At 69.0% G+C, this 57,671-nt stretch carries 47 protein-coding genes and 1 tRNA gene (2 of these 48 running past the window's edge); 20 read left to right on the top strand and 28 right to left on the bottom strand.

Translation table 11 applies throughout. The annotated features are described in order from the left end of the window. The 4 genes in view from mpaD to ACZ63I_RS22750 are tightly spaced (each overlapping or abutting the next) and all read right to left on the bottom strand, a layout consistent with a single transcriptional unit that may run on beyond the window. Positions 1–900, bottom strand: the 5' portion of a protein-coding gene (gene mpaD, locus ACZ63I_RS22765) for a daptide-type RiPP biosynthesis aminotransferase (protein ID WP_469340806.1). Its footprint begins 387 nt before the window's first position; 900 of the gene's 1,287 nt are visible here — the first part of the coding sequence; the start codon lies at positions 898–900; its stop codon lies off the left edge, out of view. Continuing rightward, positions 900–1,736 (bottom strand): daptide-type RiPP biosynthesis methyltransferase, encoded by an 837-nt coding sequence (gene mpaM, locus ACZ63I_RS22760; RefSeq protein ID WP_469340805.1) that lies wholly within the window; start codon positions 1,734–1,736, stop codon positions 900–902. Before mpaM ends, mpaD begins: the two co-directional genes overlap by 1 nt. Further along, positions 1,733–2,836, bottom strand: a complete 1,104-nt coding sequence (gene mpaB, locus ACZ63I_RS22755) for a daptide biosynthesis RiPP recognition protein (protein WP_469340804.1) — start codon at positions 2,834–2,836, stop codon at positions 1,733–1,735. Before mpaB ends, mpaM begins: the two co-directional genes overlap by 4 nt. Then, positions 2,829–3,812, bottom strand: coding sequence for an LLM class flavin-dependent oxidoreductase (locus ACZ63I_RS22750; protein ID WP_469340803.1), 984 nt, complete (start codon positions 3,810–3,812; stop codon positions 2,829–2,831). The genes mpaB and ACZ63I_RS22750 overlap by 8 nt, the downstream gene beginning before the upstream one ends. A gap of 494 nt (positions 3,813–4,306) precedes the next feature. On the opposite strand from ACZ63I_RS22750, the gene ACZ63I_RS22745 reads away from it, so the two are divergent. After that, the gene (locus tag ACZ63I_RS22745; protein WP_469340802.1) at positions 4,307–4,735 is read left to right on the top strand and encodes a pyridoxamine 5'-phosphate oxidase family protein; all 429 of its coding nucleotides are present in this window, start codon (positions 4,307–4,309) and stop codon (positions 4,733–4,735) included. Positions 4,736–4,782: 47 nt separating this feature from the next. On the opposite strand, the gene ACZ63I_RS22740 is transcribed toward ACZ63I_RS22745, so the two are convergent. Then, positions 4,783–6,033 carry a hypothetical protein gene (locus tag ACZ63I_RS22740; RefSeq protein ID WP_469340801.1) on the bottom strand — a complete coding sequence of 417 codons (1,251 nt, stop codon included), beginning with the start codon at positions 6,031–6,033 and terminating at the stop codon, positions 4,783–4,785. Beyond that, on the bottom strand, positions 6,030–7,235 hold the full coding sequence (locus ACZ63I_RS22735; RefSeq protein ID WP_469340800.1) for a HesA/MoeB/ThiF family protein: 1,206 nt from the start codon (positions 7,233–7,235) through the stop codon (positions 6,030–6,032). The genes ACZ63I_RS22740 and ACZ63I_RS22735 overlap by 4 nt, the downstream gene beginning before the upstream one ends. Positions 7,236–7,468: 233 nt before the next feature. Here ACZ63I_RS22735 and ACZ63I_RS22730 point away from each other — a divergent pair, with 233 nt between their 5' ends. Further along, positions 7,469–8,785 (top strand): M14 family zinc carboxypeptidase, encoded by a 1,317-nt coding sequence (locus tag ACZ63I_RS22730; RefSeq protein WP_469340799.1) that lies wholly within the window; start codon positions 7,469–7,471, stop codon positions 8,783–8,785. 119 nt (positions 8,786–8,904) lie between these two features. On the opposite strand, the gene ACZ63I_RS22725 is transcribed toward ACZ63I_RS22730, so the two are convergent. Both ACZ63I_RS22725 and ACZ63I_RS22720 read right to left on the bottom strand, forming a co-directional pair. Continuing rightward, positions 8,905–12,678, bottom strand: a complete 3,774-nt coding sequence (locus tag ACZ63I_RS22725; protein WP_469340798.1) for a DEAD/DEAH box helicase — start codon at positions 12,676–12,678, stop codon at positions 8,905–8,907. 240 nt (positions 12,679–12,918) lie between these two features. Further along, complete coding sequence (locus tag ACZ63I_RS22720) at positions 12,919–13,278, bottom strand: nuclear transport factor 2 family protein (protein WP_469340797.1); 360 nt, start codon at positions 13,276–13,278, stop codon at positions 12,919–12,921. Between the two features lie 139 nt (positions 13,279–13,417). Between ACZ63I_RS22720 and ACZ63I_RS22715 the strand changes: the two genes are divergently transcribed. Next, positions 13,418–14,239, top strand: a complete 822-nt coding sequence (locus tag ACZ63I_RS22715) for a MerR family transcriptional regulator (protein WP_469340796.1) — start codon at positions 13,418–13,420, stop codon at positions 14,237–14,239. 385 nt (positions 14,240–14,624) lie between these two features. Here ACZ63I_RS22715 and ACZ63I_RS22710 read toward each other — a convergent pair whose 3' ends face one another. The 3 genes from ACZ63I_RS22710 to ACZ63I_RS22700 form a co-directional block, all read right to left on the bottom strand. Beyond that, the gene (locus ACZ63I_RS22710) at positions 14,625–15,641 is read right to left on the bottom strand and encodes a hypothetical protein (RefSeq protein ID WP_469340795.1); all 1,017 of its coding nucleotides are present in this window, start codon (positions 15,639–15,641) and stop codon (positions 14,625–14,627) included. 160 nt (positions 15,642–15,801) lie between these two features. Next, positions 15,802–16,056: a Txe/YoeB family addiction module toxin gene (locus ACZ63I_RS22705; protein ID WP_365902680.1), complete on the bottom strand. Its 255-nt coding sequence runs from the start codon at positions 16,054–16,056 to the stop codon at positions 15,802–15,804. After that, entirely contained in the window at positions 16,053–16,334 is a 282-nt protein-coding gene (locus ACZ63I_RS22700; protein ID WP_319680406.1) for a type II toxin-antitoxin system Phd/YefM family antitoxin, read from the bottom strand. Before ACZ63I_RS22700 ends, ACZ63I_RS22705 begins: the two co-directional genes overlap by 4 nt. 589 nt (positions 16,335–16,923) lie before the next feature. On the opposite strand from ACZ63I_RS22700, the gene ACZ63I_RS22695 reads away from it, so the two are divergent. Next, positions 16,924–16,985: transfer RNA gene (locus ACZ63I_RS22695), tRNA-Arg, on the top strand. Between the two features lie 131 nt (positions 16,986–17,116). Here the strand turns inward: ACZ63I_RS22695 and ACZ63I_RS22690 are convergent. The 7 genes from ACZ63I_RS22690 to ACZ63I_RS22660 all read right to left on the bottom strand — a co-directional run bounded on the left by ACZ63I_RS22690 (position 17,117) and on the right by ACZ63I_RS22660 (position 28,450). Continuing rightward, a complete protein-coding gene (locus ACZ63I_RS22690) occupies positions 17,117–17,455 on the bottom strand; it encodes a hypothetical protein (protein ID WP_469340794.1) in 339 nt (112 codons plus the stop codon). Between the two features lie 835 nt (positions 17,456–18,290). Continuing rightward, on the bottom strand, positions 18,291–19,712 hold the full coding sequence (locus tag ACZ63I_RS22685) for an N-6 DNA methylase (protein ID WP_469340793.1): 1,422 nt from the start codon (positions 19,710–19,712) through the stop codon (positions 18,291–18,293). Beyond that, positions 19,694–19,879, bottom strand: a complete 186-nt coding sequence (locus ACZ63I_RS22680) for a hypothetical protein (protein ID WP_052577077.1) — start codon at positions 19,877–19,879, stop codon at positions 19,694–19,696. Before ACZ63I_RS22680 ends, ACZ63I_RS22685 begins: the two co-directional genes overlap by 19 nt. Positions 19,880–20,099: 220 nt before the next feature. Continuing rightward, positions 20,100–23,420: a type I restriction endonuclease subunit R gene (locus ACZ63I_RS22675; protein ID WP_469340792.1), complete on the bottom strand. Its 3,321-nt coding sequence runs from the start codon at positions 23,418–23,420 to the stop codon at positions 20,100–20,102. Further along, positions 23,417–24,631, bottom strand: a complete 1,215-nt coding sequence (locus tag ACZ63I_RS22670) for a restriction endonuclease subunit S (protein WP_469340791.1) — start codon at positions 24,629–24,631, stop codon at positions 23,417–23,419. The genes ACZ63I_RS22675 and ACZ63I_RS22670 overlap by 4 nt, the downstream gene beginning before the upstream one ends. Then, positions 24,624–26,258: a class I SAM-dependent DNA methyltransferase gene (locus tag ACZ63I_RS22665; protein WP_469340790.1), complete on the bottom strand. Its 1,635-nt coding sequence runs from the start codon at positions 26,256–26,258 to the stop codon at positions 24,624–24,626. Before ACZ63I_RS22665 ends, ACZ63I_RS22670 begins: the two co-directional genes overlap by 8 nt. A gap of 17 nt (positions 26,259–26,275) precedes the next feature. Then, positions 26,276–28,450: a hypothetical protein gene (locus ACZ63I_RS22660; RefSeq protein WP_469340789.1), complete on the bottom strand. Its 2,175-nt coding sequence runs from the start codon at positions 28,448–28,450 to the stop codon at positions 26,276–26,278. Positions 28,451–28,802: 352 nt separating this feature from the next. On the opposite strand from ACZ63I_RS22660, the gene ACZ63I_RS22655 reads away from it, so the two are divergent. The 5 genes from ACZ63I_RS22655 to ACZ63I_RS22635 all read left to right on the top strand — a co-directional run bounded on the left by ACZ63I_RS22655 (position 28,803) and on the right by ACZ63I_RS22635 (position 32,943). Next, complete coding sequence (locus tag ACZ63I_RS22655; RefSeq protein WP_469340788.1) at positions 28,803–30,551, top strand: DUF6119 family protein; 1,749 nt, start codon at positions 28,803–28,805, stop codon at positions 30,549–30,551. Positions 30,552–30,651: 100 nt separating this feature from the next. Further along, the gene (locus tag ACZ63I_RS22650; protein ID WP_469340787.1) at positions 30,652–30,798 is read left to right on the top strand and encodes a hypothetical protein; all 147 of its coding nucleotides are present in this window, start codon (positions 30,652–30,654) and stop codon (positions 30,796–30,798) included. A 78-nt stretch (positions 30,799–30,876) separates the two neighbouring features. Next, positions 30,877–31,242 (top strand): hypothetical protein, encoded by a 366-nt coding sequence (locus tag ACZ63I_RS22645; protein WP_469340786.1) that lies wholly within the window; start codon positions 30,877–30,879, stop codon positions 31,240–31,242. 314 nt (positions 31,243–31,556) lie between these two features. Continuing rightward, positions 31,557–32,033, top strand: a complete 477-nt coding sequence (locus tag ACZ63I_RS22640) for a hypothetical protein (protein WP_469340785.1) — start codon at positions 31,557–31,559, stop codon at positions 32,031–32,033. Between the two features lie 118 nt (positions 32,034–32,151). Further along, positions 32,152–32,943, top strand: coding sequence for a hypothetical protein (locus ACZ63I_RS22635; protein ID WP_469340784.1), 792 nt, complete (start codon positions 32,152–32,154; stop codon positions 32,941–32,943). Between the two features lie 16 nt (positions 32,944–32,959). Here ACZ63I_RS22635 and ACZ63I_RS22630 read toward each other — a convergent pair whose 3' ends face one another. From ACZ63I_RS22630 to ychF, 3 genes are all read right to left on the bottom strand, one after another. Next, entirely contained in the window at positions 32,960–33,373 is a 414-nt protein-coding gene (locus ACZ63I_RS22630; RefSeq protein ID WP_469340783.1) for a DNA-binding protein, read from the bottom strand. Then, positions 33,355–33,639 carry a hypothetical protein gene (locus ACZ63I_RS22625; protein ID WP_006138089.1) on the bottom strand — a complete coding sequence of 95 codons (285 nt, stop codon included), beginning with the start codon at positions 33,637–33,639 and terminating at the stop codon, positions 33,355–33,357. The genes ACZ63I_RS22630 and ACZ63I_RS22625 overlap by 19 nt, the downstream gene beginning before the upstream one ends. A gap of 281 nt (positions 33,640–33,920) precedes the next feature. Continuing rightward, a complete protein-coding gene (gene ychF / locus ACZ63I_RS22620) occupies positions 33,921–35,009 on the bottom strand; it encodes a redox-regulated ATPase YchF (protein ID WP_469340782.1) in 1,089 nt (362 codons plus the stop codon). 272 nt (positions 35,010–35,281) lie between these two features. Here ychF and ACZ63I_RS22615 point away from each other — a divergent pair, with 272 nt between their 5' ends. Then, positions 35,282–35,878: a DUF6542 domain-containing protein gene (locus ACZ63I_RS22615; protein WP_469340781.1), complete on the top strand. Its 597-nt coding sequence runs from the start codon at positions 35,282–35,284 to the stop codon at positions 35,876–35,878. 153 nt (positions 35,879–36,031) lie between these two features. On the opposite strand, the gene ppgK is transcribed toward ACZ63I_RS22615, so the two are convergent. Both ppgK and ACZ63I_RS22605 read right to left on the bottom strand, forming a co-directional pair. Beyond that, positions 36,032–36,769 (bottom strand): polyphosphate--glucose phosphotransferase, encoded by a 738-nt coding sequence (gene ppgK / locus ACZ63I_RS22610; RefSeq protein WP_041984983.1) that lies wholly within the window; start codon positions 36,767–36,769, stop codon positions 36,032–36,034. A 95-nt stretch (positions 36,770–36,864) separates the two neighbouring features. Then, positions 36,865–37,854 (bottom strand): 4-hydroxy-3-methylbut-2-enyl diphosphate reductase, encoded by a 990-nt coding sequence (locus ACZ63I_RS22605; protein WP_469340780.1) that lies wholly within the window; start codon positions 37,852–37,854, stop codon positions 36,865–36,867. Positions 37,855–38,013: 159 nt separating this feature from the next. Between ACZ63I_RS22605 and ACZ63I_RS22600 the strand changes: the two genes are divergently transcribed. The 4 genes from ACZ63I_RS22600 (at position 38,014) to ACZ63I_RS22585 (ending at position 42,143) form a co-directional block, all read left to right on the top strand. Then, complete coding sequence (locus ACZ63I_RS22600) at positions 38,014–39,522, top strand: APC family permease (RefSeq protein WP_469340779.1); 1,509 nt, start codon at positions 38,014–38,016, stop codon at positions 39,520–39,522. Between the two features lie 81 nt (positions 39,523–39,603). Further along, positions 39,604–40,017: a hypothetical protein gene (locus ACZ63I_RS22595; RefSeq protein WP_469340778.1), complete on the top strand. Its 414-nt coding sequence runs from the start codon at positions 39,604–39,606 to the stop codon at positions 40,015–40,017. A gap of 596 nt (positions 40,018–40,613) precedes the next feature. After that, entirely contained in the window at positions 40,614–41,822 is a 1,209-nt protein-coding gene (gene xseA / locus ACZ63I_RS22590) for an exodeoxyribonuclease VII large subunit (protein ID WP_469340777.1), read from the top strand. A gap of 66 nt (positions 41,823–41,888) precedes the next feature. Further along, positions 41,889–42,143, top strand: coding sequence for an exodeoxyribonuclease VII small subunit (locus ACZ63I_RS22585; RefSeq protein WP_469340776.1), 255 nt, complete (start codon positions 41,889–41,891; stop codon positions 42,141–42,143). 1,172 nt (positions 42,144–43,315) lie between these two features. Here ACZ63I_RS22585 and ACZ63I_RS22580 read toward each other — a convergent pair. Next, complete coding sequence (locus ACZ63I_RS22580) at positions 43,316–43,858, bottom strand: DUF4245 domain-containing protein (protein ID WP_469340775.1); 543 nt, start codon at positions 43,856–43,858, stop codon at positions 43,316–43,318. Positions 43,859–43,981: 123 nt separating this feature from the next. Here ACZ63I_RS22580 and glpX point away from each other — a divergent pair, with 123 nt between their 5' ends. Continuing rightward, complete coding sequence (gene glpX, locus ACZ63I_RS22575) at positions 43,982–45,013, top strand: class II fructose-bisphosphatase (RefSeq protein WP_469340774.1); 1,032 nt, start codon at positions 43,982–43,984, stop codon at positions 45,011–45,013. A 114-nt stretch (positions 45,014–45,127) separates the two neighbouring features. On the opposite strand, the gene ACZ63I_RS22570 is transcribed toward glpX, so the two are convergent. Beyond that, positions 45,128–45,499 (bottom strand): WhiB family transcriptional regulator, encoded by a 372-nt coding sequence (locus ACZ63I_RS22570; RefSeq protein WP_041984998.1) that lies wholly within the window; start codon positions 45,497–45,499, stop codon positions 45,128–45,130. A 149-nt stretch (positions 45,500–45,648) separates the two neighbouring features. Continuing rightward, positions 45,649–46,335, bottom strand: coding sequence for a DUF1707 SHOCT-like domain-containing protein (locus tag ACZ63I_RS22565; RefSeq protein ID WP_469340773.1), 687 nt, complete (start codon positions 46,333–46,335; stop codon positions 45,649–45,651). 243 nt (positions 46,336–46,578) lie between these two features. Between ACZ63I_RS22565 and ACZ63I_RS22560 the strand changes: the two genes are divergently transcribed. Next, on the top strand, positions 46,579–48,243 hold the full coding sequence (locus ACZ63I_RS22560) for a fumarate hydratase (RefSeq protein WP_469340772.1): 1,665 nt from the start codon (positions 46,579–46,581) through the stop codon (positions 48,241–48,243). 82 nt (positions 48,244–48,325) lie between these two features. Here ACZ63I_RS22560 and ACZ63I_RS22555 read toward each other — a convergent pair whose 3' ends face one another. Then, positions 48,326–49,282: a LuxR C-terminal-related transcriptional regulator gene (locus tag ACZ63I_RS22555; protein WP_469340771.1), complete on the bottom strand. Its 957-nt coding sequence runs from the start codon at positions 49,280–49,282 to the stop codon at positions 48,326–48,328. A gap of 330 nt (positions 49,283–49,612) precedes the next feature. Here ACZ63I_RS22555 and ACZ63I_RS22550 point away from each other — a divergent pair, with 330 nt between their 5' ends. From ACZ63I_RS22550 to ACZ63I_RS22535, 4 genes are all read left to right on the top strand, one after another. Next, a complete protein-coding gene (locus ACZ63I_RS22550; protein WP_469340770.1) occupies positions 49,613–51,022 on the top strand; it encodes a class II fumarate hydratase in 1,410 nt (469 codons plus the stop codon). Positions 51,023–51,074: 52 nt separating this feature from the next. Next, a complete protein-coding gene (gene fomD / locus ACZ63I_RS22545) occupies positions 51,075–51,746 on the top strand; it encodes a cytidylyl-2-hydroxypropylphosphonate hydrolase (RefSeq protein WP_469340769.1) in 672 nt (223 codons plus the stop codon). Between the two features lie 449 nt (positions 51,747–52,195). Further along, complete coding sequence (locus ACZ63I_RS22540) at positions 52,196–54,067, top strand: SpoIIE family protein phosphatase (protein ID WP_469340768.1); 1,872 nt, start codon at positions 52,196–52,198, stop codon at positions 54,065–54,067. Between the two features lie 146 nt (positions 54,068–54,213). Continuing rightward, positions 54,214–55,680 (top strand): catalase, encoded by a 1,467-nt coding sequence (locus ACZ63I_RS22535; RefSeq protein ID WP_469340767.1) that lies wholly within the window; start codon positions 54,214–54,216, stop codon positions 55,678–55,680. Between the two features lie 90 nt (positions 55,681–55,770). Here ACZ63I_RS22535 and ACZ63I_RS22530 read toward each other — a convergent pair whose 3' ends face one another. Further along, positions 55,771–57,671, bottom strand: partial view of a transglycosylase domain-containing protein gene (locus ACZ63I_RS22530; protein WP_469340766.1) — the 3' portion only. The gene runs 373 nt beyond the window's last position; only the last 1,901 of its 2,274 coding nucleotides appear in the window; its start codon lies beyond the right edge, outside the window; the stop codon is at positions 55,771–55,773.

Genomic DNA, 57,671 nt, shown 5'->3' with positions numbered 1-57,671 from the left:
GATCGCCGCGCAGGTGACGGGAGTTCCGGCCTGGGTCTCGCCGTGCACGAACACATCGCCGGCGGTGTCGAACTGCGCGGCGATCTCCTGCGACACCAGCACGGCCGCGGCGGCGCTCGTACCGTTGGTGAGGCCCTTGGACGTGATCAGCAGGTCCGGGGGTGCGGGCCAGCGCTGCGAGGCGAAGAAGTCGCCGGTGCGGCCGAAGCCGGTGGCCACCTCGTCCGCCACGAGCAGGAAGCCGTGCCGGTCGCGCAGTTCGAGCAGTGTCTCGATGTAGCCGGGCTCCAGCGGCACGGCGCCGCTGCCGAGTACGGGCTCCACGACGACGGCGGCGATCCGGCTGCCCTGGCGCTCGGCGAGGGTGACGATCTCGTCGACCGCGTTCGGTGCCACGTGCCGCACCAGGCGCTGGTCGACCCCGTAGACCGCCTGGCCCAGGTTCTCGCCGGTGAGCGCGAACCCGCCGAAGGTCAGGCCGTGGTAGCTGTCCCGCAGTCCCACGACGAGCTTGCGCGCGCCGTCGCCGCGCAGGGCGTGGTGGTGCCGGGCCAGTTTCATCACGAGGTCGTTGGCGGCGCCGCCCGAGGTGGAGAAGACGACGCGGCCGTAGTGTCCGGAGCCCGCCACCTGGACGAGTGCCTGCGCTGCGCGCCGGGCGTACACGTTCTCGTAGCGGAACACCGACAGGTAGGAGGCGTCGCGCAGCGCGTCGGCGCAGGCACGGGCGATGGCCTCGTTCCCGTATCCGAGGTTCGCGTTCCACAACCCGCTGGCGCCGCAGAGCAGTTCACGGCCGTCGAGGAAGCGGATCCGGACGCCTTCCGCCGACACGGCGCACAGTTCGTCGGCGCCGTGCAGGCCGGGCTCCAGCAGGGAGGGCCACAGTTCGTTCGCCATCAGACGGCCTCCACTTCGAGCAGCACGTCGGTGTGCCGGGGGCCGCCGTGGGGCAGTTGGTGGCGGGCGACGACGCGCAGTCCCGCGTCGGCCAGCTCCAGCGTCAGCGCGTCGGCGGGCAGGACCCGGATCGACGTGGTGAGCACTTCGACGCGCTCGGCCGCCGCCGCTTCCCGCGCGGGCGGCAGGATGGTGACGCGGCGCACCGGATCGCCCGCGGGCCAGTGTTCGATCATCCGGTACCGCCGGCCGCTGGCGCCTGCCGCCTCGAAGTCCAGGTCGGCCTCGTCGGTCGATTCGCCGCTCGCCGTGACGGCGGTGACGGGCGTGACATCGACGGTGGAGAGCACGAACCGCCCGCCGGGCGCCAGATGGGACCGCACGGCGGCGTAGAGCCCTGCCCTGCCCGCTTCGTCGAGCAGCGACACCGAGGTGGTGCCGAGGACCACGACGGCGAACGTCCTGCCGAGGTTGAACGCGGACATGTCGCCCAGTACGGGGATGCAGCGGCGCCCGGCACCCGCCGGAGCGGAGGCGAGCCTGGTCCGCAGCAGGTCCAGCATGCTCTGCTTGAGCTCCAGCGCCGTGACCTCGCGGCCGAGGGCGAGCAGCGGCAGCGTCAACCGGCCGGATCCCGACGCGAGTTCCAGCACCGGCCCGGGGAACGCGCGCACCACGCGCAGCAGTTCCCTGATCTCGCTGGTGTCGCCGGCCGCCAGGTCGTGGTAGACCGGCGCGCCTTCCTCGTCGTACAGGTCGTGCAGGGAGACCCGGTCCCCGTAGTCGGCCAGGACCTGCCCGGCAAGTCCCGGTACCGCCGCCGCTGTTGTGGTCATGCCGTCACCGCCACCGCTGAGGTGTCGGGTACGAGCGGCACGCCCTTGGCGGCGAAGAAGGCCAGCACCTGGTCGACGGCCGCGCGGTCGACGGGCGGGGTGTCCGGCTGCGCGGGCTGCTCAAGGACGGCCTTGACACTGCCGTGGACCAGCAGCATCTCGGTGATCTGCGCGGCGCGCTTGCCGAGTTGGAAGGTCCGGTCGAGCCCGGGGACCCGTACGTACGCCTTCTCCGGGGTCCAGGAGAGGAACGGCGCCGCGGGGTCCTCGGCGTCGTGCGCGTCGGTGACCGCGTCGAGCGCGGGCACCAGCCGCCGGCCGAAGCCGGAGACCCGGGCGTCGGTGACACCGTGCCCCTGAAGGTCGCGCTGCACGTCGAGGGCGGCCAGGTAGCGGGCGAGCCAGGGCCGTTGGCGTACGGCGGGGCCGCGCACCTCTTCCGGCAGTGCGGCTCCCAGCGCCACCGAACCGGCCTCTTCGGACTCGGAGTTCAGCCGGTCCCACGCGGCTCCCAGGGCGGCGGCCGAATCGCCGACGGTCCCCAGGCGCACGCCCTGCGGCGAGATGGAGACGTCGCCGTCGCGGTTCACGTACAGCCTGGTGCCGGGCCCGTCGCCGGGCTCACGGCCGCCGAGGGCGGGAAGATCCGCCAACTGCACGGCGGGGCTGACCGCGAAAGCGGCGAACGTCCCCTCGGCCCTCGCGGTGTCGGCGTCCGCGAGGAACGTCTCGAAGTCCGTCTCCCCTGCGACCCGTACGAGTGTCGTGCCGAGCAGCGACATGTAGGGGCTGGTGCTGTAGTCCTGCACCTGGAGGAAGAGGACGTCACCGACCGAGGCGTCGTCGCCCGGCTCGCTCAGCGAACCCTCGTACCCGATGACGGTGGCGCCGGAGGTGTGCTCCTCGCCGTCCTGCTCCCCGGGGACCAGGACCAGCGTGCGCGGGCCCACGACATCCGAGCCGAGGACAGCCGCGAGATGTGCCGGATCCTCCAGTACGACGGTGGCCACCCCCGGGGCGGCTGTGTCGCCGAGCGGCGGACGTCCCGTGACCCAGGAACGCAGGTGCCGGCCTACCCGACCGATCAGTTCCTCATTCACCGGATTCCCTCCGATCCGCGCCGACCGCAGCGAGAATCTTTTTCAAGTCGTCCATTGCGGCTTTCGGGCCGTACAGATTGCACACGCCCGTAAGATTGAGCACGATTTCGTCGACGCCGGCGTCACGATATTCGTCGAAGCGTTTGACGATTTCGTCGAGACTGCCGAAAACAAAGGCGCCGGATTCTGCCATGAGCCGCCCTGCCGACTGCGGGTCGAGCCCTGCTATATCAACGCCTGCTTTACCCAGCATGTCAACATAGTGCGGGGCCTGCATATGGGCCGAATTACTCGCCATGACGAACTCGGAGACATCACGCCCCGGCCGCTCGATCGCCACGGGCACCATCGCCGAGATCCGCGGCACGGGCCGCCCCGCGGCCTCCGCGCCCTCCCGCAGCGCGGGCCGCACGGTCCCGTCGAGGTAGGGGGCGGGCGTCAGCCAGGTGACGGCCACATCGGCCACCTCGCCGGCGAGCCGCGCCATCCCGGGCCGCAGCACACCGAGCCCCAGGTGAACGGGGGGCGCCATGGCCGGACCCATCTGCGCATGACAGGAGAAGTACTCGCCGTCGACATCGACCACTTCGCCGCTGAGCAGCCCGCGTACGACCGTCAGATATTCGCGGACGGCGGTGAGCTGGCTCTTGTACGGAGCGCCGAGCAGACTCTGCTGAAACACCTTGGCCCCGGGCCCGAACCCGGCCACCACACTCTCGCCGGTCGCCATCGCCAGGGACTTCACCTGGTGAGCGGCTTCGAAGGGATGCCGCAGCGGCATCAGGGTGACCCCGAGCCCGGTCGGCACGCGGAATCCGGCACCGGCAGCCGTCGAAAAAGCCTGAAAAGGCTCCATCAGAAGACTCTGCCCTTGCCACAACCGCGCTGCGCCAGTCCATTGCACCAGCGCCGCATAAGGCAGAACCTGCTCAGGACGGCGCGGCAGGAAAGGCATCAATATCGAGTAGTTCAACATTCTCCCCGTTCACAACTTCGTGTGACGGCGTGAATATTTGCACCGGACCACCGGACGGCGCAAGGCCCTCCGTCGCAGCTTCATGCAAGCAGGACTGCAACAAACTGCGGGAACCATTTATGGGTGCGACGTTTAATTCGAGCAGACCCGCAAAGCGGCAGCTCGCAGCGACCGCCGAACGCCGCGCGCCCCCCGCCGGCGCCTCCGGGCGGCCGGCGATCGGGCACCCGCGGTCAGGGCTCAAACCCCCGTGACAGGTAGTGCCACACCAGGAAGACGCCCCGGCAGGTCACTTGGTTGTACGGCAACGGCCGTTCCGGTTCGGCGGAAGTCGCTCGGGCTCACTCCCCGGACCGGGTACGGGCCGCCACCGGCACGACCGCGGCGGTCCGGGGCGCGCCCCGGACCTTCGAGGATTACGTTGTACGGGCGGCGGCGGGAGCCTGGCGGCGGCCGTGACCGCTCCACCGCCACCACCTTCCGAAAGGGGCACGATGAGTGACACCGTCAACCACCTGACCGCCGAGGACCGCGACTTCCTCGCCCGCCCGCTGCACGGGTTCCTGACCGTCGCCGGCTCCCCGCAGCCGCCGCAGCCCCGGCCCGTCTGGTTCGAGGCGACGGCCGAGGGCACGATCCAGCTCATCACGGAGCCGGGCGCGCTGAAGGTGCGACGCCTGCGCGGCGACCCGCGCGCCTCGATCGTCGTCGCGGCGCCAGTAGGTGAGCGCGAACGCTGGCTGTCCGTCGTCGGCCGCACCACCCTGGAGCCGGACGGGGCGCACGACCTGTGCTCGCGCCTCGCCGCCCGCTACTGGGACCTCGCCGACCCGACCCGGGCCGCCGACCTCGCCGGAATGCTGGCCGGGGACCAGCTCCGCGTGGTCATCCACCCGGAGACGGTGCGGCGCTTCGTGTACTGAGCCGTCCCTGCGGTTGCTTGCCGGTCAAGGCTGTACGGGCCGGTCGGTCAGGGCTTCGGCCGGCGCGTCGAACGGCGGTTGCGCCAACGGGTCACCAGCCACAGGACGTTGACGCCGCCCAGGATGATCAGCACCGCCGCCGAGTCGGCGTTGCCCGCGAGGCTGTGGTCGGGGCCCAGCCCGCGTGCGGCGCGGACCAGCAGCGTGATGTCGACGGGGAGGGTGACGGCGGCCAGGAACGTCAGGCAGGCCGCCGTACCCACCACGAGGACGGCGCTGTAGATACGTACGGCCCTGCGCTCGTGGGCCGGCAGCCTGCTGCTCGGGTCGACTGCCGTTCCCCATCCCCCGGTGCGGTCGGCGCGCCGCACGCGCACCGCCCGCCGGAACGCGTATCGCGCGTAGGCGAGCCCGTCGCCGTACAAGTCCCGGCAGCCGGTGAGGTCTTGGAGGACGAAGTACAGGTCGGTGCGGGTGAACACCATCAGTTGGAATGGCAGTGGCAGCAGGGACACCAGCAGAGCGGCGCTCAGCAGCCGGTGGGCCGTCGTCCCGGTATCGGTCAGGGCCAGCACCAGGACGAGGCACGAAGCGACCGACAGATTGAGGGCGATCCCCGCCAGGTACGCGGTCAACCGATGGCGGCGGGGCGCCAGTTCGATGCCGCTGATGTCGGTCTGCATGACAAGGAACTGCAACCGGGTGCCCAGCCGCATCCTGCCCGGTACGCCGGCGGCGCGCGCGGTGACCAGATGCGCCAGCTCGTGGGCCAGCAGCAGCGTCCACCCGGCCGCCGTCACGGTGAGCAGGACCAGGCTGCCGTGGGGACTCCACAGCAGGTCGCGATAGCCGGGCAGCAGATCGGGGCGGCGGATCAGAACGGCCACGGCTGCCGCCAGCACCAGTCCGACCAGCACGGGCAGCGCGGGATGCAGGGCGAACCGGACGTGGTGCGGGCGCAGTTGCGGCAGGGACGCGCGCGGCGGCGCGGCCTCCGGGACCGGGCAGTCCCCGATCCGGGCCACGAACCCCAGCGCGGCGAGGTCGCTGACGAACTCCGTGACCTCGAACTCCTCGCCGGTCTCGGCGCGCAGCGTCTCGGCCGTACGCCCGACGCTCTGCCCCTCGCCGAGGAGTTCGACGGCCCGCGCCCCAACGGCGGGCAGTGCGACGAAGGTTCGGGTGGCCATGCGGCCGACGATCCACTCGTCGCGGTCGCGGCGCACCGCCAGGTCGTGCAGCAGGACGTGGGTGGAGGGCCTGATCCGGGGACGGTGTTCCGCGGCGGTGTCGGTCACGAGAGATCCGAGGAAGCAGTCGGACGGGGGCTGGCGGCGCGGTCGGCCCCGCAGGCGGGGCAGTCGGGGCGGCGCTCCGCGCGCTGCATGACGGGGTCGCCGGGCAGCATGAGGTTCAGGCCGGACCGGTAGCCGGGTTCTATCGGCGGGACGCCGCACAGCAGCGTGATGGCGGCATGCGCCAGCAGGCTGCCGGACAGTCCAGCCGTCACCGCGTTGGCCGGCTGCCAGGGCATACGGGGCGAGGCGACGTCCTCGTCCTGGCCGGGCGCGAGGCGCAGATCTCGCCGCTCGATCTCGGCGAGGCGGAGGCATTCCCAGCATGCGCCACGGCCCGGCGCGAAGACCCCGACGCTCACCAGCGGGCCCCGGTAACCGGCTTCGGCCCACGGCGTGCCGGTCGCCAGGCAGACCGTGTTGGCCCATCTGCGGATGACGGCGGGACTGTCGGCGGCGAGCAGCAACACGTCGTACCCTCCCCCGCCGCCGAGTCCGCCGAGTCCGCCGGGGCCGCCGAGTCCGCCGGGGCCACCCGCCAGCAGAGCCGCCAGATCGTCGGGCCCGCGTATCTCCCGGCCCTCGCCGGTGACCGTCGCATGCGAGTTCAGGGCGCGCAGCGCCGCAAGTGCCGCGTCGATCTTGGGCGTTCCGATGTCCTGCTCGCGGAAGAGCGTCTGCCGGTTGAGGTTGGACAGCTCGACGAGATCAGGCTCGACGCAGTGCAGCCGCCCCACTCCGGAGGCCACCAGGTCCCGCGCGGCGGCCCCGCCCGTACCGCCGACGCCGACCAGCAGCACCCGGGCGCGGCTCAGCCGTACCTGCGGCTCCCAGACGCTCTCCCGCGGCGCCAGATCCATCCAGCGCAGCAGGGTCATCCCGCGCCCGTACCGCTCCCGTTCCTGTTCGGACAGCTCCGCCGGTGGCTCGGCACCGGCGTCCTCCACGAATCCGGCGGCGGTCAGATCGGCCAGCGCCTGGACGATGTCCGCTTCCGGCAGCCGCAGTTGGGGATGGTGCCTGTGCACCTCGGCGACGATCTCCCCGCCGTCGCGTGTGCCGTCCATGGCCTCGACCAGTGTCCACACCCAGCCGTCGGGATCCTTGACCTCGGAGCCGATGCCGTGGACGACGCTCCCGATCCTTACGTGGCCGTCCACGGTCCGGTACGGCCGGTGTTCCGGCTTGACCCGAGGCAGTCGCATCGTGCGCGCCGTCATGTTTGCGCCAATCTCGTCAGCCCCAACTTCCCCTGTGACAGCGGTCATTGACAACACTGACGGGACACGCGAAGTCTTGCAAGAGCATCAAATGACTGCACCGCGCAGTCACCGGAAGGGAGACGGCATGGCGAACAAGATCGAGATCCGTCCGCTGGACAAGAAGGAAACCACCGGCGAAAGCGGTGGCAACGGCGGGTCCTGACCGGACGCGAATGATGGACCGTTACCTCACGGTCGCGGAAGTCACCGATGCGGCGCGGCGGTTGGTCTCCCGGTACCCGGGCGCCAGCCGGCTGCGCCGGATCGGGACGTCACGCGCTGGCCGACCGATCCTGATGCTGTCCCTGGGCCACGGCCCGCACCACCTGCTGGTGGTCGCGGGAGCCCACCCCGACGAACCGGTCAGCGGCGTGTCCGCGCTCGCGCTGGCCGAGCAAGTGGCGCGTGGCGAAGCGCCGTCGACGGTGACCGACCTCTCGGCCGTCACCTGGGACATCATTCTGTGCATCGACCCAGACGGCGCCACACTGAGCACGTACGGAACGCACGACGCGACAGCGCCGCACACCCTGCGGGACTACTTCGGCTCGGCCTTCCGCCCGATGGCGGCCGAACAGCCGGAGTGGGCACCGATCATCGGGAAGTCGCTCCCGGAAAGCCGGGCGCTCTTCGGTGTGATCGAAGAGCTGCGCCCGATCGTCCAGTGCTCCCTGCACAGCGTCGACGCGGGCGGAAGCTGGGTCCAGTTGACCCGCGACCTGCCCGAACTGACCGTCCCCTTCCACGCGTCGGCCAAAGAGCACGGCATCCCGCTGCAACACGGCAGCTATGACGCCCTGTACTGGGAGAACCCGGCGGCCGGGATCTACGTCCTGCCGCCGGAGGACAGCACCGACCGGCTGGCGGCCGGGTCGGAGAACATCGGCCGCTCCACCTGGTGCGCCCCCGCCGCGTACGGCGGCGTGACGGCGATCATCGAAGTGCCCCTGTGGGCAAGCGACATGGCCGAGGACTCGTCCCCGCACCCGAACGCCCTCAGCGCACTGCACGACCTGACGGCGCTCGTACTGGACGGCGGCAGGCAGGTGACCGCCGTCCTGGACAAGGCGCGCGGATTCCTCCCCCCGGCCCGGACCAGCCCGCTCAGGCGCGTGCTGGAGTGGATGACCGCCGACCTGTACGACGTGGTCGCCGCCTCCTGGACCCCCCTCACCCACCAAGCGGCCGCCAACACCCACCCCGACGACCCGAAGCGCCTGACCACGGCCCAGGTAACAGCCCTGGACGTGGTGGCCCGCCGCCAACCCCTCCGCGCGGCAGGCATCTTGCTACGTCTGCTGAAATCGGCGGACGACCCGGCCGCCCCGCGACTCCACCGCGAACTGGACGAACTCTTCACCACCTGGTGCACGGACTTCGAAAGGGACCTGCGGCTGCGCCGGGTCCCCGTAGCCAAACAGGTGGAACACCAGACCCGCACGGTAACGGCAACAGCGGAAACGGCCCTGCGCCTCACTCGACCAGGGCCGTGACGCCCCGGCGGATGGCCGCACGGGCGGAACGCCGCACGGGCGGATGGCCGCACGGGCGATGTCGGTGAAGGTCCGCTCGCCACTGCCGGTGGCCGCCAGCAGCGTACGCGCCTGCGCCCTCAGCGCTCGGGGGTCCATTTGCGTATCAGCTCGTGCTGCGCCAGGTCCTTGAAGTACCGGTGTCGCGACCAGGCGTCGAAGTCGCCGATGACGATCAGGCGTCGACGGGCCCGAGTGACGGCGACGTTCAGGAGGTTGGGCTTTTGAGCGGCCCAGTTCCGCGACCCCACCTGGTCGGCGCCGGTGCCCAGCACCAGGATCACGATGTCCGCTTCCTTGCCCTGCGTGGTGTGCACCGTGCCGTAGCGCTTGGGACTGAGCGCCCCGCCCACCACCTTGCCGAGGCCGTGGACGACATCGCGGAACGGGCTGACGACGAAGACGGATTCGTTCAAACGACGCCTTCGCTCAGCGACGGGGTCGCCTCCCCCAGCGTCGCCGGGGAACAACTCACCGGTGTGCGGGGATTCCTGTCGGATCGCCTCGTCAATACGGCTGCGGATCCGCTCCAGGGTGGCTTCCAGGGCCCTTCCCTCCTCCGGGTTCCATTTCTCCTCGCCCGGCAGCGCGCGGACGTCCCACCACACACTGCGCTGCGCCAGGGCGAAGTCGTCCTGGTCCCGGTCGACTCCGTAGACCATCATGCCGTCGTAGGCGATCTTGTTGCTGACGTCGAACATCAACCGGTCGCAGCGGCGGTGCACCCTGAGCGGCGAGCCGAGCCAGATGCTCTCGCCGTCCTGGTCCTGCAACCACGTGCCGTACGGATTGAGGCGGTCGGCGAGGGTCTGGACGGAGCCGGCGGCCGGGGCCCACTGGCGGTCCACCGCGAAGTGTCCGGCCAGGCGCCGCTGGCCCGTCCACGGAAGGGTGACCACGGGTTCGAGTTGCAGCGGGTCGCCGACAATCACGGCGCGGCGGGCTCGCCACAGGGCGCCGGCCACCTCCTGCGGGGCGGCTTGGCCTGCCTCGTCGACGAACAGCCAGCCCAGGGCCTCACTGCCCAACTGGGCGAACATGCGGCCCACCGAAGCGAAGGTCGTCGAGACCGCGGGAACGACCAGGAACAGCAACTGCCAGGCGGCCAGCACCGTTTCAGCACTCAGGTCCCCCGGGGCCTGGCCTTTGACGACCTCCATCACGGCCTGCAGGTTCCTGCGCATCCGCTCGGGCTCGGTGGCCAGCAGCGCGCGGTGGAGATCCAGGGCCGCGAGGAAGAGTTCCGAGCGTGCCTCGGCGAACTCGGCGTCCATCCAGGGCGCCGACCGCTCCCGGGTCTCCATCGCCTGACGGTCGTCGACGTCCGCCAGCCATTCGGCTCCCGGCACGCTGTCGCCCCACCGCTCCTTGGCCGCGGCCAGGCGACGTTGCTCAGCTTCCCGCTCGCGACGCCGGCGGGCCACGTGCTGTCCGGCCTCGGAAGCCGTCGCGACCTGCCGCTCACGCGCCTGTTCGCACGCCGTCACCCGGCCCTCGGTACGCACCACCGCGACCAGCGCGTCATCCAGTTGTCCCCGGGCAGTGAGCAGAGCCGTATGCCGGGTTGCCCGTGCCGATTCCAGCTCGGCCAGGCGGTCGTCAGAGGCCCGCACCGCCGCCTGGAGCGGTAGGCGCCCGGTCTCCCAGCGCCGCATCGGCTCGCGGGTGACCAGTCTCGTCATCAGGCCGGGCTTGCGCGCGTCGTGGGCGTGGAGTTCCGCCTCCGCCGCCCTGACGCCCTCCTCGCCGCCGCGCACCGCGGCCTGAGCGAGGTCGAGTTGCTCGCGCTCGGCGGTCATCGCGCTCTGGCGCCGGGCGTGCTCCCGCTGGTGGCCGGCAAGTTCGTCTTCGGCGCGCTGCTGCTCCTGCCGCAGGAGCAGCAGCGTGTCATGGGCGCCGGACTCCCGGGTCAGCAGTTCGTCCAGGAGGGCGTCGGGGCCGGCGAGCCGGGTGAGCAGATCCGCGATCTCCTGCCGTTCCGCAGCCAACTCCCTTACGCGGCTGCGGGCTTGGTTGAAGCTCCGGACCGCCTGTTTCCAGGTCACGTGGCCGAGCGGCGCCGCTTCGGCAGCAGGGTTCGCGCTCGGGGCGTTCGAGGTGCTCGACGCGTTCGATCCGCCAGTCGAGCGGTGAATACCCTGCAACTGCAGGATCTTTTGCAGCCCCAGGGGCGGACGTTCCTCGCTCGCTCCCGGCCCCGGCCCCGGCCCCGGCCCCGGCCCTGGCCTGCTGGCGCTCTTGGCCTGCTCGCCCCACCAGAAGCGCTGGACGAAGTCGGAGCGGTTGCTGCGCCGCCCCAGCCGTGCGGCTATCGCGCCCCAGGCGTCTTCCTCCAGCGCCAGGCTGGCAGGTCCTGCCAGGTAGTCGGCGCGTCCTTGCCATGCGTCGCCGATGGCCCGCGAACCGGGGACTTCCAGGGTGACGTTCTCCACCGCTCCGTTGTTGGAGGAAGCGATCACGATCTCGAAGCCGGTGAGTTCGGGGATCAGCGGGTGGATGGTACGCGGGAAGGTCTTGCCGGCCGTCTCTTCCGTGCGCCAGGCGTGCGGCTTGCGGACGAAGGCGTCCTCGGGCCGTTTCAGGGCCGCCAACCGTTCGGCTCGCTGGACCACCAAGGCCGCGATCAGGTCGCGCAGCATGGTCGTCTTGCCGGTTCCGGGTGGTCCGTTGACCGCGTAGAGGCCGCGGCCTTCGTCCTGCCCGAGAGTCGTCAGGATGCGGTTGACCGCGAACTGCTGGCTGAGCACCAGCGGCTTGTCTGCGTCCGCCAGCCACCGGCCCAACGGCATGCTCGACGGCTGCACGCTGTCCAGCACGACCTCGGGCAAGCGCCGCACGTCAAAGCGGTCCGTCGCATCCAGGTCCGCCCCGGCCTTCAGGTAACTCCGCAGCGCCGTACCGGCCTGTCCTGACGCAAGGACATCCGCGACGCGCTCCAGATCGTCGGTGTAGAAGCTGTTGAGGAAGACGTCCCCACCGACCTCGTCCGCGTGCCGGGCAGCGACCTGATAGCTCTTGACGCGGATCGCGTCGGGCCGCAGGGAATCGGCGACGCCGAGCTGCTCGGCCACCCACCGGGTAATGGCGGCCAGGTCATACACGTCAAGGACCTTGGTGCCCACCTCGGGCGGAGGCCCCTCCGGCTCCGCCGTGCGCTGCGCCGCGTCCTCCCGCGTACCGCTGCCGGGACCCTGCCCTGGTACGTCGCCGGCGCCGTCAGCGAGCCGGGAGGTGACGGAATCGATCAGCTCACCGCCGACCTGCTCGATCACCTTCGCGGCCACCGCCCCGGCCACCGGCCCCAGCCCGGCACCCACCACCCCGGCCGCCGCCCCGAGCCCGCCCTTGGCCGCGCTGACGACGAGACGGGACGTCAGCCCCGCGACGGGGCCGAGCCCCGACTGCCGCGACGGCGAGCCGTCCTCGGGCCGGCGCTCGACTTCGACCTTCCCGTCTCCAAGGTCCAGCAGCCGCCCCAGCAGGCGTGTGCTGTCCTCGTCGAATCCGGTCAGCCACTGGTCGCTGTGCGGCCCGGGATGCAGGGTCTGGCCCACCGCCCAGGCACACGAGGACAGCGTGACGCTGTCCTTGATCAGTAACCCGTCCTGGTTCACGGTGAAGCAGAGCACGGCACTGTCGCCGCCGATCCGGCCGTCCAGGTCCTGCTCGGACTCCGGGGCACGGAATGCCTGCAACAGCACGTCACGCACCTTGTCGACCGCGAAGATCCCCGCGTAGACCGTGTGCTGCCACACCAGCCCCGACCGGAACCGCGCCCGCCCCAGATCAGCGCCAGGCTCCCAGGGCAGCGGCCGATTCGGCCTCACGGCGAAGAGGTTCTTGCGTGGATTCACCGGATCCACCTTGGGCGGGGAGAAATACTCCACGGCCCGCCAATACCGCAGAATCTGCGCCTGCCGCTGCCGCTCAGCCCGCGATCGATTGACGGCCCCCATCCGTCCCCCCTGTGGTCGCCGATATCCGCGGCACCGTAGCAGAGCCCGGCAACGCGCACCCACGACCACCCAAAGGAAGAGAGCAACGGTGCTGGTGGGCCGGGCCGTGAAGCGGCGGCCCGGCCGCGCACCCGCGGGTCAGTAGGCGGGTTCGTTGCGGACGATGATCAGCGAGGTGATCTTTCCGTCGCAGACGGTGAAGTAGTTGGTCATGATCAGCTCGCCGTGCAGATTCGTCTTGTCGTACTGACCGTCGTAGCGGGCGCGGACGATCTGGTCCCCGTAGTGGTTCACGACCTCGGTCACCTCCAGAGTGACCCGGTCGCCGACGATCTCCTTGGCCACCCAGCGGCGGATGGCCGCGGCCCCGCGGAACTCACGGCGCACGTCGTTGACGAAGGCGTCCTCGGCGAAGGTGGCGAGGATCGCGTCCTCGTCGAAGTCGTTGACGGCGCGGACGTGCTCGGCCAGGACCGGAAGCAGCGTGGTGTCGGACATGAGAGTGGGACCTTCCTGAGTCGGATGTGCGGCGGCCCTTCGGCGGCTTGGTCCCCACGCTGGGCGCTCCTGCTGCGGGAGAGTCAACAGCGGTGACGCACGTTGTCCCTCCCGCAGGGGGAGAGCCGATACTGGCACCATGAGCCAGGCACTGACGGTCGGGGACTTCTCCCGCATGACACACCTGAGCGTCAAAACACTGCGCCACTACCACCAGGTCGGCCTGCTGGAGCCGGACCGCGTCGACCCTGACACCGGCTACCGCTACTACACCCCCGAGCAGATCCCCACCGCCCAGGTCATCCGCCGCCTGCGCGACCTCGACATGCACCTCCCGGACATCCGAGCCGTCCTGTGCGCGCCGGACGCGACGGTGCGCGGTGAGCTGATCGCCGGTCATCTGGACCGCCTGGAGATCGAGCTGGACCGGACCCGCTCCGCGGTCGATTCCCTGCGCAACCTGCTGCGGCGCCCCGCGGAGGCCCCCGTCGAGCACCGCACGGCGCCGGCCTGCCCGGCCATCGGCATCAGCGCCGCCGTGGACCGCGGCGACCTGCTGCCGTGGTGGCAGGGAGCGCTCGCCGAGTTGCACGCAGCGGTGGAGGCCCAGCGGCTGGAGGCGACCGGCCCCAGCGGCGGCTTGTACGCGAGTGAGATCTTCCAGGACGACCACGGCCGGGCCACGGTCTTCGTGCCCGTGCTGGGAAGCGTACGTCCCATCGGCCGGGTCGCGTCCCTGACGGTGCCGGCGGCGGAGCTGGCGGTCATCACCCACCACGGTCCGCTGGCCGACGTCGACCTCACCTACGGCGAGCTGGGTGCCTACACCGCCCGGCACGAGATCAGCGTCGCGGGCCCCCTGCGCGAGTACTACCTGCGCGATGCCCGCCACACCCCCGACCCCACCCGGTGGACCACCGAGATCGGCTGGCCCGTCTTCCGAGCCGAGCACGATCACTAAAAGCGCGGCGGTGAACCGTTCGGCTGTCCGCCGCGCGGATCCGTCGGAACGCCACCGAGTGGTTCTCGGTGGCGTTCGTGACGCGAACGGCGGGGCGTGGGGTCAGCGAATCCTCCGCCTGAGCCTTCGCGGTCCTGGCGCCGTGCGGCGACTCAGACGTTGAAGCGGAACATGTAGTACAGAGCTGCGACCTGTGGAAACAGGCTTCGAGAGGGTCGCATCCAGCACCAATCCAGCACGCGCAACCGCGATGCGAGGTCCTCCCACCGCCGCCCGATCAACGACATCACCAGGGAGAGGTAGTCGCCCGGTGCGCGAGTACAACCGCCTCACGAAGGGAAGCGCAGACGCAACTGCGGAAGATCCATGGCTCCGGGCGCTAAGCTCAGTCGAGCTTCTCGAACGACGGCCTCGGCGCGATGATGGGCGTACGCTTTTCATTGATATGGAGCCACGTAGGCGCTTCCACCGACATGAGCTTTCGGTCGACAGTAATCAGATTCTGCTGTGCCGCCTCGTTCAGGGCATCGAGTATCTCGACTACCTTCACCTTCCCGTACTTCTCCAGTTGCGTCTGGATCTTCTGCGCCTTCGCGCTCGGCTTGTAATAATAGGGCGCACGATCGTGCCTACCAACCGTCAGAATCGCTTCAGCAACCGCCTCATACGCATCGTTGAACAAGCCCATAAAGCCGTCCGGGTCCGGTAGAGCGATCAGGTGGAGACTCTTCCACCTCTGATATCCCGCCGGAAGGTCTACGGCTTGGGGAACAATCGCCACTCGGAGCCCGTTGCCATCTTCGAGTTGATGCCAATTACTCTTGATGGTGGCGGCAGCAAATCGCGCCTTCTCCGTACTGCTCAGGAAGAGGTCAGTCTTCCATACCTTCTTGATCCGTTCTCGAAGTTGAGGCTCGGCAGCAACACCGCCAGCAGCAATGGGCACCCAGGATCCGAATGCGAATGGCCGACCTGATCCGTCAGGCAACAACACGGCATCGCCACTCGCGTTGTTGACAACTGCCTCAGTGAATCCGAGATGGCGTGCACGTTCGTGCCCGAACATCAGAGACGTCGGTCTATCCAAATCGGCAAATGCCCTAGGGCTTACTTTTCTGAGCGCTTCGCCGACCAGATCGACAACGCGTTGTTCGCCGCCGACAATCGCCTCGTGAACAGCCCACTCAAACCCATCTCCGCGCAATCCCTTGTCGCGATGGAGACGAGCAAGCTTAGCAAGCTGCCGAAACGTGACGTCCACCCGATCGCAATTGAGGTCTTCAAGGTCCGCATGCGACAACTCATCAAAATGAGCCCTCAGAATTGATCGCGATACCGCATAAAGAGCACGACCGTACTCATCGACCGGTTCAGCCTGACTCAGAAAGGTGACATCAGCCATTCGAAGATCCCCCTATTTCCTAGAACCGTAGATCAGACCGGAACTCGGCCGGGGTGAAGCGGAACGCCGGACGCAGAGATTCCACTAACGGAAACGGAGGTTCCGACGAGGCCATCTCAGCCCAGATAGGGCATCCTAGCCCACGCCGACGACTCAGCGATCAGTAATGATATCTAGCGGCGAGGACGACGATCTCCTTGTCCGTTACCAGGTAGACGAGGCGGTGCTCGTCGTCGATCCGTCGCGACCAAGCCCCCGCCAAGTGGTACTTCAGCGGCTCAGGCTTGCCGATTCCCGAGAAGGGATCCCGCCTGACGTCCTCGATGAGCTTGTTGATCCGGGCAAGCATCTTGCGATCGTTCTTGAGCCAGGACGTGTAGTCCTCCCAGCCCTGGTCCTCGAAGACGAGCCTCACGCGGCACCCGCACCAGCGTCCGATGGCCCCGGATCGATCAGCTCACGCTCCGACACGTTGACGTGGGACAGAGCGTTCTCGTACGCCTTGAGCAGACGGCGGGCGTTCGCCGGCGAACGCAACAGGTACGAGCCCTCGCGCAGCGCCGCGTAATCATCGGCCGAGACAAGCACGGCGTTGCCGTGCTTGGAGACGATCTCGATGACCTCGTGGTTCTCGTTGACCTTCTTGATCAGCGGAAACAGTTCCTTGCGGGCTTCACTCGCAGTTATCGACATGCCCTGACCCTTCCATCAAGTGGTACCTAATAACGTACCACTCTTGACGCCGTCCAGGGAGAGGAAACAACTGACGGACGATTAGCCGCCCCAGCACCGATCCAGCACAGCAAGAACCTAGGGGCCCACCCACGAAGGAGTGGACCCCATCTGACCTGCATATTTACCAGATCAGCGACGTGGTGATACGTCAGCCGCTACACATTGAACCGGAACTCGACCACAAGGCTGTGACCTGCGGAAATGCAGGCGCATCCCAGCACCATCCCAGCACGGGATGCGCGACGAAGTACAAGAAAACCGAAGATCGCCAACGCTACATGGCAGCGCCCGCACATGCCTGAAGTCTGCGGAACTTCTACGCACGCCACATCAGGCTCGTGCCACCACGCCGAACCTCACAGAGCAGCACAGCGCTCGCGCTCACTCACGGTCTTCCCGGACGCCAGCGGCCAGCTCCACCGCCTGGCCGCCGCCCAGAATGTACGTCCAGACCTCGGGGCCGGCGCGAGCGTCCATAGATCCCGGATACCCCCGGTTTGGTGGGGCATAGTCAGAAGCTTCCGCGCTGTCGCAGGTCAGCCTGCATAGCTCAGCGGGTGGAGCAGGCGCCTTCTAAGCGCTTGGCCGCAGGTCCGAGTCCTGCCCGGGGCGCCCCAAACATGGCTGGTCAGGGCTCTCTCGGACCGCCAGCGGAGAAACGGGGCGCGCGGTACTGCGCCGTTCGTTCAGAGCGTTGGATTCCGTGCTCCAGAGAGGGGCAAAGTGGATCAGCTCGGCATTCAGCTGGCCGAAGTGAGACACGCCAGGCCCCCCTTCTCCAGCTCGTGCACCACCAGCTCCTCCATCACGTGTCGCTCCCTGGCGGAGGCGTAGGCGAGGTCGTGCAGCGCAGCAGCACGCCTGGCGAAGTCCCGCCTCACCGCATCGGTCGGCCAGGGGATCTTGTAACGGGAAAAGTCCTTGCGCCTCATCGCACGGGCCTGCTCGCCCTGCGTAACGGCAGTCAACTCCCGCCTCCGGTAACGCAGCGAGTGCAACAACCACATCCGATCGACCTCGGACTCCGTGTAAATCGCGAGCGTCCGCCGACCTGGCACTACCGGGGTAGTGGTGAGCACGGTCCGCACCTCCCCGGGACGGGGCGCGATCAAGAGGCTGCCGGACGGGCATACAACCTCCGCTTGCGCCACGGTGCGTGAAGTCACAGCACCCAGATGTACTGTCCTGCAGTTCAGTACTTCGCGGGGAGACACCCACGGCATAGCCGACTGCTCGCTGTCCGGCAGAGACTGTGTCGCACCAGCCGTAACCTGACACACTTCGCCCACTGCACGCTCGGCAGCCGGACCTTGCCCGCACGTCTGCAGCGCCTCCACGAAATGCGCATCCGCTAGTCCCGTCGCGCAAGACACAATCCGGGTGTTCAACGCATTCCTGTGCTCAGCAAGCGAGATCAGCGAAAGTAGCCTCTCCCGCACCGGCGCTGGAGGCACTGGCACGGGAAGTCGGTTGAGTGCCTGCAGAGGCAAGGTCATGTGCTCGGCGTTTGACGAGGACAGCGTGAGATAGCTGTGGCTCTGCGAGGTCTTCAACCACCATCGACACCACAGATCCCATTGTTGGGCGCGGCCCTCTGGTGTCCAGCGGACGACCGCGAGCGACCTGGCGATATTCCATCCTGCGTGCTCCTCCCCTGCAACTGCTGCCTCCCCCACACGCCCCACGAGCACGACAAGGAGGTCCCCAGACCTCAGCGTGCTGCGTGGGTGGCGTCTGGCCACATCGGGAGGCACAAATGTGAACTCCTGGACGTGCACACCTCCCTCGACAATCTCTGTGGCGCGGATCATAGGGATTCCGCTGGATGCCTTCTGCTGTCGCGCAATTCCGTAGGCGGCGTACTCGACCCCAGGGAAATCACGCAACTCAACGACGGGCCACGGAGTGGGGACATCATCCGATTCTGTAGTCATGCCTGCTCTCCAGGGCATCACGGACTCGATTCCTGGCTGCGGCGCTACGATCCATGCACTCATACAGCTCGGCCTTCCGGTTCCGGTCTCCGTCGCTTGAATGCAACTGCGCGGTGCCCCCGTTCCGTACGTAGCGTGCGGGAGTCAGGTCGAAGCCCGCATCAGCGATTTCCTCAAGACTCGCCGCACGGCACCATGGCGCGGATTCAGGAGCGCCCTCGTCCTCACAGCGCCGGAGGCCCTGCCACTCACCGAAGATCTGCAGAAGGCGCTCAACCGAGTCCTGGTCGAAAATGCGCCGTGACCCGTCCCTCGCTGTCGGCAGTTTTCCTGCATCCGCGAACAGGACCCGATGGGTGTTCGGCCGCTCCCCTTTGGCGAGCAGCCACAGCGCCATGCTCGTGCTGGTGTGTGGAAAGAGCCATGCCGGCAAAGCCACGACGCCTACAACTAGACCGTTTTCGAGCAACCTGCGACGGATCAGTCCGTCGGTGCTATTGCTGCTGTGGGCTGCTCCGGGGGAGAGCAGGACGACGGCCCGCCCTTGCGGCGTCAGGTCGGCAAGAATGTGCTGGACCCAGGCGAAGTTCGCGTTGCCCGACCGTGGTACCTCCAGGGTCCATCGTCTGTCGTCCTTGAGTTCGCCATGCCCCCAATCTCGCAGGTTCACAGGAGGGTTGGCGACGATCACGTCGGCCGGTTCCGGCGACGTCCCAGCCCGGAGGCTGTCAGCTACTCCCTTGCCGAGGTCGGCATGGAATCCGTGCAGGGCAAGGTTGACGGCCGCGGCATAGCGTGCCGTCGGATTGAGATCCGCTCCGGACAAGCGCACCTCGCCACCTTGGGTTCGAGCCCGGTAGGCGGCTGCTCGCAGTAGTCGCCCGCTTCCGCACACCGGGTCCCGAACCACCTCGCCTCCTCGGGGAGCGGCCAGTCCTGCGAAGAGGTACGCCAGATCATTCGGCGTGAAGTAGTCATCGCCGCGCGAATAGCGCGTCGAGTACATGTCGAGCAACACATCGAAGAGCCCCACGTCGGGCTCCAGCCGCCGAACCTCCACGATCAGCTCGCGGAGAGCCGGATCGATGAGCTCGAAGGGACGACTCACGCCTTCGTCGTGGCACGCGGGCAGGTTGTAGGTACGGGCGACAGGCGTACGCGGCCAGATCTCATTCAGCATCGCACCCGCGGACGCCGAGTCGGACCGCCACGGGGGCCCCGCCTCCACTGCTGCTCCATGGCTGGGCCAGCAGTGGAGGTAGACCACCTGAAAGGCGAGTCGGTACGTCGTCTCGGCATCAGTCGTGCTGCGCAGCTTCTCAACGGCCAGTAGCACTCGCCGGTACTTCAGGCGCCCCAGCTCGCTCCCTCGCTCCTTCGGGATCACGACGACATCAGCCACGTAACAGTGGCCAGTCCGATGAGCATGGCGACTCCACAGGCACCACCGCCGTACTTGACAGCTGTGACAATCTTCCCCGCGCCCGCAAACTCGAGAATGCCGGCCACGAGCCCCACTACCACAGACGCCAGGACAACCACCATCAACAGCAGCGCTCTCTGCGACATGCCCTAACTCCCCCAGACTTCTCTACCGTTCTGCGGACCGTTCCGCGGACTCGAAAGTAGCGGCCGGGCGCTCCCCGCGTCGCGCAGCACTGGAATTTGCTTTTGAGCAAGGAGAGCGGACACGTCCGATGCCGGTCTCAACACGGGGCATCCAACCGGGCAGAGAACCGCCGCGCCAAGCAAGCGCTGTGCCGGGGCAAGGAGCCAATACGGACGAGGGCTATGCGTCCGCGGTCGAGCCGTCCTGGGACCACTTGTCAGCGAAGTGTTCCATCTGGCGGATCACCAGGTCGATCGCTTCCTTGGACTGCTCCGGCGGGTAGCCGTGGCGGGCCAAGAGGCGCCTGATGGTGGCGCGGAGCCTGGCCCGGACCGGTTCGCGGGCGATCCAGTCCTTCTTGAGGTTCTTGCGGACCTGGACCACAAGGTCCCGGGCGATACCGGAGAGGACCTCGTCGCCCATGAGGTCGCGGGCGCTGCCGAGGTCGGCGACCGCGTCGTAGAAGGCGAGTTCGTCGTTCCCCAGCGGCGGGGTGAACTTCTCACCTCGCCGGGCGTCTTCCGCGACCGTCTTGGCCAGTTCCACCAGCTGGGCGATGATCTCCGCGCTGGTGAGCTGCTGACGCATGTAGCGGGTCATCAGCTCCTGGAGGCGGACCGAGAACGCGGTCTGGCGGACGATGTTGTGCCGGGTCTGCTCGCGCATCTTCTGCTCGACCAGGCGACGCAGGGCTTCGGCGGCCAGGTGCGGGGTATCGCTGTTCTGCAGGCGGCCGACGAGGGCGTCGTTGAGGTGAGTGAGGTCGGCCTTGTCCAGTCCGGCCTCGGAGAAGAGGTCGGTGACGCCGCCGGTTTCGACGACGGCGGAGGTGAGCTGGGAGAGGTAGAGGGCGACGTCGCGGGCGACGGGCAGACCCTGGGCCTCACGGTCCATGGCGTCGAGCTTCGCCATGTACGTACGGACCTCGACGAGGAACTGGATGTCGCGCTTCCAGTACAGCTGGTCGGTAAACCGGGAGGAGATGTCGGCGGAGGAGCCGGCCAAGGCGAAGAAGCGTTCCAGGCGGTAGCCGTGTTCGCGGAAGCGGCGGCTGAGGGTCTGGTTCGGGTCGTCGAGCTTGTCGGGGTTGTTGCCCGGGGTGGCGGGGCTGCGCAGGTACTCGGCCGTGGTGTAGGCCGCTTTGATGAAGGACTTCGGGTCGGGACGGAATAGGCGTTCGCGCCAGTTCCAGCCGAGGAGCATCTGGTCGAGGATGTCGTACTCGTTGCGGAGTTCGTCCAGGGCTCGGTCGATGTCCTGGCCGAGGGTCTGGTCCGCCTGATCGTCGGCGGAGTACTCGGCGATGGCCTTCTGGAGGTTCTCGGTGAGGGGGGCGTAGCCGACGAGGAGGCCGTCCTCCTTCTTGCGGAAGCGGCGGTTGACGCGGGCGAGGGCCTGCATCAGGCCGGCGCCGCGCAGCGGCCGGTCCAGGTACATGGTGTGGATGGCCGGCGCGTCGAAGCCGGTCAGGAGCATGTTGTTGACGATGAGGAGCTGGAGTTCGTCCTCGGGGTCCTTGGCACGGTTGATGACGGCCTTGCGCTGGGAGTCGCGCAGGGCGTGGGCGCGCAGTTCCTTGGAGTCCTTGCGGGAGTCTGAGGAATAGACGATCTTCATGGCGCCGGTGGTCGGGTCGTCCGTGTGCCAGTCGGGGCGCAGGATCTTCAGGGCGTCGTAGACGAGGACGCAGATCTCGCGGGTAGCGCAGACGAGCATCGCCTTGCCGGGGGCTCCGCCGGGTGCGTCGTCGGCGTCCGCGACGAACGGCAGCATCGCCGCACGGCGCGCTTCCCAGTGTTCGACCAGGTCCCGGGTCAGGTCGCGTATCCGGGCGGGGGCGCCGTACATGGCGTTCATGGTGGCGACGGCCTGCTCAACGCGGGTGCGCTCGGTGTCGTCCAGGCCGTCGGTGATGCGGTCGGCCTCGGTGTCGATGGTGGTGGGGTCGACGTCGTGATCGAGGACGAGCTGGACGACGCGGCTCTCGTGGTAGACCTTCACGGTCGCGCCGTCGTCGGCGGCCCGCTTGAGGTCGTAAGTGTCGATGTAGTCGCCGAAGACCTCGCGGGTGTTGCGGTCGGCCTCGGAGATCGGGGTGCCGGTGAAGGCGAGGAGCGTGGCGTGCGGGAGCGCGTCGCGCAGGTGGCGGGCGTAGCCGTCGAGGTGGTCGTAGTGGCTGCGGTGGGCCTCGTCGACCACGACGACGATGTTGCGCCGCTCAGAGAGGAGCGGGTGGTCGGTCCCGGATTCCTTCTCCTGCTTGGTGCGGCCGAACTTCTGCAGGGTGGTGAAGAGGATGCCGCCAGTGCGCTTGGCGGCGAGCTCTTCGCGGAGTTCGGAGCGGTTGAGGAACTGGTGGGGCTGTTCCGGGAGGACCTCGCTCTCCTTGAACGTGTCGAAGAGCTGGTCGTCGAGGTCGGTGCGGTCGGTGACGACCACCACGGTGGGGTTGTGCAGGGCGGGGTCGCGCATGACGAGGTTGGTGGCCAGCACCATCTCCTCGGACTTGCCCGAGCCCTGGGTGTGCCAGACCACGCCGGCCTTGCCGTCGGTAGCGGCGGCGCGGCGTACAGCGTCGGCGGCGCGGGTGACCGCGAAGTACTGGTGCGGCTTCGCGATCCGCTTCATGCGCTTGGCCGGCACGAAGTTGATGAAGGACCGGACGAGGGCGAGGAAGCGGGGCTGGGTGAACAGGCCGTGCAGGGCGAGGTCCTGGCCGGTCGGGATGTCGGCATCGGCGTCGGCGTGGACGGCGGCAGCGTCCACGGTGTCCACGCGGGCGCCGAACTCGTCGGTGTTCCACGGGGCGAAGTGCTCGTACGGGGTGAAGGGGGTGCCGTACTTCGCGGTGATCCCGTCGGAGAGCAGCACGACCGCGTTGTAGCGGAAGGCGGTCGGGAACTCCTCGACGTAGTGCCGGATCTGGGTGTGCGCGGCGGCGAGGGTGGCGTTCGGGTCGCCGGCCCGCTTGAGCTCGATGACGGCGAGCGGGAGACCGTTGACGTACAGGACAAGGTCGAAGCGGCGGTTGCGCTCACCGTTGATCACGGTTACCTGGCGGACGGCGCGGTACGTGTTCGCGTCCGCGTGCTCCAGGTCGACGATGCGGACGGTCGGCGTGTGCTCGGCACCGAGTGCGTCGGTGTACGTGACGGAGTGGACGCCGTCGGTCAAGTAGCCGTGCGCGGTCCGGTTCTCCTCGTACGTGTCCTGCGAGGTGGGCGTTGCGGCGGCCGCGAGGGCCTCACGGACAGCGTCCGGGGCGAGGGCGGGGTTGAGTCTCTCGATGGCCTCACGGAGATCGGAGTAGAGGATCAGGTCGTCCCAGGAACGGCGGTGGCCGGATCCGGGAGCGAGCTCATTACCCTCGGCTTTCGGCCAGTCGAGCTCCAGGAGCTCTTCGAGGGCGAGGAGCTCCCAGTCGAGTTCGAGGGGGCGGAAATTGTCGCGGGTAGGGGTGTCGCCGGTGCCGTGGTCGTTGTCGTTCCCGTGCGTGGTCATACGTGGTCCTCGACAATCTTTTCGGCGTCCTTGACGCGGAGGCGGCCGGACATGAGTTGGGGGAGGAGGGTGTCGCGGAGGGTGGCGAGACTCAGGAACTCCCGCTCAGCTACCAGCGCGCGCTCCCAGAGAGGGCTGATTACGCTGTCCAGAGCTCTCAACGTCTTGGGGCCCGGAACCGGTACAGGCTCATCCAAATGCCTGCGCTGAATGTGTCCCATTGTGGTTGCCTTGTCGGCAGCGATTGAACGGAATTCATCTAGCTTCCGATGCACTAGCTGACTCGCTAGCCAAATGGGATATCCATCTCTTGGAATGCATTTGAAGATGTGCTGATTGATGATCGCTTCGGGCCGAAACCATCGCGCAGCAGTCAGTGAGCCAGACCACGCGAATAGCAAGTCGCCCGGACGGGCCAGGTGCCTTTCTGGAACGTCGATTTCGTTGTAAACCGTAGAGGCCCCCGGACCACTGTTGATTTCAGCAATCCGTACAACCATGCGCCCCGTCCCGGTGGCACCCTTCGTAAAAGCCCGCCCGTTGATGAACTCAGCCACGCTCGACAGAGGCTGATCGCTATATCCATCGACCAATTTCAGCACGGCTTCACCGAAAAGCGCTCGGGAGAGCTCGTCAGCAGTGCCTGCGATACGCTCATTGACGGCGATCTTGTCGTCCAGCGCCCCTAGCATTTTCGCGATTGACTGCTGGTAAGCAAGCGACGGACAGCGCACTTCCACCTTCCGGAGTTGCGTCAGGTTGAAACCTGGAACAGAGCTGCCAATCGACGCCCCCTGAATCTGTGCGACAGCACCAGGGGATGACAGGGCATAGTACAGAAAGAGGGAATCCACCCTTCCAGGGTCAGGCGTAAGCTTCATCTGCTTATTCGACACGATGTATCGATCGAACCTTGACCGCTCATCAACCAGGCCAATTTGCCCAATTGTGCCCCAACAGGTGAAAATAAGATCTCCGCGACGAGCCACGCTCCGCGGAAATTCTTCCGCCTTAGACTCATCAACAAATACAATCTCAGGGTCTATCAGACGCTCGCCCACATCAAGACTCAAGTTACTTCCACGAACGACTGGGACACCTTCTTCGCGAAAGAAGCGAGACCCAATAGCCGAACCGAACGGCCCCGTCGCAAGGGAATGCTTTCCAGGTGCCGCAAGGTCTTCGATCCTCAGCTTCTTCCATTCAGCCATTGATCTTCCCCAACTGCTCGCGCACCGTCTTCGCCAGCTCGTCCGACTTGTCGAACAGCTCGTACAGCTCCTCCGTCAGCCGCGCGATCTTCTCTGCGACCGCCTCGGCGTCCTCTTCCTCCGCTTCAGCCGCCCCGACGTACCGCCCGGGCGTCAGGACGTACCCGTGCTCCTGGACCGTCTTCAGGTCCGCGCTCGCGCAGAACCCCGGCACGTCCGCGTACGTCTCTCCCGCGTCCTTAGCGCTCGCCGTCCCGCGCCACGCGTGATAGGTCCCCGCGATCTTCGCGAGGTCGCCCTCCGTCAGCACACGCTCGGTGCGATCGACCATCTCGCCCATGTCCCGGGCATCAATGAACAGAATCTCGCCCCGGCGGTCCGAAGCAGCGACCTTCTGCCCCTTCACGCCCCCTGGCGACTTGTCCTTGGCCAAGAACCACAGGCAAGCCGGAATCGCCGTCGTCCGGAACAACTGCGCCGGCAACGCGACCATGCACGCCACCATGTCCCCGTCCACCAGCGCCTGTCGGATCTCCCCCTCCCCGCTCTGCTGGCTGCTCATCGAGCCATTAGCGAGGACGACGCCAGCCGTCCCCCGCTCCCCCAGCTTGCTGATCATGTGTTGCAGCCAGGCGTAGTTGGCGTTGGACTTCGGCGGGACGCCGTACTTCCACCGCGGATCGGACTCGTTCCGCGCCCAGTCCTTGATGTTGAAGGGCGGGTTGGCCATGACGTAGTCGGCCTTGAGGTCCGGGTGCTTGTCGTCGGCGAAGGTGTCGCCCCAGCGGGCGGCGAGGTTGCCGTCGATGCCGTGGATGGCGAGGTTCATCTTGGCCAGGCGCCAGGTGCGTTCGTTGAGTTCCTGGCCATAGACGGAGATGTCGGGCTTATGACTGCGGCCGCGGTGGGCCTCGATGAACTTGGCGGCCTGGACGAACATGCCGCCCGAGCCGCAGGCCGGGTCGTACACTCGGCCCTCGTACGGCTCGAGGACCTCCACCAGCAGGCGGACAACGCTGCTCGGGGTGTAGAACTCGCCGCCCCGCTTGCCTTCCGCGCGGGCGAAGTTGCCGAGGAAGTACTCGTAGACCTCGCCGAGGATGTCCTGGGCGGGCTTGTCGTCGTTGCCGCCGAAGCGGGCGTCAGTGATGAGATCGACGAGTTCGGCCAGGCGCTTCTTGTCGACGTTGTCTTTGTTGAAGATCTTGGGGAGGACGCCGGTCAGTGACGGGTTGGCCTTCATGATGGCGTCCATGGCCTGGTCGAGGGCCTCGCCGACGTTGCCGCTCTTGGCGTTGGCGGAGATCGAGGACCAGCGGGCGCTCTCGGGGACCCAGAAGACGTGATGCCCGGTGTACTCGTCCTGGTCCTCCAGGAACTCCTCCAGACGGTCCTCGGCGATGCCCTCCTCCGCGAGTTCCTTGGCGAGCTGTTCGCGGCGCTCTTCGAAGGCGTCGGAGACGTATTTGAGGAAGATCAGGCCGAGGACGAACTCCTTGTACTGGTTGGCGTCCATGGAGCCGCGCAGCTTGTCGGCGGCCTTCCAGAGGATGGCCTGGATCTCCTTGGGTGTGGAGGCGGTGAACAGTACTGCCTGGTCAGCAGGCTTCTTCTTCCGGGGCGGCATGGGCTTTCGGGTCTCCTTTAAAAGATTTCGGGAGTCGGACGGAGGTCAGACGAGAGTGGTTCGGTGAGGGTCAGCGTGCCGTCGACGAGGCCGGCGGCGGTCAGGGAGGTCAGGTCGTCGAGGGCGGCCGCGTGCTGGCGCAACAGAGCGGTACGGCGGGCGATGTCGGTCAGGAGGGCGTCGTAACGCTCGGCCTCGTCGCCGGGGAGGTCGGGGATGAGGAGGTCCTCTATGCGGCGGGCGGAGCGGACCGCGCCGCTCACCCGCCGGTGTTCGGTCGACGCCGAGCGCAGGAGTGCTGCCAGGACATGGGGCCGTACGGGATGCTCGGCGTCGGATCGTACGCGCAGGACGCGGGCGGGGAAGGCGACCACGGACAGGCCCTCGTCGTCGACGTACGCGCCGAAGCTCGGGGTGGCGGTGACGACGATGTCGCCTGGTTCGGTGAAGTAGGCGTGCTCGTAAGCGGTGAGGAGTACGGCGCGGTCGATGCGGTGGCTGCCGACCGGTGCGGTGCCGGTGATCTCGGCCGGGGTGAGGACGGTGTAGTGGCCTGCGCCGCCGGTGGTGAGGTGTTCGTCGGCGATGCGGTGGCCGGGCAGGCGGCGCAGGCGGCGGTCCTTGAGCAGGCGGGCCACGGTGGTGCGGCGAACCGGCCGGTCGTCGGGGCGCAGGACGGCGTTGCTGCGGATCGTGGGTGCGTGGTCGAGTGCGCTGCGGGTGGCGTCGATCAGCTGTTGGAGCCGGAGTTCGGTTTCGGCGATGCGGGCCGGGCGTTCAACGACGGTGCGGGTGTAGCGGTCGGCGTGCGGGCGGTGCTGCGGGGTGAACGCGGTACCCGGAGCGCCGGTCAGGGTGGTGGCCGGGACGATGACGGCGTTGCGCGGTTCGTGACGGCCGTCCGCCCGCCAGCCGGCGTCACGGAAGATGTCGACGTCCTCGGCCAGCGCGTCCAGGGCCTGCGCGATAAGGGTGCGTGAGGAGAGGTCGGCGAGGAGGACCTGACCGGTGCGCTGTGCTTCGCGGGTGCGGTGCAGGATCCAGATAGCGGTGCGGTGGGCCGGACGGAAGGGGAGTACGCCTTCGGGGAGGCTGATCGCGACCTTGAGGAGGTGCTGTTCCAGGAAGTCCCGGCGCAGGCGGTCTGCTTCCCCGCGTGCGGGCAGGGGCCGGACGAGCGCGTCGGCAGGGCCCAGGACGACGGCTATGCAGTCCTCGTCGAGGAGATCGGTGAGGTCCTGCAGGCTCTGCAGGACGGCGAGCGAGCTGCGGGTCTCGGCCGCCTCGTAGGGGAGGCAGCAGGCGATGACGTGCGGGTTTCCCCAGTCATCAGTGGCCAGTTCCTCGCCGTCCGCAAGGTCCATCTCGAACTCCTGGACGCCCTGTGCCATGAGGCGGCGGCGGGCGATCCGGGCCAGATCCGGCATCGGGTCCGCGGAGAGGAAGAAGGGTGAGTCCTCGGCATCGGACACGGATTCGCGCAGAGCGACCAGCAGATCGCCGCTTCGGGGATGCAGGACGGCGGCCGTTACCTCTTCCTCGCGCTCGTTCAGTCGCGCGAGACCGGTCAGGCGGGCCATCGCCCGACTCACCAGCGGAATCGGTTCCTCGGCGGCAAGGTCGTCGCAGCCCAGGCGGCGGCGCGCGTCCATGACCCGTTCGAGCGCATCGGCCGGGGTGTAGGCAGCCTCGGTGAGCTGGTCGGCGAGCACGGCGAGCTGGGGGCCCTGACGTTCGGCGTCCGGCAGGTCGCGCAGTTCTTTGTGGAGGTAGGTGTCCTCGAAGTCGGTCTCCGCGGCGCGCTCCAGGATCGTGCGCCACGGCAGCTCAGAGAGCGGTTCGCCGAGGAGCTGGCGCAGGCAGAGCAGCGCGGTCACGGTGTCGACCAGCGTGCGGGCGGGGATCGCGCGCCGCCAGGCGGACAAGGTGTGCAGCACCAGCTCCGCTCGGATCTGGCCGGCGTCGGCATTGCCGCGGCCGGTGGACAGAAGCCATTCGGCGACTTCACGGCCGTCGAAGAGCGGGCTGGCCCCCTCGTAAGCGACGGGCTCGGGGAAATCCGCGTGCCGGCGGGCCCAGGTGGTGACGACGGGACGTTGGACCTGGGCCAAGGTCCCGATTTCGGCGTAACTGATCCGCCAGGAGATCTCCTCGGGCAGGATGGGAGCGGTTGCTTCACGTGTGCCGGCCATGCGGTTCCGCTCCCTTCGTGACGACTGCCTCGTGCTCTCGGTCGAGAACGTTTCTCCCAGGGCACCTCACACGCTACAGCCGGTCGAGCTCACCGATTCGCCAGCGGTTGATAACCAGGGTTATCAGGTTCTCGAACAATTTCACCTCCAATCTTCTGGCACCTTCGTCACCATCACCCCGGCACCACCCGCCGGGACGCCAGCCCCATACGAGTCCGACCGCACCGGCGTCCTCTTCGCCGCACCTCTGCTCCCTTGCCGGGCACTCACCCCTGTCCGCCTCGACACCACCCGTCCCGTAAGGCCGCTCGTGTTACCGAACCGCACCGCAACCTCGCCCCAGGAGACCTCTGTGTCCAGCACCGCGTCGAAGCGCACCATGTACCGCCTGACCCACGTCAAGGCGACCCCTGAGTCGATGCTCGAAGCCCTCGACGTCGGCGTCCTCGACACCCTGGACGCGGTCGTGCGCGACGTCAGCGATCACATGGGAGTTCCCGCCCTCGCGGTGTCCTTCGCCGTAGCGAAGGAGGAAGCCGCCTGGGGCAAGGACGTCCTCCAGCTCGCCGACGAGTCGGACCTGCTGCAGAGCGAGCAGCGCACCGGCGCACTGCTTATGCTCGCCGTCGACGAGGTGGTGTACGCGATCGGCTTCGACCAGGGCTACCGGCTTCTCCCCGCCCAGCTCAAGGACGCGCACTTCGGTCTGTCCTTCGGTATCCGCGCCATCAACCCGCGTCAGGTGCGGGACTTCACCGCCAGCGTCCTCGGCCAGGCGCGCATCGACAGTTCCCTGATCCACGCCGGCGCCTCCGTACCGGCACTCGGACTCCGGGACCACGGGCGGATCATCCGCCACCTCGGCGGCTACCTCGACGAAGTCGACCTCACCGCAGGGAGCGGCACCAGGAACGGGGCCATGACCGCGGACGGCGGCATCGGTCTCCGTATCAAACTCGGCACCACCCCCGCTACACTGATCAAGGACATCCGCGCCATCGCCGCGATCTGCGAGCACGTCGCTCCCCACCCCGACCTGGCCTTCGTCGAGCACATCACCGCGGTCAAGGACCCTTCCCTCATCGACGCGCTCGACGCGGAACTGGACGCCACGCTCGGCCGTCCCGCAGACGGCCGGATCATCACCGCCGTCCCCTTCTCTCAGAGCACCGACCTGCCCCGGTCCACCGCCTGCACCATCAAGATCGGGTCCTGCCCGCCCCACCTCCGGGACGAGTTCAGTCTCGACTACGCCCTGGAGCGGGCGCGTGTGATCAAGGCAGGCGCCCGTGTCACGGCGCTCCGGCAGGGCACCGTCGAACTGTTCCGTGACACGCTCTCCGCACGGACCGCGCTCGCCCCGCGCACCGCCTCCCTGGAAGCCCTGTCCAAGGAAACCGCCATGAAGTGGATCGAGGCCACCTTCTCCCTCAGCTCCCGCACGTTCTGTCTGCTCGACGGTGAGTGGTACGAGCTCGGGGCGGGCTACCTGCGCAACGTCAACGAGACCGTGGCTCCCTTGTTCCCCGACGCGCCCTCAGTCGATCTCCCCCGCTGGCCGCTCGTCGAGAAGCTCAACAGGAAGGGTATGCGCGTGATGCGTCCCGCAGACGAAGGCGACTACAACAAGCTGGCTGCCCAGGCCCGTCGCGGCTGGGTCTGCCTGGACAAGAAGAATGTCCACAACCCCTTTCGGGCAAGCAACTCCGTCGAGATCTGCGACCTGTTCACCGAGGACGACACTCTTGTCCTCGTGAAGCCCGCGCACTCCTCTAGCCCGCTGAGTCACCTGTTCAGCCAGGCGCGCGTCTCCGTTGAGCTCCTTTTCGAGAACGCTGCCGTACGCGCGGAGTTCGCCCGGTCCGTACACGTCAACAGCGATCCGGCCCGCAGCATCCCCGAGGACTTCACCCCGCGCCGCGTCGTCTTCGCGATCCTTCTGAAGGACGGAGCCAAGCTCACGCCGGACTCCCTCTTCCCGTTCTCCGCCATCACCCTGGCCCAGACCGCGAAGGCCCTCGCCGCTCGCGGTGTGACCGTCGAAGTCATCGGCGTCGAAAGCGAGTCGGCCCAGTCCGCCATGCTCGACGAGGCTGCATAGCCGCCCGGGCCCGCTCACCACGAGCAGCGTTCCCGGAGCCTGGCCGAATCCGCTTCCCCTTGAGCGCACCCCTACCTGCGAGCGGCCGACGCTCCCACTCGTGCGCCGCATCACCGCCATCAAGGAGTACCGGAATGAGCTGGCTCACTGGGACATGGACGCCCCGGAGACGAAAGCCGAGGCACTGACGGAGACCAAGCAGCTTTTGAGCCTGCTGAAGCTGATCGACCACGACCCACGGTCCTGACCGGCTGAGGCGCCCTGGGCCGGGCCTGCTGTCAGGCTTCCGGCTCAGAGCTGTCGAGGCCGAGTTCGATCACCGCGAGTGCACGAGTGCGATGTCCTGATCCTGTCGGCCGACGAGGCTGCACTCTCACGGCAGATCCGGATGGCGCTGCGGGGCAACAAGTGCCTGCTGGCCATCGAGTGCAAGTACTACACCGCTAGCCGGGTCAGCATCGGCCACGCGCGTAATTTCGAAGGGCTGCACACCGACCTGCGGACCGCCCGCAACCTGTTCGTCTCCAACACGGGAGCATCGAGCGTGGTCAAGTACCTGTCCGCCCGCAAGCGCGGATACGAGCGGGAGGTAGTGCCGGCCAACGTCAACACCGTCGGCTACACACGTGGCCAGATCCGCGAGGCGTTCAAGATCTACCTCGGCAAGACGGCTCCGTCCACGGTGATCTGATTCAGACGCGCACTGCGGCGACCGTCGACAACGTCCACGTACGCCCGATCTCGGGCTCAGCTGCGTGCACCACCATGTCGGCCCACTGCCCCTCCCCGACGTCACCCGCACCCCAAGCCAGTTCAGCCAGAGCCCCATCAACGGCTCTGAACCCAAGCCATTTCGCATTAATACCAGGAATAACCACTCTCGCCGTAAACACGCCCTCTATATCTCTCACCCGAACGAGGAGTCCTGTCAGCAGCCCAGAATTCCCGCAAGGACAGCGGGCATCGTCGCCGTGGGCAGGGCACCCAGGGAACGGCGGAGGCTACATGGAACAGGCCCTCAACAAGCGGCAGCAGGCCGTGCTCGACTGGGTGGGCCAGGGGTGTCCCGACGGAGTCTGGCCGGACAGCACGTACAAGACCAGCGGACAGGCCCTGCAGAACCGAGGGCTCATCAAGGTCACCAAACGCCGCGGGCATTGGAGCGCCCACCTCACCGAGAAGGGGCGGCAGCATCTCGTCGAACGCGGCATCCGCCCCGTGGAGCAGAGCACCCGACCGCAGGAGCGCCCAGCCCGAAAACCGGCACCGCCGCGCCCCCGAGCCGTGCCGAAGGCCCTTGCGAACTACGCGGACCAGCTACTCGATGAACTGGCCGTTGCGAACGACGGCTGCCTCATCAAGCCCATCGAATCCGGCCCGCACGCGGTGAATTGGGCGTCACGGGTCAACGCCACCCGCAAGTCCGGCAAGATCCCACACACGCAGGAGCTGTACGGGTACCGCACCCACCGCGGGGTATGAGATCAAGCTGGTCGACATCCCTGCCTGGCGCCTCGCGGAACTCACCCCACTCCCTGTACCGGCCAGACTCACCGAACCCCATGCCGTCGTGGCCGCCCTCCAAAAGCAGCCGCAGCCCATGGGCCTGACCAACCCCCTCCAGGGCCGAGCCTTGCGCATCATCCAAACCCTCATCACCGCCACCGAAGCACAAGGCCACAAGGCAGCGCTCGGAACCACACAAGGCGCTCCCCCGCCCCATCGGCGGCGCAAGGCACCACCGCACTTCTCCATCACCGCCCAAGGCGAAAGTGTCGGCTTCCTCGTCCTTCAAGAACAGGACCGCAGCGAACACGTCCCCACGGACAAAGAACTCGCCGACGCCAAGAAGTACTCATGGATGCGCATCCCCCACTTTGACTACACCCCCTCCAGCCAGCTGCGTTTCATACTCCGCGGCGGCAGCCCGCACCGTGCAAGCGAATGGGCGGATCTCCCCCACCGGCCTCTGGAAGAACAACTCGCCGAGATCGTGCAGGAGGTCGGCCTCCGTGGCGAAGCCGCGGAGCGCAAACGCCTCGCGGACCAGAAAGCCAGAGAGGTAGAGCGAAAGCGCTGGGAAGCCGCCATGCAGGAAGCCCACGCCGCCTACGCCTACCGCGTCAAACACCTCGGAGAACAGGCAGACACCCGGTACCAGGCCAGCCGCCTGGCGGAATACATCGCAGCAGTACGCGACCGCGCCACATCACTTCCGCCCGGGCAGAAGCGGACCGAGATCGAGGCGTGGCTCGCGTTCGCGCACGCGCACCTCCAACACCTCACCGAATCGGTCTCAGCGCCGAAACTGCCCACGCCACCAAAGCCCAGCGGCGACGACCTCAAGCCTTTCCTCGGCCACTGGAGCCCCTACGGACCCCGCTCCTACTGAGCCGGACCAGGGGAAATTACACCGCCACAAGCCGGACCCGCTCGCCGCACAGCTTGGTCATGTCGTCAATATCGGAAGTCAGCATGACCACGGGGCGGTGCTGTCGCAGCGCGGCCTCGGCGACGGCCGCATCGATCGCGTACTTGTGTCCGTGCAACCCGGCATTCATCGGCAGCTTCGAGGCCGCCCTTGCCTCTTCGTCACCGACCGGGACGACCCGCAGCCCGGAAAGCACCCAGTTCAGGCGGGGCTTGTTCGTACGGGCATGGACGGCCTCGATGATGGTGAGCGCACTGATCACGACCTCCATGCCGCGCGAGCGCGCCTCAGCGATCAGAGCCACCACCTGCTCGTCATCGGCGAGCAGCTTCGAGAGCCCTTCGCTGTCCAGGACGAGCGTCCCCTCGTGACTCAGCCTGCGGCGGGCCACTCGGCCTCCTCGGCGAACACCTCGTCAAAGACCTGCCGCGCCCGCTGACGAGCCGGCTCGGAGACCGGCCCCTTGCGGCTCTCGTAGTCCGCCAGGTACTCGTCCAGGACCTGCCCGCGCAACTCACGCTCGACCGCCTCGGCGATGAACGCGGAGAACTCCCGCTTCCCCACTCGCGCCCGGATCGCCTCCGCCGTCCCCTCCGGCAGCGACAGGCTCACCCGCGTCGCCGGGCCTTCCCCGATGCTGTACGTCGTCTCAGCCATGCCCTCGATTGTGTCAAACGAGTAGGAAAAATGCCACGCCCGCACTACCTTCACAGCTCGACCTGTGCCCTGCTCGCGCAAATCCCAGCACGGCCACCCCCATCCCACCCCAGCACAATCCCAGCACGGTACGGATGACCAGGGATGACGACAGGTGACGAGGGGTCAGCTATCCCAGCACCATCCCAGCACGGGAAAACACAAAGGGCCCGACCCCGAAGAGTCGGACCCCATCCGACCTGCATGTTTGCGAGATCAGCGACGTGGTGATACGTCAGCCGCTACACGTTGAAGCGGAACTCGACCACGTCGCCGTCCTGCATCACGTAGTCCTTGCCCTCCATGCGGGCCTTGCCTGCCGCGCGGGCCTCGGCCACCGAGCCTGTCGTGACCAGGTCGTCGAAGGAGATGACCTCCGCCTTGATGAAGCCCTTCTGGAAGTCGGTGTGGATCACGCCCGCCGCTTCCGGGGCCGTCGCGCCCTTTTTGATCGTCCAGGCGCGGGATTCCTTGGGGCCTGCGGTGAGGTAGGTCTGCAGGCCCAGGGTGCGGAAGCCTACGTGGGCGAGGGTGGCAAGGCCCGGTTCTTCCTGGCCTACGGACTGGAGCAGTTCCAGGGCCTCGTCGTCGTCCAGCTCCGCCAGGTCCGACTCCAGCTTGGCGTTGAGGAAGATCGCCTCGGCGGGGGCCACCAGCGCGCGCTGTTCTTCCTTGAAGGTGTCGTCCGTCAGCTCCTCCTCGTCCACGTTGAAGACGTAGAGGAACGGCTTGGTCGTCAGCAGGTGCAGGTCGTGGAGCAGCTCCGTGCGCTCCGTGCCCTGTTCCAGGCCCGCGGCGAAGAGGGGCTGGCCCGTCTCCAGGATGGCCTGGGCCTCCTCGATCGCCTTGACCTTGGGGCCGACGTCCTTCTTGATGCGGGACTCGCGCTGGAGGCGCGGCAGGACCTTCTCGATGGTCTGGAGGTCGGCGAGGATCAGCTCGGTGTTGATCGTCTCGATATCGCTCTTGGGCGAGACCTTGCCGTCGACATGGACGACGTTCTCGTCCTTGAACGCCCGGATGACCTGGCAGATCGCGTCGGACTCGCGGATGTTCGCCAGGAACTTGTTGCCCAGGCCCTCACCCTCCGACGCGCCGCGCACGATGCCCGCGATGTCGACGAAGTCGACCGTCGCCGGGAGGATCTTCTGCGAGCTGAACAGCTCCGCGAGCTTGTTCAGGCGCGGGTCGGGTACGCCGACGACGCCGACGTTGGGCTCGATCGTGGCGAACGGGTAGTTGGCCGCCAGCACGTCGTTCTTGGTCAGGGCGTTGAACAGGGTCGACTTGCCGACATTCGGCAGGCCGACGATTCCGATCGTGAGCGACACGTTGGCGACTTCCTGAAGTGAGGGGCTGAGCGGGGACTGGCGACTGCCCAGTTTACGGGCGGCCCGCCGGGCTCGACGACGGGTCGGGGGACGCGGTGTGCGACGGGCTGGGTGGCGGGCTGGGTGACGGGTCGCCCATGGGGTTACGACGGTTCTACGTCACGCCCGGGACCCGCCGTGACGCGGCCGAAGACCTCGAACTCAACCCCAAGGTCATTCAAAGGGCGTGTCCAACCCCCGATCGGGACCCCCCGGCCACCTACGTTGTTCGGGTGGAGCAGCCCAGGACACGTCCCCCCCAGCGCCGGCAGCGGCCGCAGACCACCCTCCCGGCTCCGACGCGCGGCGCGGTCTCGGCGGCCGCGGGCTCCTACCGGGTGCCCGGACCCGGTCCGGGCGGCCGGCGGGTGCCGCCCATCGTGCTCACGTTGCGCAGACTGCCCAATCCCCGGTTCACCGGGCTCGGCGCCGGGCTCTTCGCCGTCGCCGCGATGCTCTGCGTCGGCTTCCTCGACGAGCTGATCCTCGACGGGGCGCCGCTCGCGTACGGGCTGCTGTTCCTGCCGCTCAGCGCGGCGACCGCGCTGTGGGTACGGACGGCGGACCTGGTCACGGCGCCGATCAGCGTGCCGATCGCCTTCGCCGTCGGCACCGTACCGATCTCGGGCGGGTCCGGCGGTCTCGGCGGCCAGACGATGGCCGTGATCACCACTCTCGCCGTGCACGCCGGCTGGCTGTACGGGGGGACGCTCGTCGCCGGCGTCATCGCGTCCGTACGGAAAGTACGGCAGATGGGGCGGCGACAGCTCGCACGTGACACCGCCGCAGCCGCCTCCATCGGCACGGGGACCCGGCTCCCGCGACGCTAGGCCGCGACGCTAGGCCGCGACGCTAGGCCGCGTCGCGGGAGCCGGGTCGCGGGAGTCGGGTCGCTGGGCCGCGTCGCCGGGCCGGGTCCCGCAGGTCCGCGTCCGCCCCCACCCTCGGGGGCGGCGGCGCGGTCGCCCGGCCGCCCCCTCAGCTCAGCGCCTCGCCGCCGCCATCGCCGCTCCCACGATCCCCGCGTTGTTCTGGAGCTGCGCCGGGACCATCTCCGCCCTGACGCCCTCGATCAGCGGCAGGAACTTGTCCGCCTTGCGGCTGACGCCGCCGCCGATGATGAACAGCTCCGGCGAGAACAGCATCTCCACATGCTTCAGATACTTCTGGACGCGATGCGCCCAGTGGTGCCAGCTCAGTTCCTCGTCGTCCTTGGCCTTGGTCGACGCGTGCTTCTCCGCGTCATGGCCGTGCAGCTCCAGATGGCCCAGCTCCGTGTTGGGCACGAGCGTGCCGTCGATGAAGAGCGCGCTGCCGATGCCCGTGCCGAACGTGAGCAGGAAGACCGTGCCCTTACGGCCGCGCCCGGCGCCGAAGGCCATCTCGGCCACGCCCGCCGCGTCCGCGTCGTTCAGGACCGTGACCGGCATGCTCAGGCGCTCGCCCAGCAGTTCGCCCGCGTCCACGTCGATCCACGACTTGTCGACATTGGCCGCCGTACGGATGACGGAGCCGGTCACCACCCCGGGGAAGGTGATGCCGACCGGCCCCGACCAGCCGAAGTGCTCCACGACCTCCACCACGCCGTCCGTCATGCTCTCGGGCGTCGCGGGGTGCGGGGTCAGTACTTTGTGGCGCGGCTCCGCCAGGTCGCCGCGCTCCAGGTCCACGGGCGCGCCTTTGATTCCCGAGCCGCCGATGTCCACTCCGAAGACGTTCATGGACGACACGTTACGGCCAGATGCTGACAACGAGTTATTTCCGTGCCGCCGCAGCGCACTTCCGTGCGGTCGCAGCGTACTTCTGTACCCTCGCGTTACTTCTGTGCCATCGCGGCCGCTTCGGCGCGCAGATCGCGGCGCAGCTCCTTCGGGAGCGAGAAGGTGATGGACTCCTCGGCGGCCTTGACGATCTCGACGTCCTCGAAGCCGCGCGCGGCCAGCCACTCCAGCACGCCCTCCACCAGAACCTCCGGTACGGACGCCCCCGACGTCACGCCGACCGACGACACCCCGTCGAGCCACGTCTCGTCGATCTCGTCCGCGGCGTCGACCAGATGGGCGGCGGCGGCGCCCGCGCCGAGCGCGACCTCGACCAGCCGCACCGAGTTGGACGAGTTCTTGGACCCGACGACGATGACCAGATCGGCGTCGGAGCCCATCTGCTTCACCGCGATCTGCCGGTTCTGCGTGGCGTAGCAGATGTCGTCGCTCGGCGGCGAGATCAGCAGCGGGAACTTCTCCTTGAGCTTGTCGACCGTCTCCATCGTCTCGTCCACGGAGAGCGTGGTCTGGGAGAGCCAGACGACCTTCGACTCGTCGCGCACCTCCACGTTCGCCACGTCGTCGGGGCCGTCGACCAGCGTGATGTGGTCCGGGGCCTCGCCCGAGGTGCCGATGACCTCCTCATGGCCGTCGTGGCCGATCAGCAGGATGTCGTAGTCGTCGTTCGCGAACCGGACGGCTTCCTTGTGGACCTTGGTGACCAGCGGGCAGGTCGCGTCGATCGTGGCGAGGTTGCGGCCCGCGGCCTCGTCGTGAACGACGGGAGCGACGCCGTGCGCCGAGAACATGACGATGGATCCCTCGGGGACCTCGGCCGTCTCCTCGACGAAGATGGCGCCCTTCCGCTCCAGGGTCTGCACGACGTACTTGTTGTGGACGATCTCGTGTCGGACGTAGATCGGCGCGCCGTACTGCTCCAGGGCCTTCTCGACGGCGATCACCGCGCGGTCCACGCCCGCGCAGTAACCACGGGGGGCGGCGAGCAGGACGCGTTTGCGGGACGTAGCAGTCATGCGTCCCATCGTAAGGCCGCCCAGAACAGGCGCGAGATCGCCCGTACTGGTGAGACTGGGCGGGTACGGACGGGGCATACATGGCGGACATGGCCAGGCGTACCCGCCCAGCGTGACCGGGCGTACCTGCCGGCATGAAGGAACGACGACGACGATCGGACGCATGCGATGACGGCTGAGGGGCAGGGGCCCGCGGACGGTGAGCCCGCGCGTGGCGGGTCCGCGCACGGCGAGTCCGCGCACACCGGGCCCGCGCGCGGCCAGTCCGCGCACACGGGGCCCGCGGGCGGCGGGCCCGCGCACACCGGACTGCGGCGGACGCTGCGCTTCCGCGACCTCGTCGTGTACGGGCTCCTCTTCATCGCCCCGATGGCCCCCGTCGGTGTCTTCGGCACGCTCGACGCGAAGTCGCACGGCTCGGTGGCGCTGGTCTATGTGGTGTCCACCGTCGCGATGGGCTTCACCGCCTTCAGTTACGCCCAGATGGTGCGAGTGGCCCCGCAGGCGGGCTCGGTCTTCGCGTACGCCCGCAAGGGGCTGGGCGAGGCGCCCGGGTTCATCGCCGGGTGGATGGCGATGCTGGACTATCTGCTGATCCCGGCCGTCGCCTATCTCTTCGCGGGGATCGCGATGGAGGCGCTGGTGCCGTCCGTCGACCGGTGGGTGTGGACGGCGATCGCCGTCGTGATCACGACACTGCTCAATCTGACCGGGGTGCGGGCCGCGGCCCGGGTGGGCTTCGCCGTGCTCGCCCTGGAGATCGTGGTGCTGCTGGTGTTCGTGGTGTCGGCGATCGTGGTGCTCGTACGGGACGGCGCCGAGCGTGGCTGGTCCACGCCGTTCACCAGCGATACGGGTTTCTCGGCCGTCGCTGTGCTCAGCGCGGTGTCGGTGGCCGTGCTGTCGTACCTCGGGTTCGACGCCATCGCCTCGTTCGCCGAGGAGGTGACGGGCGGTTCGCGGCAGGTGGCGCGGGCGGTGCTGCTCTGCCTGGGCCTGGCGGGGCTGCTGTTCATCGCGCAGACGTACCTGGTGGCGCTGCTGGAGACCCGGACCTCGGCCCAGCTCGCCGCCGATCCGGTGGCGCAGGGCTCGGCGTTCTACGACGCGGTGGACGCGTCGGTCGGCAGGTGGCTGCACGACCTGGTCGCGTCGAGCAAGGCGATCGGCGCGGCGTTCGCGGCGCTGGCGGGCCAGGCGGCGGCGGGGCGGCTGCTCTTCGCGATGGGCAGGGAGCGCAGACTGCCCCGCGCACTGGCCCGTACGGACTCGGGCGTGCCGCGCGTCGCGCTGCTGCTGGCCGCCGTGGTGACGCTGCTGGCGGCGGTCTGGGCGGCGCGCCGGGACGACGGCCTCGACCGGCTGGTGTCGGTGGTCAACATCGGCGCGCTGACGGCGTTCGTACTGCTGCACGCGTCGGTGGTGGGCTGGTTCGCGGTACGCCGCCCAGGCCGCGGCCCGAACTGGTTCACGCAGGTGGTGGTCCCGGTGATCGGCGCGGGGATCTTGATCGCGGTCATCGTGGAGGCGGCGGACTCGGCGCAGTTGGTGGGCGCGGTGTGGCTGGCGGTGGGGCTGGTGGTGCTGCTGGTGCAGTGGCGAGGACGGAGGGGACCGGGGTCGCCGGGGCCGGGGCCGAAAGCAGCCTCCGGGACGGGGCCGGGGGCGGGTTCCTGATCTACGGCGGGCTCCGCCGCAGGGCCGTGAGCCCGAAGTCGGCGCTGGGCCGGAGCCCGGCTCCGGGCCCGGCTCGTGAGCGTGTCTCTTGAATCCGTTCATGAGATCGTCGTGCTCGTGATCGAGTCCTGGGTGATCGATGACGGCCGCCCTGTCCCGGTGTCGTCGGAGACGGTACTGGCAGCTCTTCGGTCGAGGATCGACAGCGGGCAGCTTGAGACGTGGCTGATCAGTTCGTCGGGACGGTCGCTGGCCTTCGTGACGAACACCGAGCGCGCGATGGTGATGCTGCTCGAAGAAGAGGGCGATCCCGGCGAGCATGCCGTGGCCCCGGAATCCGAGGGGTCGAGCGGCGGGTTCGTCCTCTCGAACGGGCAGCACGATGAGTACCCGGATGAGGACACCGTCCCAACCGGTGAGGCGTTCAGGCTCGTGGAGCACATCGTCGGCACGGGGGGCTGGCCGGCGGACGCACGCTGGGTGGCCGATCGCTGAGCGGTCGATCGCTGAGCGGTCGATCGCTGAGCGGTCGATCGCCGGGCCCGGATGAGGATGCGCCGAGGCGGTTGACGCAGCGCTCGACTGATTTGCGCGGCCTGTATGCATCGGCGTCGAAGGCGGCCAGGTCGGTGGAGGCGATCACGGAGCGCGCAGGATGAATACCCGCGGTCCGCCGGGCCGGCATCGGGTCGGATCTGTGGTCGTCCGGGGCCGCTTCGCGGAACACGGACGGCGCCCATGACGGCCTCGAAGGCTGATGCGTCGACCGGACCGCCCTGGCCTGCGATGACGGGGAGGGCCAAGGCCGTGCGCGGCTGTCGCCGGCGAGGTGGGCCTTCGCACTTAGGCCGCCGCGGGAGCGTCCCGGCGCGTGGTCACCGGGCTCGCCCCGGTCCAGCGCCCGCATTTGGGTCCGCCTCTGAAGGAGGCCGGTGCGGAGTGGGCTCCGGGTCCCGGGCGGGGTCCTCGGCAAGGTCCGGTCCGGGTCTCGGTCCGGCTCCGAGACGGGATCCGGTTACCGGCCGGGGCAGGACCCCCGCCCGGCCTCGCGGTTTCGGGGTGATGTCGTAGGCGGCGGATACGCTCCCCGCATGGCTCTCAACACGTCAGCCGAGGCTCCGCTGCCCGTCGGGGAGGTCTCGCGGCTCATCGGCGGGTGGATCGACCGGCTCGGTGCCGTCTGGGTCGAGGGGCAGATCACCCAGCTCTCGCGCAGGCCCGGCGCCGGGGTCGTCTTTCTGACGCTGCGCGACCCGTCGTACGACATCTCCGTGGGCGTCACCTGCTACCGGCAGGTCTTCGACGCCATCGCCGATGTGGTCTCCGAGGGCGCGCGCGTCGTGGTGCGGGCCAAGCCGGAGTGGTACGCGCCGCGTGGCCAGCTTTCGCTGCGGGCGACGGAGATAAGGCCCGTCGGGATGGGCGAACTGCTCGTACGGCTGGAGCAGTTGAAGAAGGCGCTGGCCGCCGAAGGGCTGTTCGCGCTCGACCGCAAGCGGCCGCTGCCGTTCCTGCCGCAGCTCATCGGCCTGGTCTGCGGCCGGGCCTCGGCGGCCGAGCGCGACGTCCTGGAAAACGCGCGCCGGCGCTGGCCGGCCGTCCGCTTCGAGGTGCGTAACACGGCGGTGCAGGGCGTCAACGCGGTCGCGCAGGTCGTCGAGGCGGTGCGGGAGCTGGACGAGCTGCCCGAGGTCGACGTGATCGTCGTCGCGCGCGGCGGCGGCAGCGTGGAGGATCTGCTGCCGTTCTCGGACGAGCAGCTCATCCGGGCGGTCGCGGAGTGCCGTACGCCCGTGGTGTCCGCGATCGGACACGAGCCGGACTCGCCGCTGCTGGATCTGGTGGCGGACGTACGGGCGTCGACCCCGACGGACGCGGCGAAACGGATCGTCCCCGACGTCGGGGAGGAGCTGGACCGGGTGCAGGCGCTGCGGGACCGGGCGCTGCGGACCGTGCAGGGGCTGCTGGACAGGGAGGAGCGCGGGCTCGCGCACGCGCTGGCCAGGCCGGTGATGGAGCGGCCCCACCGGATGCTGGAGGAGCGCGCGGCCGAGGTGACGGCGCTGGCCGACCGGGGCCGCCGGGTGCTGCGGCATCAGCTCGACCGCGCCGACTCGGAGCTGTCGCACACGCTGGCGCGAGTGGTCGCGCTGTCGCCTGCGGCGACGCTGGAGCGGGGCTACGCGGTGCTGCAGCGCGCGGACGGCTCGGTCGTGAGGTCCCCGGAAGGGCTCGCCGGCGCGGAGGAACTGCGGGCGAGGGTGGCGGACGGGGAGTTCACGGTGCGGGTGACGGAGTGAGGACGAAGGTGTCAGGCGCGGTGAAGTGCGCGGTTGTTGTCGGAGAGCGCTCGTAGGGTGGATGCCATGGCCAAGACAGACACGGAAACATCAGCGGCCACGGCCGGTGAGCCGCTCGGCTACGAGCAGGCGCGCGACGAACTGATCGAGGTCGTCCGCCGGCTGGAGACTGGCGGCACGACGCTGGAGGAGTCGCTGGCCCTGTGGGAGCGCGGCGAGGAGCTGGCCAAGGTCTGCCGCCGCTGGCTGGAGGGCGCCCGCGCCCGCCTGGACGCCTCCCTGGCCACCCCGGAACGGGACGAGCCGACCCCGGACGAGTAACGCCCACGAGGGGGGCCGGGCAACCAGCGCCGGGCCCCGCCAGGCGCGCTCGCGGCGGCCGTTGAATCCCGGGCCTGGCCCGTATGCCCTGGCGCCGCGCCCCGCCTCGTGGGGGGCCGGGCAACCAGCGCCGGGCCCCGCCAGGCGCGCTCGCGGCGGCCGTTGAATCCCGGGCCTGGCCCGTACGCCCCGGCACCGCGCCCCGCCTCGTGGGGGGGGCCGGGCAACCGGCCCCGGGCCCCTGCGGGCGCACTCGCGGCGGCCGCCGGATCCCGGGCCCGGCCCGTGCGCCCTGGCACCGCGCCGCGCCTCGCGGGGCTGTCGGTACCCGACGCGGCCCCCGCAGCAGCCCCCGCACCGGACAGGTGCCACGAGCACGGCCGCCCGGCAGGCAGCGTGCCACGCTCGCCGACGGCCGGGGCGGCCTCCCGCGCCCAGGTGCCGCCCCCAAGCCCCGCGTCAACCGGCCGTCACGACGGCGCAGCCGGGGCTCCCGCGCCTTGGCGCCGACCTGCGGGGCCCTCGTCGGTCAGCGGCACGGCCCCACCGGACAGGCGCGCGCGACCAGGGCCCCCGACCGCGGTGTCGCCGCTCCACCGCGGCGTGCGACCGCTGAGCCTGGCGTGCCGCCGCGCCGCCACCGGGCCGAGTGCCCAGGGCCGCTCGTTCAGGTCAGGTAGGACTTGCCTGCCCTGGCACCGGACAGGTGGGTACGAACCCGACGCCTGGAGGCGGGTGCGCCCAGGACCACCGCAGGTCGTTGCCTCCCGGCTCTGCAGGCGTACGGCTGCCCCGGCCGCTCGTCCGGATCAGGCTGAACTCGCCTGCCCTGGCGCCGCGCCTCGCAGCGCTGTCGTCAGTCAAAGACGCGGCCCGCGCGCCGGTCACACAGGGCGGGCTCTATGCCTGGCACCGCAAGGCACGCTGCGTTACGCCGGACATAGAGCGCCTCGGTGCCGCGCCCCCGCCGGGCCGAGCGCCCGGGTGCCTCCGGACTCCGGCACCCCACCGACCCGACGTGCGGACGCGCAACGGCCTCGCGCCCGGCAAGCGGCGCCCCGGAGCGTCCCCGGATCCCGTCGACGGCCGGGTGCCTGCCGGCCCTCACGAGCCGGACGGGACTTCGCGGACGCTACCCGGCGCGCGCCGCCCCACCGCCCCCCGCGCAAGCCTCAGGCGCCCGCCTTCACCGTCGTCTTCTTGAATTCCAGCGCCGCCGCCATCGCGCCCAGGCGTTCGTACGACGCCGTGCCCGTCACCACCGTCGTCGCGCCGTTCTCCGTGCGGACCAGGGCGTCGTAGTGCGGGCCCTGCCAGCGCTGCCAGGGTTGGCCGGCGACCTCTTGGGTCTTGCCCGTGTTCTTGGCCTCCTGCGTCACGTCCGAGACGTACCGCTTCGTCGGCGACGTCGACTGCTCGATCGCGACGTACTCGCCCTCCGGGTCCAGGAAGCCGAGGTGCCAGGCGTGGCCGTTCGCGCCGTCGTACGTGACGGAGGTGGCCTTCCACTTGCCCGGCAGGCCCGTGGGGGCCGCGACCGGGTACGGCGCCGCGCGGCGGGCCGTCAGGAGTTCGACCCGGTAGTCGACCTTCTTGACCGGGTCCGCCTTGTCGTCATGGGGGACGAACACATAGATGACCGCGACGATGATCCCGATGACCACCATCGACAGCAACATGTCCCGCACCGTCTGTCTGCCTCGCTCGCCTGCCACTCCCCCATCGTCGCATCAGCGTTTCGCGCTCATCCGTGGACCCCTCTGCTCAAGTTGTCGATGTACGGATAGAGTCGTATCACCCTCTTTTCCGGCCGTCGCCGTACAGAAAGGTGCGTTCCGATGACCGAGCATCAGCTACCTCCCCCTCTTGAGGTGTCTCCCGAGGCACCTGACCGCAACCTCGCCCTGGAACTCGTACGGGTCACGGAGGCCGCCGCGATGGCGGCCGGCCGGTGGGTCGGCAGGGGTGACAAGAACGGCGCCGACGGCGCCGCCGTGAACGCCATGCGGACCCTCGTCTCCACCGTCTCGATGAACGGCGTCGTCGTCATCGGCGAGGGCGAGAAGGACGAAGCCCCGATGCTGTTCAACGGCGAGCACGTCGGTGACGGCACCGGCGCCGAGGTCGACATCGCCGTGGACCCGATCGACGGCACAACCCTCAACGCCAAGGGCATGCCCAACGCCATCGCCGTGCTCGCCGCGGCCGACCGGGGCGCCATGTTCGACCCGTCGGCCGTCTTCTACATGGACAAACTGGTCACCGGGCCCGAGGCGGCCGACTTCGTCGACATCAACGCCCCGGTCGCCGTCAACATCCGCCGTGTCGCCAAGGCCAAGCGCTCGTCCCCCGAGGACGTCACGGTCGTCGTCCTCGACCGCCCGCGCCACGACGGCATCGTCAAGGAGATCCGGGAGACCGGCGCCCGCATCAAGTTCATCTCCGACGGCGATGTGGCCGGCTCCATCATGGCCGCGCGCGAAGGCACCGGCGTCGACCTGCTGATGGGCATCGGCGGTACGCCCGAGGGCATCATCTCGGCGTGCGCCATCAAGTGCCTCGGCGGAGTCATCCAGGGCAAGCTCTGGCCCAAGGACGACGACGAGCGCCGGCGCGCGATCGACGCGGGGCACGATCTGGACCGGGTGCTCTCCACGGACGATCTCGTCAGCGGCGACAACGTCTTCTTCGTCGCCACCGGCATCACCGACGGCGAGCTGCTGCGCGGCGTGCGCTACCGCTCCGAGACGGCGACGACCCAGTCGCTCGTGATGCGCTCGAAGTCGGGCACGATCCGGCAGATCGACTCCACCCACCGGCTGTCGAAGCTGCGCGCCTACAGCACCATCGACTTCGACCGTGCGAAGTAGCAAGTAGGAAGTAGGAAGTAGGAAGTAGCAGTAGCAGGACGAGTCGCATCGGAAGGGGTGTCCCCGTTGTGCGGCGGGGCACCCCTTCCGTACGCGATCAAGAACGGCCGGCGCTCAGCCCGCCGCCGCGATCCTGCCCGCCGGCGCCGCCTTGCGCAGCTCCACCTCGCGCCGCCTGCGCCGCGCCAGCACCACCCGGCGCTCGGCTGCGGTCAGGCCGCCCCAGACGCCGTACGGCTCGGGCTGGACCAAGGCGTGCTCCCGGCACTCCACCATCACGGGACACCGGGCACAGACCCGCTTCGCGGCCTCCTCACGCGACAGCCTCGCGGCTGTCGGCTCCTTGGAGGGGGCGAAGAACAACCCGGCCTCGTCCCGGCGGCACACAGCCTCCGAATGCCACGGGCCGGCCTGATCCTCCCGAGCGGGACTCCGCTGGGCGGGAACGGCAGCGACCTGCAGGGGCTGATGCGGCGGATGCAGCACGGTCTACTCCTGACGACGGCTTCGCGAGCGAGAGACGATGCAGCTCTCCCTACCCGCTGTGCGTGCTCCTATGCACTGAGTGGCCCTCGGGGCACAGTCCGCAGTCACCCGGGCCCCTGATCCGCCGTCGCTCAGGACACAGCCCACCGTCAGGACTTGAGGTGCTTGCGCAGCAGGTCCTGGAGGTTGGCGACGAACTTCCCGCGCTTCGGCTTGGCCTCGATGTTGCCGAACACCGAGTAGCCGTTGACCACGACCACCGGCGCGTCAGGCTCCGGTGCTTCCAGCGTGTGGACTTCGAAGTTCCCGAAGATTCCGGTGCCGCTGCCGCGCAGCGAGATGTTCTCCGGGACCCTGACCTCCACGTTGCCGAAGATCGACGTCGCGTTGATCACCGTGGTCCGCTGGCCGAAGAGCGCTTCGGTGAGATCGATCTCGATGTTGCCGAACAGCGCGAACGCGTTGGTCCGCGCCCCGATCCGCCAACGCCCCCTGCGGGTGTTGCTGCTGAAGACCGCGACCATGCTCTCGGCCGTCGCGTTCGGGTCCGCGGGCTCGTACGCGTAAGGGCCCGCCGCCCCGGAAGCTCCGGGCGCAGCGCCCCGCACCCCCTGGCCGCCGGACGGCAAGTCCCGTACCAGCGGCGCCAGCTCGGCGACCGTCTTGGCCCGGTAGACGGAATCGATCCGCTCGGCATGCTCCTCCGCGTCCAGCCGGCCCTCCGCCAGCGCCTCCCTGAGGATGTCGGCGGTCCGGTCCCGGTCCGCGTCGGAGGCCCGGATACCTGGGGGCTCCGCCGAAGCGACGGGCTTCTGGGGGTGCTTTTCGAGGTCCACGAAACCAATGTAGCGAAACGCGATAGATCGCGACTAGGGGCAGTTGCGGTGCGGCGCGTCGGCAGTTGCGGTGCGGCGCGTCGGCAGTTGCCGTGCGGCGCGTCGGCGATGCGGCACAGAGAGGGGAGAGACCGGGCGAGTGAGCCGTACCTCACCGTCCAGGCACCCGCGCAGCGTCCTACGCTGGAGGTCGCCCGGCCAACGGAGGCCGCGCCGCCGCCCGTCGAGTGAGGAATGGCCGTAATGCCGGATTTTGCGTACTCCGATCTGCTTCCCGTCGGAGAGGACACCACGCCCTACCGGCTGGTGACCGCCGAAGGCGTCTCCACCTTCGAGGCCGACGGGCGTACGTTCCTGAAGGTGGAGCCGGCGGCCCTGCGCACGCTGGCCGCCGAGGCCATGCACGACATCTCGCACTATCTGCGCCCCGCCCACCTCAGCCAGCTCCGCCGGATCATCGACGACCCCGAGGCGTCGTCCAACGACAAGTTCGTGGCGCTCGACCTGCTGAAGAACGCGAACATCGCGGCGGCGGGTGTGCTGCCGATGTGCCAGGACACCGGTACGGCGATCGTGATGGGCAAGCGGGGTCAGCAGGTGCTGACGGGCGGCGGTGACGAAGAGGCCCTGTCGCACGGCATCTACGACGCGTACACGAAGCTCAACCTGCGCTACTCGCAGATGGCTCCGCTCACCATGTGGGAGGAGAAGAACACCGGCTCGAACCTGCCCGCGCAGGTGGAGCTGTACGCGACGGACGGCGGCGCGTACAAGTTCCTCTTCATGGCCAAGGGCGGCGGCTCGGCCAACAAGTCGTTCCTCTACCAGGAGACGAAGGCGATCCTCAACGAGGGCGCCATGATGAAGTTCCTTGAGGAGAAGATCCGTTCGCTGGGTACGGCGGCCTGCCCGCCCTACCACCTGGCGATCGTCGTCGGCGGTACGTCCGCGGAGTTCGCGCTGAAGACCGCCAAGTACGCCTCCGCGCACTACCTGGACGAGCTGCCCGCCGAGGGCTCCCCCACCGGACACGGCTTCCGCGACAAGGAGTTGGAGCAGAAGGTCTTCGAGCTGACCCAACGGATCGGTATCGGCGCCCAGTTCGGCGGCAAGTACTTCTGCCACGACGTACGGGTCGTCCGGCTGCCCCGGCACGGCGCCTCGCTGCCCGTCGCGATCGCCGTGTCCTGCTCGGCCGACCGCCAGGCGGTGGCGAAGATCACGGCCGAGGGCGTCTTCCTTGAGCAGTTGGAGACGGACCCCGCGCGCTTCCTGCCGGAGACGACCGACGAGCACCTGGACGAGACCGAGGTCGTCCGGATCGACCTCAACCGGCCGATGGACGACGTCCTCGCCGAGCTGACCAAGTACCCGGTCAAGACCCGGCTTTCGCTGACCGGACCGCTGGTGGTGGCCCGGGACATCGCGCACGCGAAGATCAAGGAACGGCTCGACGCGGGCGAGGAGATGCCGCAGTACCTGAAGGACCACCCCGTCTACTACGCGGGTCCCGCGAAGACCCCCGAGGGCTACGCCTCGGGCTCCTTCGGCCCCACGACCGCCGGCCGGATGGACAGTTACGTCGAGCAGTTCCAGGCGGCGGGCGGCTCCAAGGTCATGCTGGCGAAGGGCAACCGCTCCCGGCAGGTCACCGACGCCTGCGGCACGCACGGCGGCTTCTACCTCGGCTCGATCGGCGGGCCCGCGGCCCGGCTGGCCCAGGACTGCATCAAGAAGGTCGAGGTCGTCGAGTACGAGGAGCTGGGCATGGAGGCGGTCTGGAAGATCGAGGTGGAGGACTTCCCCGCGTTCGTCGTCGTGGACGACAAGGGCAACGACTTCTTCACCGAGCCGGCCCCCGCGCCCACCTTCACCAGCATCCCGGTCCGGGGCCCGGGACTGGGCTGAACAAGCCCGAACAGCCCGCTCGACAGCGACAGCCGCGGCCCGCTCGACGGCGACAGCCGCCGCCCGCTCAACAGCCGCCCGCTCAGGCGCTGTCGAGCGGGCCCCTGCTGTCGTCCGTCCCGTCCAGCGGCGCTTCCAGCAGCCCCGAAGTCGCCAGCAGGAAGCCGAGTTGGGCCCGGCTCTTGCTGCCGAGCTGCTCCGAGACCTTCCGCATGTGCTCGGCGACGCTGCGCCTGCTCATCCCGATCCGGCGCGCGATCGACGCGTCCGTCTCGCCGTTGACCACGGCCAGCAGGATCGTCCGCTGGAGGTCCGAGGTGATGACGCGCGTACGCGGCGAGCCGACCGCGGGACGCACCGGAACCGCCCTGGCCCACGAGCTGTTGAAGTGGTTCAGCAGGAAGCGGATCAGGGCCGGGTGCTGGACCCGTACGGCGGTGCTCGCCGTCGACACCTCGTCCGACGGGATGAACGCCATCTCGCGGTCGAATATCAGCATCCGGTCGAAGACGTCGGCGATCGTCCTGACCTCCGCGCCCGCCGCCGTCACCTCCTCGATGTACGAGAGGGTCGGCCCGTGCGAGCGCACCGTGTGCTGGTAGATCGTCCGCTGGCGCACCCCGCGCGCCAGCAGGTCCCTGGAGCGCGCGAGCCCGTCGGCCAGGGCCACGGCGGGCCGCACACCGCCCGGCTGGATGGTGAGGATCTCGTCCCGGCAGTCGGCCACGGCGGTGTCGATCGCCGCGTTGATGACGGACAGGCCGACGATCCTGGTGAGTACGGGCGGGTCCAGCCGGTGCTTGTCGTCGTAGAGACCCTCGAAGACCGCGAGCGCCGAGCGCAGTGAGCGCAGTCTGCTGTGCCGTTCGGCGATCTCCTCCTCGACCGGGCCGAGCGCGGTGAGCGCGGCGGCACCCGGTGGGATGAGGCTCATGAACGCGGCCGATTCGCCGTCGTCCACGACGAGCCCCAGGGCGTGCAGACAGCCCGGCACCTCGTCGCGCCGGACCCGCCCCGCCTCAAGACCGTGCCGGTACACGGCCAGCGCCGCCTCGCACGGCCGACTCTGTGACGATTCGCGGCAATCGCATGCCCATGGGGTGGATTGATCGTCCTTCACAACTATGCAGATTACATTTGTACGTCCGTTGATTGTGTCCCTGACAGCCCGTGATCGGCCACGATGAGTGTGCGGCGCCCAGTCGCGAACCGCCCCGCCCGGTCACTCCCATGCCGCGGCGGGGCCCCACTCGGAGGATGTCGCGGTGCCACGGGGGTACACCGCGCCATCCCTCCGAGGTGGCCCGGCCGCCGCGGGGAACACATCCCATGACCAGGATGCTGTTGCCCGTAGGAGGTACGACCCACGATGACGAACGACGTGAGCCCCGACCAGGGCGGTTTCCGCACCGAGCACGACTCCATGGGCGAGGTGCGGGTGCCGGCCGCGGCCAAATGGCGCGCCCAGACACAGCGGGCCGTGGAGAACTTCCCCATCTCGGGCCAGCACCTGGAACGCGCGCACATCGAGGCCCTGGCGCGGATCAAGGCGGCCGCCGCCAAGGTCAACGCCGACCTCGGGGTGATCGACAAGGACATCGCCGGGGCGATCCAGGAGGCGGCGGCCGAGGTCGCCGCGGGCCGCTGGGACGAGCACTTCCCGGTGGACGTCTTCCAGACCGGGTCGGGCACGTCGTCCAACATGAACACCAACGAGGTGCTGGCCACGCTCGCCACCGAGCGCCTCGGCAGGGACGTCCACCCCAACGACCACGTCAACGCGTCGCAGAGTTCCAACGACGTCTTCCCCTCCAGCATCCATATCGCGGCGACGGCGGCCGTCACCGGCGAACTGATGCCCGCGCTGGACCATCTGGCGCAGGCCCTGGAGCGTAAGGCGGACGAATTCGCCGAGGTCGTGAAGTCGGGCCGGACGCATCTGATGGACGCGACGCCCGTCACGCTCGGCCAGGAGTTCGGCGGCTACGCCGCGCAGATCCGGTACGCGGTGGAGCGGCTGACGGCCTCGCTGCCGCGCCTCGCCGAGCTGCCGCTGGGCGGTACGGCGGTGGGCACCGGCATCAACACGCCGGCCGGCTTCTCGGCCGCCGTGATCGAGGAGGTGGCCCGTACGACCGGGCTGCCGCTGACGGAGGCCCGTAACCACTTCGAGGCGCAGGGCGCGCGCGACGGGCTCGTGGAGACATCGGGCCAGCTCCGTACGCTCGGTGTCTCGCTGACGAAGATCGCGAACGATCTGCGCTGGATGGCGTCGGGCCCGCGCACCGGACTCGCCGAGATCGCGCTCCCCGACCTCCAGCCGGGCTCCTCGATCATGCCGGGCAAGGTCAACCCGGTGATCCCCGAGGCCGTGGTGATGGTGGCGGCGCAGGTCACGGGCAACGACGCGACGGTCGCAGCGGCGGGCGCCGCGGGGAACTTCGAGCTGAACGTGATGCTGCCGGTGATCGCCAAGAACCTGCTGGAGTCCGTGCGGCTGCTGGCCAATGTGAGCCGGCTGCTCGCTGACCGCACGGTCGACGGGATCACCGCCAACGTGGAGCGGGCGCGCGCGTACGCCGAGTCGTCCCCGTCCGTCGTGACACCCCTGAACAAGTACATCGGGTACGAGGAGGCGGCGAAGGTCGCCAAGAAGTCGCTCGCCGAGGAGAAGACCATCCGCGAGGTGGTGCTGGCCTCGGGTTACGTCGAGCGCGGCGATCTCACCCTGGCGCAGTTGGACGAGGCGCTGGACGTGCTGAGGATGACGCGGCCGTGAATGGGTGACGCGCACCGCAGCGCTGAGTGAGCCTCACCTCTAGGATCTGTGCATGACGGAGACGGAAGGGCGGAAATGGCCGCCCGGCACGCAGATCCTGTGGCGCTACCGCGAGAACGGTGGCGATCGCATACACATCTGCCGTCCCGTCACGGTCGTCCGGGACACGGACGACGTGCTCGCCGTGTGGCTGGCGCCCGGCACCGAGTGCGTGCGCCCCGCCCTCGCCGACGGCAGGCCCGTCCACCTCGAACCGCTCGCCACCCGCTACACGGCGCCGCGCACGGTGGTGCGCGACGAGTGGTACGGCATGGGTGTGCTGAAGCTGGCCCGCCCCGGCGACCCCTGGTCGGTGTGGGTGTGGTGGAGCACGGGCTGGCGCTTCCAGAGCTGGTACGTGAACCTCGAGAGCCCGCGCACCCGCTGGTCGGGCGGTATCGACTCGGAGGACCACTTCCTCGACATCGACGTCTACGCGGACCGTAGCTGGCGCTGGCGGGACGAGGACGAGTTCGCGCAGGCCCAGCAGGACGGGCTGATGGACCGGGCGCAGGCGCGCCGGGTCAGGGCGGCGGGCCGGGCGGCGATCGAGACGATCTCGGCCTGGTCGGCGCCGTTCGCGGACGGCTGGGAGCGGTGGCGGCCCGATCCGCGGTGGCCGGTGCCCGCCCTGCCGGACGACTGGGACCGGATGCCGGCCCGGTCCGAGGTGGCGGCCGGATGACCGGGCGTACGGATCGGTCCGCCCACCGGTCCCGCGCCCCGGTCCGCACACCGGTCAGCGCCCTGGTCCGCACCCCGGTCAGGGCATCGGCACGCGCGCCGGCCGCGAGCAGCGGACCGGCGGGGTCCGGGAGCCGTGGATCCGCCGGGTCAGGAACCGAGCCCGAATCCGGGTCCGAAACGGGCCCCGCGACCGTGCTCTGGATCACCGGGTCACAGCAACCGGCGCCGTGAGACCCTTGCTGTGCCCACCGGGTCCAACCGTAGGATCGTCCTCCGCAGGGCCTCACCTGGCCAACGGAGGAGCGCCGCGCACGACCTGACCTAAAGTCAACCGTAAGCAAGTCACCACGAGGGGGTAGGTGGAGCCGTGCGCGAAGGCCGCCACCCAGCCCCAGCCGACGCGACGATCGCAGCGCATCACCGGCCCGGACGGACGGAATCCCACGCGTGACGGAGCATCCCACCTCCCACGAAGGCCGGCAGCCCCTGGTTGCCAGGCCGCAGGAACGTACCCGGCCGCGCCAGGAGGCGCCGACGGGCACCGTCCCGGGTCCGGCAGGCCCTGTGGCCGCCGACCCCACGGTCACGGCGCGCCGCGAGGGTGACCGGCTGCGGTTCGTGGGCGCTGCGACCCGGCGTATCGCGCGCGGCATAGACCTGGACGAGATCGTCCTCGGGCTGTGCCGGGCGACGGTCCCGACGTTCTCGGACGCGATACTCGTCTATCTGCGCGACCCGCTGCCCGTCGGCGACGAGCGGCCCGTCGCGCCGTTCGTGCTGCGGCTGCGCCGCACGGACCGGCTGCGGCTGTCCGACGAGGACACGGAGGCGGCGATCGGTCTCGTACCGCAACTGCCGGACGGACCCGGGCAGATCCTCGACGCGCAGTCCGACGTGATGCCGGCGGCCGAGCTGTGCGAGGTGCTGAACGGCGGCGCGCTCAACGAGGTGCTGCGCGGGGTGCGCCCCGTCTTCGGCGACTCGGCCGCCGCCCGGGTGGCGCTGCCGGAACTGCTCGGGGCCGGCCGGATCGTACCGAGCGGGCACCGCGCGATCCTCGCCCCGCTGCGCGGCAGACGGCGGGTCATCGGCGCCGCCGTCTTCCTGCGCAGGAGCGACCGCGCGCCCTTCGAGCCGAACGATCTGCTGGTCGCGGCCCAACTGGCGACCCACACGGCGCTCGGCATCGACAAGGCGGTGCTGTACGGCCGCGAGGCGTACATCGCCGACGAGCTGCAGCGCACCATGCTGCCCGAGAACCTTCCCCAGCCGACCGGCGTACGGCTCGCCTCCCGCTATCTGCCGGCCGCCGAGACGGCCCGGGTCGGCGGCGACTGGTACGACGCGATCCCGCTGCCCGGCAGCCGGGTCGCGCTGGTCGTCGGCGATGTCATGGGCCACTCGATGACCTCGGCCGCGATCATGGGCCAGCTCCGCACGACGGCGCAGACCCTCGCGGGCCTGGACCTGCCGCCGCAGGAGGTGCTGCACCATCTGGACGAGCAGGCGCAGCGGCTCGGCACGGACCGCATGGCGACCTGCGTCTACGCGGTGTACGACCCGGTCGCGCACCGGATCACCATCGCCAACGCCGGTCATCCGCCGCCCATACTGCTCCATCTCGGCGGCCGGGCCGAAGTGCTCAAGGTGCCGCCTGGCGCGCCGATCGGCGTCGGCGGGGTGGATTTCGAGGCGGTCGAGCTGGACGCGCCCGCCGGGGCGACGCTGCTGCTCTACACGGACGGCCTCGTCGAGTCGCGGCTGCGGGACGTCTGGACCGGTATCGAACAGTTGCGCGAGCGACTGGCCGCGACGGCGCAGATCACCGGATCGGACCACGCGCCGCCGCTGGAAGCGCTCTGCGACGACGTACTGGACGTGCTCGGCCCGGGTGACAGGGACGACGACATCGCACTGCTCGCCGCCCGCTTCGACGGGATCGCGCCGAGCGATGTGGCCTTCTGGGACCTGGAGCCGGGGGACGAGGCGCCGCGCAAGGCCCGACGGCTGGCCAGGCAGGCCATCGCCGCCTGGGACCTGGAGGAGATCAGCGACTCCGTCGAGCTGCTGATCAGTGAGGTCGTGACCAACGCCGTACGGTACGCCGAGCGGCCCGTGACGCTGCGGCTGCTGCGTACCGATGTGGTGCGGTGCGAGGTCGGCGACGACTCTCCGCAGTTGCCGAGGCAGCGGCGCGCCCGGGACACGGACGAGGGCGGCCGGGGATTGTTCCTGGTCAACCGGTTGGCGCGGCGCTGGGGCGCCACCCGGCTCTCCACCGGCAAGGTGGTCTGGTTCGAGATCGCGACGCCTGCCTGATTTCTACCGGTCCCAGGGTTGGACCGAATCCAAGTGTTGCCGAAGGGGTGTCGTAGGGGTTCACTGGGGCAGGCGGGTTCCGTACCCGCCGCCATACCCGGGGCAGTCCCCGGACCCCCGGGCCTTCTTTCGACAGGAGGCCGCTTGTGACCGAGTCATCCCCCACAGTGCCGCCGTACACGACCAACAACGTCGGAATCCCGGTGGAGAGCGACGAGCATTCGCTCACCGTCAGCTCCGACGGGCCGATCCTGCTGCAGGACCACTACCTCATCGAGAAGATGGCCCAGTTCAACCGCGAACGGGTCCCCGAGCGAGTGGTCCATGCCAAGGGTGCCGGCGCGTACGGCGTGTTCGAAGTCACGAACGACGTCAGTCAGTTCACTAAGGCTGACCTCTTCCAGCCGGGCCGGCGCACCGAGATGCTGGCCCGCTTCTCGACGGTCGCAGGTGAGCAGGGTTCGCCCGACACCTGGCGCGACCCGCGTGGCTTCGCGCTGAAGTTCTACACGGAACACGGCAACTACGACATGGTCGGCAACAACACGCCGGTCTTCTTCGTACGCGACCCCATCAAGTTTCAGGACTTCATCTCGAGCCAGAAGCGCCACCCGGCCACCGGGCTGCGCAACAACGACATGCAGTGGGACTTCTGGACCCTGTCGCCCGAGTCGGCGCACCAGGTGACCTGGCTGATGGGCGACCGGGGCATCCCGAAGTCGTTCCGCCACATGAACGGCTACAGCTCGCACACCTACATGTGGGTGAACGCGGGCGGCGAGCGGTTCTGGGTCAAGTACCACTTCAAGACCGACCAGGGCATCGACTACCTGACGCAGGCGGACGCCGACGAGATGGCCGGCTCCGACGCCGACCACCACCGGCGCGACCTGTACGAGTCGATCGAGTCGGGCAACGCGCCGACCTGGAGCCTGAAGGTCCAGGTCATGCCGTTCGAGGACGCGCCGGACTACCGGTTCAACCCGTTCGACCTGACGAAGGTGTGGCCGCACGGCGACTACCCGCTGATCGACGTCGGCCGGATGACCCTGAACCAGAACCCGGACAACTTCTTCGTCCACATCGAGCAGTCCGCGTTCGAGCCGTCGAACATGGTGCCGGGCATCGGCCCTTCGCCGGACAAGATGCTGCTCGGCCGGCTCTTCTCGTACCCGGACACGCACCGGTACCGGATCGGGCCGAACTACACCCAGCTCCCGCCGAACCGGCCGCACTCCGGCGTGAACTCGTACTCCAAGGACGGCCCGATGCGGTACACCGCGTCGAACGCCGCCGTGCCGTACGCGCCGAACTCGTACGGCGGGCCCGCGGCCGACTTCCAGCGCTTCGGCGACCCGGCGGGCTGGGCCTCGGCGGGCGAGATGGTGCGCGAGGCGTACAAGCTGCGCCGCGAGGACGACGACTGGGGCCAGGCGGGCACCCAGGTGCGCAACGTGCTGGACGACGCCCAGCGCGACCGGCTCGTCTCCAACGTGTCGGGACACCTGCTCCAGGGCGTCTCCCGGCCGGTCCTGGACCGGGCGCTGCAGTACTGGCGCAACATCGACAAGGGCGTCGGTGACCGGATCGCCGCCAAGGTCAACGGCGGCTGACCCCAGCCGGCCGAGAGGGGCCCCGGCGATACGCCTCAGGCGTCCACCGGGGCCCCTCTCGCGTGCCGCGACGACGGCCGGCCGGTACCGCTACCGCTGCTGCTCGCTGCCGCCGCCCAGCAGGTTGGGCCGGACCGGCTGGCGGTCCCCTTCCTCCTCGTTGGAGGACGCGCCCTCACCGGGATCGCCGGGGTCGTCAGGATCGGCGGACTCCGTCTCGGACGGGTCCTCCTGCGGGTCCTCGGACGCCGACTCGCTCGGCGACTCGCTGGGCGGGGTGATGCTCGGCGCGGGCGGCTTCTCCGACGGCGTCTCGGACGGCTTCTCGCTCGGCGACTCCTCCGGTGCCGACGTCGAGGGGGACTCGGAGGGCTCCTCGCGTACGACCTTCTGGGCCTCCAGGTCGAAGTCCACGTCCGAGCCGCCGTTGAGGGCGGCCAGCGTGTAGTCGGCCCAGATCTTGGCGGGGAAGCCGCCGCCGTTGGCGCGGCCCGAGTTGGCCGTACCGGTCAGGGTGACCTGCCCGCCGCCGTCCTTGGGCGACTCGCCGAACAGTGCGACCGCCGTGGTGATCTGCGGTGTGTAGCCCACGAACCAGGCCGACTTGTTGTTCTCCGACGTACCGGTCTTGCCGGCCGCGTGGTAGGCGTCCGAGTTGACGACGGACCCGGAACCGTCCGTGACCACCCCTTGCAGGACCTTGGTCACGGTGTCGGCGGTCTCCCGGGTAAGTACCTGCTTGCCGATCGGGTCCGGCAGGTCGACCTGGGTGTCCTTGTGCTCGGCCGACTTCACGATGGACGGCGTGACCTTCTTGCCGTGGTTGTCGAGCGTCGCGTACACGCCCGCCATGTCCCAGGTGGACGCGTCCATCGTGCCGAGCGCTATCGCGGGCCGCTCGGGGAAACCGTCGCCGTCGGGCATGCCCAGGCTGAGCGCGGTCTTCTTGACGTCGGCGGGGCTCGCGTCCACGACCATCTGCGCGAAGACCGAGTTGATGGAGTCGTCCATCGCCTTCTGCACGTCGACCTTGCCGTAGCTCCGGTCGTCCTCGTTCTCCGGCGCGAAGGGGGTGTCGCTGCCCTTGACGGGCCGCTGGCTCGTGCCGTCGTAGATCGTGCCGATGCCGATCTTCTGGCCGTCCTGCGTCTGCGCGCCGTTCTGCAGGGCGGAGGCGAGCACGACCGCCTTGAAGGTCGAGGCCGGCTGGTAGTCCGCACGGGTCGCGTTGGAGATCCAGTGCTCGGTGGCGCCGACACCGCCGTACAGGGCGACCACCCGGCCGGTCTTGGTGTCCACGGAGGTGGCGCCGGCCTGGACCGTCGCGTCGACCTTGTTCTTCTTGCGGTCGAGATGGTCCTCAAGCTGTTTCTTCACCGAGGCGAGCAGGGCCTTCTGCTTCTTCTCGTCGATGTTGAGCGTGATCGTCCAGCCGCCGGCGTCGATCTTCTCCTGGCTGACGCCCTGGCGTACCAGCTCCTTGTTGGCCGCCTCGACCAGATAGCCGGTCTGGCCCTCCATGCCGGGGGCCGCCTTCGGCGCGTGCGGGGTGGGGAACTTCAGGCCCTGCCGCTCGGCCGGGTCGAGCCAGTGCTGGCCGACCATGTTGTCCAGGACGTAGTTCCAGCGCTCGGTGACCAGCCGCTTGCCGGTGGGCGTCGCCTGGCCCCAGTCGTACTGGTTCGGCGCCTGGAGCAGGGCGGCGAGATACGCGCCCTGCGAGACGTTCAGCTTGGCCGCGTCGATGCCGTAATAGGCCTGCGCGGCGGCCTGGATTCCGTAGGCGCCGCGCCCGTAATAGCTGGTGTTGATGTATCCGGCGAGGATCTCGTTCTTGTCCTTCTGCCGGTCCACCTTCAGGGAGATCACCAGCTCTTTGAGCTTGCGGGTGACCGTCTGGTCCTGGGTCAGGTAGTAGTTCTTCACGTACTGCTGGGTGATCGTCGAACCACCCTGTTTGCCCTTGCCCGAGAGGGTGTTGAGCAGGCCGC

Source organism: Streptomyces sp. NPDC087906 (assembly GCF_055584925.1).
This window is presented reverse-complemented; position numbering and strand designations above follow the sequence as displayed.

Bases quoted from the DNA above. Each gene is read 5' to 3' on its own strand.
- ACZ63I_RS22735 (WP_469340800.1), bottom strand. From the start codon at position 7,235: ATGCGACTGCCTCGGGTCAAGCCGGAACACCGGCCGTACCGGACCGTG.
- ACZ63I_RS22560 (WP_469340772.1), top strand. From the start codon at position 46,579: ATGCCGGATTTTGCGTACTCCGATCTGCTTCCCGTCGGAGAGGACACC.
- xseA (WP_469340777.1), top strand. From the start codon at position 40,614: ATGGCTCTCAACACGTCAGCCGAGGCTCCGCTGCCCGTCGGGGAGGTC.
- ACZ63I_RS22600 (WP_469340779.1), top strand. From the start codon at position 38,014: ATGACGGCTGAGGGGCAGGGGCCCGCGGACGGTGAGCCCGCGCGTGGC.
- ACZ63I_RS22745 (WP_469340802.1), top strand. From the start codon at position 4,307: ATGAGTGACACCGTCAACCACCTGACCGCCGAGGACCGCGACTTCCTC.
- ACZ63I_RS22680 (WP_052577077.1), bottom strand. From the start codon at position 19,879: ATGTCGCAGAGAGCGCTGCTGTTGATGGTGGTTGTCCTGGCGTCTGTG.
- ACZ63I_RS22550 (WP_469340770.1), top strand. From the start codon at position 49,613: ATGACGAACGACGTGAGCCCCGACCAGGGCGGTTTCCGCACCGAGCAC.
- ACZ63I_RS22720 (WP_469340797.1), bottom strand. From the start codon at position 13,278: ATGTCCGACACCACGCTGCTTCCGGTCCTGGCCGAGCACGTCCGCGCC.
- ACZ63I_RS22625 (WP_006138089.1), bottom strand. From the start codon at position 33,639: ATGGCTGAGACGACGTACAGCATCGGGGAAGGCCCGGCGACGCGGGTG.
- ACZ63I_RS22585 (WP_469340776.1), top strand. From the start codon at position 41,889: ATGGCCAAGACAGACACGGAAACATCAGCGGCCACGGCCGGTGAGCCG.
- ACZ63I_RS22665 (WP_469340790.1), bottom strand. From the start codon at position 26,258: ATGCCGCCCCGGAAGAAGAAGCCTGCTGACCAGGCAGTACTGTTCACC.
- ACZ63I_RS22750 (WP_469340803.1), bottom strand. From the start codon at position 3,812: ATGTTGAACTACTCGATATTGATGCCTTTCCTGCCGCGCCGTCCTGAG.
- ACZ63I_RS22605 (WP_469340780.1), bottom strand. From the start codon at position 37,854: ATGGGACGCATGACTGCTACGTCCCGCAAACGCGTCCTGCTCGCCGCC.
- ACZ63I_RS22730 (WP_469340799.1), top strand. From the start codon at position 7,469: ATGGACCGTTACCTCACGGTCGCGGAAGTCACCGATGCGGCGCGGCGG.
- ACZ63I_RS22675 (WP_469340792.1), bottom strand. From the start codon at position 23,420: ATGACCACGCACGGGAACGACAACGACCACGGCACCGGCGACACCCCT.
- ppgK (WP_041984983.1), bottom strand. From the start codon at position 36,769: ATGAACGTCTTCGGAGTGGACATCGGCGGCTCGGGAATCAAAGGCGCG.
- ACZ63I_RS22715 (WP_469340796.1), top strand. From the start codon at position 13,418: ATGAGCCAGGCACTGACGGTCGGGGACTTCTCCCGCATGACACACCTG.
- ACZ63I_RS22670 (WP_469340791.1), bottom strand. From the start codon at position 24,631: ATGGCTGAATGGAAGAAGCTGAGGATCGAAGACCTTGCGGCACCTGGA.
- ACZ63I_RS22710 (WP_469340795.1), bottom strand. From the start codon at position 15,641: ATGGCTGATGTCACCTTTCTGAGTCAGGCTGAACCGGTCGATGAGTAC.
- glpX (WP_469340774.1), top strand. From the start codon at position 43,982: ATGACCGAGCATCAGCTACCTCCCCCTCTTGAGGTGTCTCCCGAGGCA.
- ACZ63I_RS22700 (WP_319680406.1), bottom strand. From the start codon at position 16,334: ATGTCGATAACTGCGAGTGAAGCCCGCAAGGAACTGTTTCCGCTGATC.
- ACZ63I_RS22635 (WP_469340784.1), top strand. From the start codon at position 32,152: ATGGGCCTGACCAACCCCCTCCAGGGCCGAGCCTTGCGCATCATCCAA.
- mpaM (WP_469340805.1), bottom strand. From the start codon at position 1,736: ATGACCACAACAGCGGCGGCGGTACCGGGACTTGCCGGGCAGGTCCTG.
- ACZ63I_RS22640 (WP_469340785.1), top strand. From the start codon at position 31,557: ATGGAACAGGCCCTCAACAAGCGGCAGCAGGCCGTGCTCGACTGGGTG.
- fomD (WP_469340769.1), top strand. From the start codon at position 51,075: ATGACGGAGACGGAAGGGCGGAAATGGCCGCCCGGCACGCAGATCCTG.
- ACZ63I_RS22660 (WP_469340789.1), bottom strand. From the start codon at position 28,450: ATGGCCGGCACACGTGAAGCAACCGCTCCCATCCTGCCCGAGGAGATC.